Origin of the sequence: Bradyrhizobium sp. (assembly GCF_017881085.1) — a bacterium.
Classification (GTDB): domain Bacteria; phylum Pseudomonadota; class Alphaproteobacteria; order Rhizobiales; family Xanthobacteraceae; genus Bradyrhizobium.
Genome location: NZ_JADGRI010000004.1, coordinates 1 through 48,732, shown reverse-complemented (window position 1 = coordinate 48,732; position 48,732 = coordinate 1). Strand labels below are relative to the sequence as shown.

51 protein-coding genes are annotated in these 48,732 nt (G+C 63.3%); 20 read left to right on the top strand and 31 right to left on the bottom strand.

The window, feature by feature from the left end; all coding sequences use genetic code 11:
• Nucleotides 1-163 precede the first annotated feature (163 nt).
• Nucleotides 164-796, top strand: a complete 633-nt coding sequence (locus tag QZ213_RS01150; protein WP_291684201.1) for a DUF1353 domain-containing protein — start codon at nucleotides 164-166, stop codon at nucleotides 794-796.
• Nucleotides 797-883: 87 nt separating this feature from the next.
• Here QZ213_RS01150 and QZ213_RS01145 read toward each other — a convergent pair whose 3' ends face one another.
• From QZ213_RS01145 to QZ213_RS01120, 6 genes are all read right to left on the bottom strand, one after another.
• Nucleotides 884-1,114, bottom strand: a complete 231-nt coding sequence (locus QZ213_RS01145) for a hypothetical protein (protein WP_291684200.1) — start codon at nucleotides 1,112-1,114, stop codon at nucleotides 884-886.
• The gene (locus QZ213_RS01140) at nucleotides 1,104-1,286 is read right to left on the bottom strand and encodes a hypothetical protein (protein WP_291684199.1); all 183 of its coding nucleotides are present in this window, start codon (nucleotides 1,284-1,286) and stop codon (nucleotides 1,104-1,106) included. Before QZ213_RS01140 ends, QZ213_RS01145 begins: the two co-directional genes overlap by 11 nt.
• Entirely contained in the window at nucleotides 1,276-1,560 is a 285-nt protein-coding gene (locus tag QZ213_RS01135) for a hypothetical protein (protein ID WP_291684198.1), read from the bottom strand. Before QZ213_RS01135 ends, QZ213_RS01140 begins: the two co-directional genes overlap by 11 nt.
• 1,619 nt (nucleotides 1,561-3,179) lie before the next feature.
• Complete coding sequence (locus tag QZ213_RS01130) at nucleotides 3,180-3,398, bottom strand: hypothetical protein (protein WP_291684197.1); 219 nt, start codon at nucleotides 3,396-3,398, stop codon at nucleotides 3,180-3,182.
• A 514-nt stretch (nucleotides 3,399-3,912) separates the two neighbouring features.
• Entirely contained in the window at nucleotides 3,913-4,782 is an 870-nt protein-coding gene (locus tag QZ213_RS01125; RefSeq protein WP_291684196.1) for an alpha/beta hydrolase, read from the bottom strand.
• Nucleotides 4,779-5,159 (bottom strand): hypothetical protein, encoded by a 381-nt coding sequence (locus QZ213_RS01120; RefSeq protein WP_291684195.1) that lies wholly within the window; start codon nucleotides 5,157-5,159, stop codon nucleotides 4,779-4,781. Before QZ213_RS01120 ends, QZ213_RS01125 begins: the two co-directional genes overlap by 4 nt.
• Before the next feature lie 407 nt (nucleotides 5,160-5,566).
• Here QZ213_RS01120 and QZ213_RS01115 point away from each other — a divergent pair, with 407 nt between their 5' ends.
• Nucleotides 5,567-5,821, top strand: coding sequence for a hypothetical protein (locus tag QZ213_RS01115; RefSeq protein WP_291684194.1), 255 nt, complete (start codon nucleotides 5,567-5,569; stop codon nucleotides 5,819-5,821).
• A 91-nt stretch (nucleotides 5,822-5,912) separates the two neighbouring features.
• On the opposite strand, the gene QZ213_RS01110 is transcribed toward QZ213_RS01115, so the two are convergent.
• From QZ213_RS01110 to QZ213_RS01100, 3 genes are all read right to left on the bottom strand, one after another.
• Nucleotides 5,913-6,152 (bottom strand): DUF6719 family protein, encoded by a 240-nt coding sequence (locus tag QZ213_RS01110; protein WP_291684193.1) that lies wholly within the window; start codon nucleotides 6,150-6,152, stop codon nucleotides 5,913-5,915.
• A gap of 157 nt (nucleotides 6,153-6,309) precedes the next feature.
• Nucleotides 6,310-7,020 carry an outer membrane beta-barrel protein gene (locus QZ213_RS01105; RefSeq protein ID WP_291684204.1) on the bottom strand — a complete coding sequence of 237 codons (711 nt, stop codon included), beginning with the start codon at nucleotides 7,018-7,020 and terminating at the stop codon, nucleotides 6,310-6,312.
• Nucleotides 7,021-7,480: 460 nt separating this feature from the next.
• A complete protein-coding gene (locus tag QZ213_RS01100) occupies nucleotides 7,481-7,717 on the bottom strand; it encodes a hypothetical protein (protein ID WP_291684192.1) in 237 nt (78 codons plus the stop codon).
• Nucleotides 7,718-7,884: 167 nt separating this feature from the next.
• On the opposite strand from QZ213_RS01100, the gene QZ213_RS01095 reads away from it, so the two are divergent.
• Nucleotides 7,885-8,139: a hypothetical protein gene (locus QZ213_RS01095; RefSeq protein WP_291684191.1), complete on the top strand. Its 255-nt coding sequence runs from the start codon at nucleotides 7,885-7,887 to the stop codon at nucleotides 8,137-8,139.
• Between the two features lie 93 nt (nucleotides 8,140-8,232).
• On the opposite strand, the gene QZ213_RS01090 is transcribed toward QZ213_RS01095, so the two are convergent.
• The 3 genes from QZ213_RS01090 to QZ213_RS01080 all read right to left on the bottom strand — a co-directional run bounded on the left by QZ213_RS01090 (nucleotide 8,233) and on the right by QZ213_RS01080 (nucleotide 9,798).
• Nucleotides 8,233-8,589, bottom strand: coding sequence for a hypothetical protein (locus tag QZ213_RS01090; protein WP_291684190.1), 357 nt, complete (start codon nucleotides 8,587-8,589; stop codon nucleotides 8,233-8,235).
• Between the two features lie 265 nt (nucleotides 8,590-8,854).
• Complete coding sequence (locus tag QZ213_RS01085) at nucleotides 8,855-9,277, bottom strand: hypothetical protein (RefSeq protein ID WP_291684189.1); 423 nt, start codon at nucleotides 9,275-9,277, stop codon at nucleotides 8,855-8,857.
• A 227-nt stretch (nucleotides 9,278-9,504) separates the two neighbouring features.
• Nucleotides 9,505-9,798, bottom strand: coding sequence for a hypothetical protein (locus tag QZ213_RS01080; protein ID WP_291684188.1), 294 nt, complete (start codon nucleotides 9,796-9,798; stop codon nucleotides 9,505-9,507).
• 322 nt (nucleotides 9,799-10,120) lie between these two features.
• Between QZ213_RS01080 and QZ213_RS01075 the strand changes: the two genes are divergently transcribed.
• Complete coding sequence (locus tag QZ213_RS01075; protein WP_291684187.1) at nucleotides 10,121-10,663, top strand: tetratricopeptide repeat protein; 543 nt, start codon at nucleotides 10,121-10,123, stop codon at nucleotides 10,661-10,663.
• Nucleotides 10,664-10,728: 65 nt separating this feature from the next.
• Here the strand turns inward: QZ213_RS01075 and QZ213_RS01070 are convergent, their stop codons facing one another.
• The 3 genes from QZ213_RS01070 to QZ213_RS01060 all read right to left on the bottom strand — a co-directional run bounded on the left by QZ213_RS01070 (nucleotide 10,729) and on the right by QZ213_RS01060 (nucleotide 15,372).
• A complete protein-coding gene (locus QZ213_RS01070; RefSeq protein ID WP_291684186.1) occupies nucleotides 10,729-12,291 on the bottom strand; it encodes a peptidase S10 in 1,563 nt (520 codons plus the stop codon).
• Nucleotides 12,292-12,527: 236 nt separating this feature from the next.
• Complete coding sequence (locus QZ213_RS01065) at nucleotides 12,528-14,678, bottom strand: adenylate/guanylate cyclase domain-containing protein (RefSeq protein ID WP_291684185.1); 2,151 nt, start codon at nucleotides 14,676-14,678, stop codon at nucleotides 12,528-12,530.
• Between the two features lie 28 nt (nucleotides 14,679-14,706).
• Entirely contained in the window at nucleotides 14,707-15,372 is a 666-nt protein-coding gene (locus tag QZ213_RS01060; RefSeq protein WP_291684184.1) for a hypothetical protein, read from the bottom strand.
• Nucleotides 15,373-15,604: 232 nt separating this feature from the next.
• On the opposite strand from QZ213_RS01060, the gene QZ213_RS01055 reads away from it, so the two are divergent.
• The 3 genes from QZ213_RS01055 (at nucleotide 15,605) to QZ213_RS01045 (ending at nucleotide 17,643) form a co-directional block, all read left to right on the top strand.
• Entirely contained in the window at nucleotides 15,605-16,384 is a 780-nt protein-coding gene (locus QZ213_RS01055) for an NAD kinase (RefSeq protein WP_291684183.1), read from the top strand.
• A gap of 111 nt (nucleotides 16,385-16,495) precedes the next feature.
• Nucleotides 16,496-17,041, top strand: coding sequence for a response regulator (locus QZ213_RS01050; protein WP_291684182.1), 546 nt, complete (start codon nucleotides 16,496-16,498; stop codon nucleotides 17,039-17,041).
• Between the two features lie 26 nt (nucleotides 17,042-17,067).
• Complete coding sequence (locus tag QZ213_RS01045) at nucleotides 17,068-17,643, top strand: Hpt domain-containing protein (RefSeq protein WP_291684181.1); 576 nt, start codon at nucleotides 17,068-17,070, stop codon at nucleotides 17,641-17,643.
• 142 nt (nucleotides 17,644-17,785) lie between these two features.
• Here the strand turns inward: QZ213_RS01045 and QZ213_RS01040 are convergent, their stop codons facing one another.
• The 4 genes from QZ213_RS01040 to folE form a co-directional block, all read right to left on the bottom strand.
• Nucleotides 17,786-18,961 (bottom strand): DUF2336 domain-containing protein, encoded by a 1,176-nt coding sequence (locus tag QZ213_RS01040; protein WP_291684180.1) that lies wholly within the window; start codon nucleotides 18,959-18,961, stop codon nucleotides 17,786-17,788.
• 157 nt (nucleotides 18,962-19,118) lie between these two features.
• Complete coding sequence (locus QZ213_RS01035; protein WP_291684179.1) at nucleotides 19,119-20,171, bottom strand: transglycosylase SLT domain-containing protein; 1,053 nt, start codon at nucleotides 20,169-20,171, stop codon at nucleotides 19,119-19,121.
• 176 nt (nucleotides 20,172-20,347) lie between these two features.
• Entirely contained in the window at nucleotides 20,348-20,797 is a 450-nt protein-coding gene (gene hisI, locus QZ213_RS01030) for a phosphoribosyl-AMP cyclohydrolase (protein ID WP_291684178.1), read from the bottom strand.
• Between the two features lie 69 nt (nucleotides 20,798-20,866).
• Nucleotides 20,867-21,577 (bottom strand): GTP cyclohydrolase I FolE, encoded by a 711-nt coding sequence (gene folE, locus QZ213_RS01025; protein ID WP_291684177.1) that lies wholly within the window; start codon nucleotides 21,575-21,577, stop codon nucleotides 20,867-20,869.
• A 202-nt stretch (nucleotides 21,578-21,779) separates the two neighbouring features.
• On the opposite strand from folE, the gene QZ213_RS01020 reads away from it, so the two are divergent.
• Nucleotides 21,780-22,229: an iron-sulfur cluster assembly scaffold protein gene (locus QZ213_RS01020; RefSeq protein ID WP_291684176.1), complete on the top strand. Its 450-nt coding sequence runs from the start codon at nucleotides 21,780-21,782 to the stop codon at nucleotides 22,227-22,229.
• A 75-nt stretch (nucleotides 22,230-22,304) separates the two neighbouring features.
• Here the strand turns inward: QZ213_RS01020 and QZ213_RS01015 are convergent, their stop codons facing one another.
• Nucleotides 22,305-23,210: a hypothetical protein gene (locus QZ213_RS01015; RefSeq protein WP_291684175.1), complete on the bottom strand. Its 906-nt coding sequence runs from the start codon at nucleotides 23,208-23,210 to the stop codon at nucleotides 22,305-22,307.
• A 245-nt stretch (nucleotides 23,211-23,455) separates the two neighbouring features.
• Between QZ213_RS01015 and yidD the strand changes: the two genes are divergently transcribed.
• Nucleotides 23,456-23,794: a membrane protein insertion efficiency factor YidD gene (yidD, locus tag QZ213_RS01010; RefSeq protein ID WP_291684174.1), complete on the top strand. Its 339-nt coding sequence runs from the start codon at nucleotides 23,456-23,458 to the stop codon at nucleotides 23,792-23,794.
• A gap of 101 nt (nucleotides 23,795-23,895) precedes the next feature.
• On the top strand, nucleotides 23,896-24,078 hold the full coding sequence (locus QZ213_RS01005; protein WP_291684173.1) for a hypothetical protein: 183 nt from the start codon (nucleotides 23,896-23,898) through the stop codon (nucleotides 24,076-24,078).
• A gap of 20 nt (nucleotides 24,079-24,098) precedes the next feature.
• Here the strand turns inward: QZ213_RS01005 and QZ213_RS01000 are convergent, their stop codons facing one another.
• The gene (locus QZ213_RS01000) at nucleotides 24,099-25,325 is read right to left on the bottom strand and encodes a hypothetical protein (RefSeq protein WP_291684172.1); all 1,227 of its coding nucleotides are present in this window, start codon (nucleotides 25,323-25,325) and stop codon (nucleotides 24,099-24,101) included.
• 2 nt (nucleotides 25,326-25,327) lie between these two features.
• The gene (locus QZ213_RS00995) at nucleotides 25,328-26,695 is read right to left on the bottom strand and encodes an amino acid permease (protein ID WP_291684171.1); all 1,368 of its coding nucleotides are present in this window, start codon (nucleotides 26,693-26,695) and stop codon (nucleotides 25,328-25,330) included.
• Nucleotides 26,696-27,044: 349 nt separating this feature from the next.
• Here QZ213_RS00995 and QZ213_RS00990 point away from each other — a divergent pair, with 349 nt between their 5' ends.
• Nucleotides 27,045-28,277, top strand: a complete 1,233-nt coding sequence (locus QZ213_RS00990) for an alpha/beta hydrolase (RefSeq protein WP_291684203.1) — start codon at nucleotides 27,045-27,047, stop codon at nucleotides 28,275-28,277.
• An 89-nt stretch (nucleotides 28,278-28,366) separates the two neighbouring features.
• Here the strand turns inward: QZ213_RS00990 and QZ213_RS00985 are convergent, their stop codons facing one another.
• From QZ213_RS00985 to QZ213_RS00975, 3 genes are all read right to left on the bottom strand, one after another.
• Entirely contained in the window at nucleotides 28,367-28,732 is a 366-nt protein-coding gene (locus QZ213_RS00985) for a hypothetical protein (protein ID WP_291684170.1), read from the bottom strand.
• A 167-nt stretch (nucleotides 28,733-28,899) separates the two neighbouring features.
• Nucleotides 28,900-30,093 (bottom strand): MFS transporter, encoded by a 1,194-nt coding sequence (locus QZ213_RS00980; RefSeq protein ID WP_291684169.1) that lies wholly within the window; start codon nucleotides 30,091-30,093, stop codon nucleotides 28,900-28,902.
• A gap of 50 nt (nucleotides 30,094-30,143) precedes the next feature.
• Nucleotides 30,144-30,728 carry a hypothetical protein gene (locus QZ213_RS00975; RefSeq protein WP_291684168.1) on the bottom strand — a complete coding sequence of 195 codons (585 nt, stop codon included), beginning with the start codon at nucleotides 30,726-30,728 and terminating at the stop codon, nucleotides 30,144-30,146.
• 253 nt (nucleotides 30,729-30,981) lie between these two features.
• Between QZ213_RS00975 and thrS the strand changes: the two genes are divergently transcribed.
• The 3 genes from thrS (at nucleotide 30,982) to QZ213_RS00960 (ending at nucleotide 33,933) form a co-directional block, all read left to right on the top strand.
• Nucleotides 30,982-33,006 carry a threonine--tRNA ligase gene (gene thrS / locus QZ213_RS00970; RefSeq protein WP_291684167.1) on the top strand — a complete coding sequence of 675 codons (2,025 nt, stop codon included), beginning with the start codon at nucleotides 30,982-30,984 and terminating at the stop codon, nucleotides 33,004-33,006.
• Nucleotides 33,006-33,227, top strand: coding sequence for a hypothetical protein (locus QZ213_RS00965; protein WP_291684166.1), 222 nt, complete (start codon nucleotides 33,006-33,008; stop codon nucleotides 33,225-33,227). Before thrS ends, QZ213_RS00965 begins: the two co-directional genes overlap by 1 nt.
• A 142-nt stretch (nucleotides 33,228-33,369) precedes the next feature.
• The gene (locus tag QZ213_RS00960; protein WP_291684202.1) at nucleotides 33,370-33,933 is read left to right on the top strand and encodes a nitroreductase; all 564 of its coding nucleotides are present in this window, start codon (nucleotides 33,370-33,372) and stop codon (nucleotides 33,931-33,933) included.
• A gap of 105 nt (nucleotides 33,934-34,038) precedes the next feature.
• Here the strand turns inward: QZ213_RS00960 and QZ213_RS00955 are convergent, their stop codons facing one another.
• Together QZ213_RS00955 and QZ213_RS00950 are read right to left on the bottom strand one after the other, a co-directional pair.
• Nucleotides 34,039-36,510, bottom strand: a complete 2,472-nt coding sequence (locus QZ213_RS00955) for an EAL domain-containing protein (protein WP_291684165.1) — start codon at nucleotides 36,508-36,510, stop codon at nucleotides 34,039-34,041.
• Nucleotides 36,511-36,679: 169 nt separating this feature from the next.
• Nucleotides 36,680-37,744 carry a hypothetical protein gene (locus QZ213_RS00950; RefSeq protein WP_291684164.1) on the bottom strand — a complete coding sequence of 355 codons (1,065 nt, stop codon included), beginning with the start codon at nucleotides 37,742-37,744 and terminating at the stop codon, nucleotides 36,680-36,682.
• Between the two features lie 220 nt (nucleotides 37,745-37,964).
• Between QZ213_RS00950 and QZ213_RS00945 the strand changes: the two genes are divergently transcribed.
• The gene (locus tag QZ213_RS00945) at nucleotides 37,965-38,999 is read left to right on the top strand and encodes a patatin-like phospholipase family protein (RefSeq protein ID WP_291684163.1); all 1,035 of its coding nucleotides are present in this window, start codon (nucleotides 37,965-37,967) and stop codon (nucleotides 38,997-38,999) included.
• 19 nt (nucleotides 39,000-39,018) lie between these two features.
• On the opposite strand, the gene QZ213_RS00940 is transcribed toward QZ213_RS00945, so the two are convergent.
• The 3 genes from QZ213_RS00940 to QZ213_RS00930 form a co-directional block, all read right to left on the bottom strand.
• Nucleotides 39,019-39,447, bottom strand: coding sequence for a CBS domain-containing protein (locus QZ213_RS00940; RefSeq protein ID WP_291684162.1), 429 nt, complete (start codon nucleotides 39,445-39,447; stop codon nucleotides 39,019-39,021).
• A 207-nt stretch (nucleotides 39,448-39,654) separates the two neighbouring features.
• On the bottom strand, nucleotides 39,655-40,440 hold the full coding sequence (locus tag QZ213_RS00935; protein ID WP_291684161.1) for a rhomboid family intramembrane serine protease: 786 nt from the start codon (nucleotides 40,438-40,440) through the stop codon (nucleotides 39,655-39,657).
• 178 nt (nucleotides 40,441-40,618) lie between these two features.
• Nucleotides 40,619-42,166: a Do family serine endopeptidase gene (locus tag QZ213_RS00930; protein WP_291684160.1), complete on the bottom strand. Its 1,548-nt coding sequence runs from the start codon at nucleotides 42,164-42,166 to the stop codon at nucleotides 40,619-40,621.
• A gap of 617 nt (nucleotides 42,167-42,783) precedes the next feature.
• Here QZ213_RS00930 and QZ213_RS00925 point away from each other — a divergent pair.
• The 3 genes from QZ213_RS00925 to QZ213_RS00915 all read left to right on the top strand — a co-directional run bounded on the left by QZ213_RS00925 (nucleotide 42,784) and on the right by QZ213_RS00915 (nucleotide 45,914).
• Complete coding sequence (locus tag QZ213_RS00925; protein ID WP_291684159.1) at nucleotides 42,784-43,341, top strand: PAS domain-containing protein; 558 nt, start codon at nucleotides 42,784-42,786, stop codon at nucleotides 43,339-43,341.
• A gap of 230 nt (nucleotides 43,342-43,571) precedes the next feature.
• Complete coding sequence (locus QZ213_RS00920; RefSeq protein ID WP_291684158.1) at nucleotides 43,572-45,116, top strand: tyrosinase family protein; 1,545 nt, start codon at nucleotides 43,572-43,574, stop codon at nucleotides 45,114-45,116.
• 12 nt (nucleotides 45,117-45,128) lie between these two features.
• The gene (locus QZ213_RS00915; RefSeq protein ID WP_291684157.1) at nucleotides 45,129-45,914 is read left to right on the top strand and encodes a DUF2182 domain-containing protein; all 786 of its coding nucleotides are present in this window, start codon (nucleotides 45,129-45,131) and stop codon (nucleotides 45,912-45,914) included.
• 53 nt (nucleotides 45,915-45,967) lie between these two features.
• On the opposite strand, the gene QZ213_RS00910 is transcribed toward QZ213_RS00915, so the two are convergent.
• Nucleotides 45,968-47,119, bottom strand: a complete 1,152-nt coding sequence (locus QZ213_RS00910) for a zinc-binding dehydrogenase (RefSeq protein ID WP_291684156.1) — start codon at nucleotides 47,117-47,119, stop codon at nucleotides 45,968-45,970.
• A gap of 188 nt (nucleotides 47,120-47,307) precedes the next feature.
• On the opposite strand from QZ213_RS00910, the gene QZ213_RS00905 reads away from it, so the two are divergent.
• Nucleotides 47,308-48,456, top strand: coding sequence for an MFS transporter (locus QZ213_RS00905; RefSeq protein WP_291684155.1), 1,149 nt, complete (start codon nucleotides 47,308-47,310; stop codon nucleotides 48,454-48,456).
• Nucleotides 48,457-48,543: 87 nt separating this feature from the next.
• A partial coding sequence (locus tag QZ213_RS00900) for a PilZ domain-containing protein (RefSeq protein WP_291684154.1) occupies nucleotides 48,544-48,732 on the top strand: 189 nt, incomplete at its 3' end.

Genomic DNA, 48,732 nt, shown 5'->3' with positions numbered 1-48,732 from the left:
GTTGATCATGCCCGCTTGAACACGCGCGCCACCTGCGCTGGACGCCACTTGCCCTTGCCGCGCGAGGTCGAAAACGAAGCAGACGCGCTTTAGATGTCCGTTAAGGAGGCTGCATTATCCTGACAACGGGGATGGCGGGCGACATGTCTCTTTGGGGGTCGCCATGATTTTTGGATTGCGCCGCCGGCGCCTTTTGGTGCTCGGCTTATTGTTCACGATGACCTTGGCCGGATGCGCCTCCTGGATCACCTACGGCGACGGCGATCTGAAGGGTCACGTGGTCGTTGTATGGAATCGGCAGGACAAATTCATCTACGTTCCGGACAATAACGACCTATTCAGCTTCCAGCCGTCGTTCATGAAGGCCACGAACACCAGGATTGTTCCTGGCCTTATGTACACCGACGGCGGCAGCATACCTCGCGTATTCTGGAGTGTCCCAGGACTCTCGCCCTGGGCTTTCGGGCCCGCCTACATAGTCCACGACTGGCTGTTCGTGGTGCATCGTTGTCATTGGCCGGCTCCGCCCGAAGTCCAGGCCATCACGTTCGAGCAGTCGGCTCAGATCCTGGCCGAGGTAGGAAAGTCATTGGTCAAATCGAATCTAATCGATGACAACAAGCTCGAAGCAATTGTTTGGGCGATCCAGACAAAATACGCTCGCGACATTTGGGAAAGCCCTCCCGGCGATCATGATTGCGACCATCCGCCTCCGACCAACATAAAATCGCTACGCGCGGGCGGCCAGGGGATGACAGTTGTGGATTTCAAAATTCCTCCGCCGCGAAGACCATAAAGCGCGCTGCTACAACCCGCCTCGCAAAGACCGCCTGCCTGTCGGTACAGGCGGTCTTTTCAGGCGCGAATTGCGAAGAGGTAGACCTCAGGGAGTATTATCCTTCCTGTTGCCGCCAATGCCATAGGGCTTGTTCAGGAAGAACTCCCGATTGCCGAGCGCCTTCTCCGCATATTGGTCGATCGCGACAATGATCGCCTGGACATGGTGGAAGCAGTAACCCTCCCGCGGCGCCAGGAGCCTGACCTCGGCCAGCGCTCGTATCCACGGCGGGTTGTCGGTGTTGTGGTCGTACCATTTTGCAGGCTCATGAGGCATTGGAGCGGCCTTTCTTCATCAGGTCGTCCAGCTCCGCCCGTTTGCGCGCGAGAAGGAGTTGCGCCGTGGCGCTATCCAATCCGGATTGATTGAGCTGTCGGATAGTCGAGCCGAGTTCGAGCAGTTGCCCTCTCAGTGCTGCAATCTTCCAAGCGAGCGGTTCATCGTTCACGGCGGCCCAGCGCACCCTTCAGCGGCTTCCTGCGCGCCGCGCGATAGTCCGCCTTCAGCCGCTCCTCGACATCGAGCAGGCGCTCGCTTCCGCCAAGGCTGTCCCGCTCGTGGATAAGACCCAGCATGATGTTTCGCATCGCCATCAGCCGGAGGGAGGCCTCGGTGCAATCCTCATCCTGGCTGATCTGGTTGCGAATGCTCTTCCCCGCGGTCAGCATTTCTGACCTTAAGAGTTGGATTTTTCTACGGATTTTGTTCAGTTTGTTGTCCATGGCACACCCTCGTTCAGGGAGGGTAGTATAAGAACAAAAGATGAACAAATTGCAAGCGGCTGCAGGTTGCAGGTGCGCATGATCGCCACCGGGGAAATTCCGCGACGACACAGGGCACCGTCATTCCCAGGAAATTGGATTTCAAGCCGGTGTCAAAACACAGTCGTGCACGCTTGTTCCACTGACCCCAAAAGTGATGATGAGACTTCGGTTGTGTGATCGACTTCACAGTTCTGTCGCGGCGCAGGCGGTAAGCTTGACCGGTTAGGTTAAGCCGCAAGATCAGGCAGAAGACCGGCCTCAATTAACACCAAGCGCCCCGAACGCGCTTATACGGCAAGGTAACGATCGATGACTCTGCGAGCATGAGCAAAACCGAAGACCAACGGCTCCGGAATCAGAACGGTCCTCGATCCCTGCTTCGGGATCGCGCCGTCTTGTCGCTTTATGCCTTGATGGTGGCGTTCGCCATGGGCGGATGGCTCTGGTTTCTCGGCCGGCTATCCTGGCATCTCGTGACCCGGGCGGTCAGTGCACTCAGCTAGATCGGCGTTGCGGGAAGACCGCGGCAACGCGTTGGCGAGCTTTCAAGGCTCGGGCCTTCTCCAAGGCGATGTCGTCTGCGGCGTATCGAGCGATCTCGCGCTCTACGGCGCGTTCCGGCCTGAGCGCCCCACCGTCTGCGATCGAAGGTTCTGTTGCATGTCGGCGGCGACACGCAGCCTGCCCGCTTTCTTCAGCGCGTCGCTTCGATCCGCACCTTTGGGCATCGCCAAAGCCTCCGCCAGCGCGTCGCTCGCGCGTGCGTCCCAATCGTGACTATTCCGGCCTGACATGGCGGTTACGCCCGAACGTGCAGCGCCCAGGGCGCGGCCGTTCCGTACTCGATGATGTATTGATCCGCGTTGTTGCACTTCGAGCATTCGAAGGTTCGCAGATCGAACCCGGGTTTGGCAGGCTCGATGCGTGCCAGGATCATCGGAGCCCCGCACTTGGTACAGGGCTTTGGCCTGGATTCGATGATTTCGCCCAGCGAATTTGCTTGAGTTCTGGGGCTTGCAGACATCGGCCCCCCTTTCCCGTTGACGCGATAGCGTTACTTGCACCCATCGCGCCGCCGGTTATCGGTCAATATTGCTCACCCGGGCCTAAAAAGCTCGCCGGAATCGGGCGACGACGAACAACCCGGAGCGCCTTGATGGACGATCCAACGTCAGCGCGCTTACGTCGGCGGCCTAAGCTCGCTCAAGAGCCATCCCAGTGCATCGGCTGATCTGATCGGATCGGTCCCCACCAGCGTTTTTTCAACGTGGTTGCACTTGACGCACTCGAATGTGCGCAGGTCAAAATTCAGGCGTCCCGGCTTGATACGGACCAGCATCATCGAGCCCTGGCATTTCGGACATGGATCGCTCTCAACGACGATCGGCGGTGTTGCGGCTGTAGATTTAGGACCGTCCATCGCATGCACCCTAAATCAGGCGAGAGCGCAGAACTCTCAGTCACCGGGTAGATGCCGAGCGCGGGGACGGTGATCGAGCCAGAATGCCTTTCGGGTTCCCGGAGTCGCTAGTCAATATTGCTCACATTCCGAAACTTGCTAAGTCGAGTTGTCCCGACTATCGGGCGGGCCTGCCTTTTCGAGCGGTCTCCCTTTTCATGATCGCGACATATCGGTCGGTCTGGTTGGCGATCATCTTCCAGCTTCGGGTGAGGCTCGTCAGAATGGTGGCTTCGGCTCCGCTCTCCGCCAGAAGCATGAGGCGACGGTATTCCTCCGCCTGGGTCCGGCAGCGACTTGCCTCGTTCGTTTCCCGTCGGGGATCAAAGAAGGCCAACAAGGACCTCCCAGATACACCAAACCAGGAACGACCAAAGCATGAAGCTGGAGGCGATGATGCCAAGCCAGGACCAGGATGGCGATGAAGATCTCGGGATCGACGAGGTACGCTGTGCTGATGGGGACATTCTGCACCCTCCAGGAAGAGGCGGGAGCACAACACTCTCTGTCACCGTAGTCGTGCCTTTTGGTTAGGCGGTGATAGCGCCGATCCAATCAGCTAAGACACAGGTTGTCTGTTCGATATTATACACGCGAAAAGATTTGGGCGCGGCTGTGGCCAGAACACCGTAGATTTACGGGACGACATCAACGCAAAAAAACCCGGCAGCTTCGAGGCCACCGGGCAGTTAAGGGAGGATATCTCGATACGCGGCGAGCAATAAAGTCCACCCGAAACGAATCGCGACATACCGAGATTTGGTGCGATTGGCGCGATCTGGTCTGCCTTGCAGGATGCTTAGCTGACGCTATCCCCGTTGATTTTGGTGACCCGCTCGAAGTCTCGCGCGTTACTTCGCCGCAACCGCCGCTTCGAGGGCTATGATCTTCTCCAGCACCGGCAGGAGGTGCTTCATAAACTCCGTCGGGTTCTCGCTCATCGGGAAATGGCCGAGGCCCTTCATGATGACCGCCTCCGAGCCGGGCACGCTCCTGGCGACCGCGAGCGTCTCCTCCGGCGTGCAGGAGTAATCGTATTCCCCCGACAAGAGAAACAGCGGGCAGCGGCGTGTGTCGATCTGCGCGACGCGGCCGCGGATGTCGCCGTCGAGCTTGTAGAAATACAGGTCACCCTTGAAGACGCCGGGACCGCCCTGCATGTAGTGCCACAGCGTTTCCCAGCGCTCGCTGTCCGGCGCATCGGGCCCGACCAGTCCGGAGACGATGGCCGCGGAGACCTCGCCGCCATGAACGTCGGGCCGGTGCAGGAAATTCAGATCGTAATAGGGATCGACATGCGCGCCGGCCTGCAGGCCGATGATGGCGCGAAAGCGTTCGGGGTGTTCGAGCGCCAGATGCAACGCGATGCGGCCGCCGATCGAACAGCCGATCAGGATCGGCCGGTCGAGTTCGAGCGCGGTCATGATCTCCAGGACCATCGTCGTGTATTGCGCCGAGGTGAGCTGGTATTCCTCGTTGTGCCAGCCTGAAGGCGGCGAGGATTTGCCGTGCCAGGGCATGTCGAAGGCGATGACGCGATGGCGCTGGGTGACGCGCGCCTCGTTCATCAGCGCCCGGTATTGGCGCCCGTCGGCGCCGGCGGTGTGGAGACACAGGAGTGGTGTGCCCTCGCCGGCTTGCTCGACATAGATGCGGTGTTTGCGCCCGAACAGGTCGAGATGCATGTAGCGGCCGATGATCGGCTCGAATGGCGCGGTCATGGCTTGGCCCCTTCCCTCGCCGCCGGCTGGCGCAGCTTGGCCAGCGCCTCCTTGAAGTAGCGAAGATTGGCCGTGAAGACCTGAAGGTTGCCCTCCGCCTTCAGCACGCGCCGCTTGATCAGGGCCATCAAATCATTCGAGCCGGGTGGCGGCCGGCTTGCCCAGAATTTCTGCCATTCTTCTTCCGGCGCGCGCAGCGCAAAGCATGATGAGGGCATCACGAACGGTCCGCGCGCCACCGACACTACCTGGCCCTCGAAAATCGAGATCAGCCAGGCGGTCTGACCTACTTCCAGAAGGAACGTCGTCGTCAGAAAGCGCCCGCGCCTGACCAGCGCCTCGTCACCGTTGACCCGCTGCCCCAGCGTCTCGATCATCTATTGGCCCCCCACCCCCGCAATATCCGCCAAAGCCGTCGCGCCTCGCGGCCGGCCTTGCGCCTTTTGTCCCGCATGATGGGGGCAACGGGCGCGGCGTCAATCGGCCCTGGCTAGAGCCAGGAGCACACCAGCATCAGGTTCGCCGCGCATGCCGCCAGCAGGGCGGCAGTCAGCACGACATGCACGCGATCGCCGGATGTTTTGAAGGTCGTTCCCATGACGGCAAAACATCCGGCGATTCTAGTCCGGGAGTCTCGCGGATTATTTTTCGCTGGATTCAGGACTCGTTTACGACTCAGGGACACCAGCCCAAAACGGCCCTCACGTGCGCGTGAACCGGCCGCGCCGGGCCGAACCCCTTCCGCGCCCGGCGCGTTGAAACGGCGTTTTCGCGGAGAGATCCGATGCCCTACGCGCTGTTCAGCAATGAGGCCAAATTGAGCAAGGCCTATCCGACCGAAGCGGACGTCTGGAAGCTCGCCCGGAAGAGCGGGCTCGTGGTCGACGTCGCGTCCGAAGATGACAAGCCGGCGCCGCGGCCGGTGCTGGACAATGATTACGAGATCAGGCGCTGCCGGCCGGATCCCCAGGAAGACCCGGCCAAGAACCAGGCCGAAGCCGAGCGCGAAGAGGATATGGATTTTCAGCTAAGTTCGTGAGGGGGTATTCCGTCGCTCTTCCCGCCGTCCCGGCGAACGCCGTCGCTAGTTTGGGCCCCGACGTCCGCCAGGGCGAGAGGAGCATTGGCACCTACGGCGTCGCCACTGCCAGCGAGGCCTGATCGGATACGAGCGTCACGCAGGCCTTCTTGCGATGCAGGCCCCTGATCACTCCGGTGACCTTGAGCACCTTGCCGGCCGGGCAGGAAGCATCCTGCACGTAAGCCGTTTCATAGGGCGCCAGCACAAGCGGCTCGGATCTCAGGATGTTTTGGGCAAGGCACGGCAGGGTAAATGCGGAAAAAATCAAAACTGAAAACAGGGCACGCATGTTTATCATCCACAACCGGCAAACCGACAATAGCCGATTACGGGTACAAGTTCCGTAGCCGGCAAGAATTATTTTTCGATTACGCCGAGCCCGCGCCGTGCAAACAAAAGGCCGGCGCGAGGCCGGCCTTTCGGTATCTTGCAACCCCCGGAACGCTTCAGTAGCGCGGAGCGGTCGGACCACCCCAGCCGAAACGGTAGTTGATGCCGACCTTGACGGTATGCTCGTCGTCGCGGAAACGCGCGCCGACGATCGGGGCGGGTCCGCTCGCGAAGGTGGTGTTGCCGAAATTGTAATACTGGTACTCGGCTTTGGCCGACCAGTTCGGCGCGAACATGTATTCGAGACCGCCGCCGACGGTGTAGCCGTCCTTGTGGTTTCCGGTGGTCGTAAAGGCGGCCGGGACGCCGCCGACGCTGACGCCAATATTGGGGTTGTCGCGCCAGGCGTAGCCACCCTTGGCATAGAGCAGCGCCGGACCCCAAGTGTAGCCGAGCCGGCCGGTCACCGAGCCGAGCTGGTTGTTGTTCGTGGTCACCAGAGTGTTGCCCGGGAAGAGTACGCCGGTGTTGTTGTTGGCAAGCCAGCTGTACTGGGCTTCGGCGCCGATCACCCAGTTGGTGGCGAACTGGTAGTCGGCACCGCCCTGTACGCCGCCCAGGAAACGGCCGCCGTTGCCCTCCAGGCTATTGTTGCCCGCAAACGCCCCGCCGATGTGGCCGCCGATATAGAAACCGGTCCAGTTATAGACCGCCTGCGGCGCCGTATAGACCGGAGCCTTGGTATAGGTGCGCGCAGGTATGTCAGCCGCGAACGCGGGAGCCGCGAATGCAACAAGAGCAGCTCCACCGAGCAAAAATTTCTTCATATCCGGATCCCCATTACTGTTGTTCGAGATCAATTCAAACAACGTGGCGTCAATTTGGTTGCTTCGCGGCAATGCCGGAGCTGTGATGGCTCGCAACTGTGACGGCTCGGCAACAACGGCGTTTTGTTCCATCGGGTGGACGGCTTTTTGTCCGGCGGACAAGCGGCTTTAACGATATGGGTCTCGGTTCACGTCGCGGTTCAAGTCTCGCTGAAAAGTGATCGAGGTTACGGGGTAGGCAGCGCCGGTTGCCGGGGGTATCAGCCCTCATTCGGCGGCCTCATCGTCCTCGTCCGCCCAGGCGGTTCGGGGATTTGGCACGGGATGCGGCAGTGACCCGCGATGCTCCGCGACGGCGAGCGGGTCGCTGCGATCGAACCAGCCCTGACAGCGCGGGCACCGCGTAAAACTCCCGGCATCGAACGCTCCGGCCCGAACGAGGCAATGGCGGCGGTCCATGTCAGCCCCGGGAACCGACGGCGCGGCCCGGAAGATCGCGCTCGTAAGCGGACGCCCGCGGCCTGGGCGTTTGCCCTTCCAGCCACGCTTCGGTTCTTGCGAGATCGCCCAGCGCCCGCGCGAGCTGGCGCGTGGCGCGGCGTTCCGGTCCCGGCGGCATCGCGCGCGCCCGGCGCATCGTCTCGACCGCGGCATGGCGGGTGGCAAGCGAACGGTGGAAGAACAATAGATTGCTCACGGCTCAACTCCGGCAGGAAAGGTTCGCCAGCTTCGCCTGGCGTAGCTGAACGCCACCTGAAAGCCGTCTTCGGCTGCGGTTCACCCTCGCCGCGGGTGGGGCCCAGCGGCAAGGGAACCGGGCGATTGCTGCGGCGTCTCTGTGGCGGAAGGCCGCCGGAGGCGCTGATGCAGTCGAAAAAACGGCCGGGACCGGCGAGCCCATCGGGCCCGGTGAGATTGGTCAGTCATACGGCCATAGGCGTGGCGATGGGTCTTGCCTTGGCGCTGCTGCTGATCCTCGTCGACCCCGCTAATATCGCGACCTTGGTCGCGCATGGCGGCAGGCAGGCGATCGCCGTATTTGTCGGCACCATCGTGCTGACCTTCGGGATCGGCGCGACCTTGACGGCCGCGGTCTTCATTCTGACGGAAGACCGCTGACTGACGGAAGCCTCTTTATCGGCAAACAGCAAGATCTAAACGGTCCGCCGCTGCAGGACGGACCCGTTCTTGTCGTCGGGTGCTTACACTCTGCTAGGTCATGCTGCCCGGCATGAAGCACCGGATCGAGATCTGATTGTCGAACCGTATCGGCCAAACCATCGTGCGTCCCGCGCGGTTCGGTTCGGTGATCACGGCGTCATCGGGAACATCGACCCAGTTATTCTCCAGGCGGACCCGATAGTGACCGTCCTTGGATTCCCAATCGGGATCCGCGACGCTTTCACCATCCGCCATCGAGCAACACAATCCCTTACCGCTCGCGAGATGATCGAACCAAGGTTTGAGCGGTGAATTCGCGTAGCGACCATCAAGGTCGCGCGCCCTTACGCTGCCGACAAGGCAAGCAACCACCAGACTTAGGATCAGACCAAACACGATGCGTTTCATGTGCCACGCTCCTGAATGTCAAAGCCTACCCCGCTGTCATCTCAAGCAATGTTCGTGCCGCAACCTCTCTACGCGCTGTGCGAATCGTCACGCTATGATAGTATCATCGAAGATACCGGCGCGATTGCGGCGGCTATCGTTATGCGCGATCACGCGCGTGCGATTGCGCAATCGCCGGTGCCGCATCCGGCCGATGCTTCAAGCGTGATCGAACGCATTGGTTTCGGTCGCCCTCGCCGGATTTGTTTGACAGCCGCGGCCGACGCTAGCGCGTCAGCTTCTCCAATTCCGGAAACGGCGCGTAGACCGCGCCGGCACAGATGTCGCTTGCGTTCTCGGCCACGCGGTCGAGCCGGCCGTTGACGTAGAGAATGGCGCGTTCGCGCGGTTCGCGATAAGTGCCGTCGGATTCGCGTGGAGAAAAGCGCAGGCAGCTGACATAACGCACCCGCCCGCCGACCGTACGCTGCACCGGCTCGGCCATGACGGCATCGTGCACGCCGGTGGGATTGTTGAGATAGGTCTTCATGAACGCCAGCAATTCGGCACGGTAATTATTCGGAAAGGGCTGGTTGGCGCCGCTGCCGTTATCGATGTTGAAGGCGGCGTCTCTGTCCTCGCCCCCGGCGCAGGCCGCCATCGCGATCGGCAGCAGCAGGATCGCCACACACTTTGCTGATATTCCCAAGTTCAACCCTGTTCGAAGATCCGACGCCCAGATGGTCCTGGTCCCAAGGCGGTTCTAGACCTTCCGTGGATCAAAGGGAATCTGCATTTCGGTTGGTGCACGTCACGGTGCCCGCAAAACAATTCCGGCCCGACGCCATTGGGGACGCAATGGCGCGCGGGCCGGACCTGATATCCGCCGGGAGCGGCGGGGGCAATGTGGACGAGCCACCCCCCGCGGATCAGTCTTTAGCCGCGCTTGGTGGCGGGCGTAACGTGCTTGGTCGAAACCTTCGAGAGCTTGTGCGTCTTCAGCGCGCCGAAATGCTTGTGGTGGCGATGATGATAGCCGGCATGCCGGACCTGATGGCGGCCCATCCTGGCATTGGCGTTCAGCGCGCTCGGCTTCGTCTGCTTCACCTGCTCGGCCTTGACGACCGGCGCCTGCGCCGTCTTGGTGGCCTGATTGGTGGCTTGGCCAGCGAACGCCGGTGCGGCGAGAACGGAAACTGCGAGCAACGCTGCGGAAATGGTCTTCAACATGGTCGTCTCCTCCTTAAAGGGGATCACAAGGTGGCCGGTCGGATGGCCGGGCTCGTCGATCTGGCTGCGACCCTAGAGGCCCCGCGCTGAACCGCGTCTGAAGCGCGACGATGGACTTCGTTCATCTGGATGACATAATCGTCATGTTCGCTCCGCCATGCCGCGCGCGGCGTTTGGCGGAAACGGGCCCAAATGGAATCGCCCAAATCCAAATGGAATGGCCCAAATAAAGACCGGTTGCCCGGGAATGTTCTGATCCACCGGGTGTTCAAATCAGCAGGCTCGGGTGCAGCACAACCTTACTGAAAATCGGGAGCGACGAATGAACAAATTCGCAATCAGACTTTTGACGTTGGCAATGTTCACGATGGCGTTGATCGCGGTGCCCCTGTTCGCACCGGCCCATGCCTCGGGCGACGAAAGTCCCTCGCCTCCGCCGTCGTCGGGCACCAAGAAGGGAAAGAAGGACAAGAGCTCCAGCATCGAGGACGGCCGGTTCGTCGCGGCCTATCACGCGGCCTACAGCACGGTGTACGACCGCAACGATTACGCTGCCGCGATCGAGCAGTTGAAGGCGCTCGGCCACGACGACAACGCCTCCGTCGCCACCCTGATCGGCTATTCCTATCGCAAGCTCGGCGACTACAAGGTCTCGCAGGTCTGGTACGAGCGCGCGCTCAAGAGCGATCCCAACCACGTCAAGACCTGGCAGTATTACGGGCTGTGGCAGGTCGAACAGGGCAACCGCGACCAGGCGCAGTATCATCTGAGCAAGATCGCAGCGCTCGCCGGCACCGGCAGCGAGGAATATCGCTCGCTCGCCGCCGCACTTGAAAAGGCGCCGGGCACTGGCCTGGTTTACTGAGTTCGGTCACTGAAGGGTTCAGCCGGCGCAACCCGAAAGGTTGCGCCGGTTTTGTCTTGTGGCCTTCACTTCATCAGCGCCTCGACCTCGGCCCGGAAAGCCTGCCGCGAGGCGTCGCGCGAATAGAACATGTGGCCGCCCGGATAAACCGCGAGCTTCACCCGGTCGGACGCGGCAAAGGCCGGAAGCTGGTCGAGCTCGATCCTGGTGCCGAAATACGGCGTGGCCAGATCGAACAGCCCGTGGCCCACCAGGAGCTTCAGCTTCGGATCGAGCGCGAGGATCTGCCGCAGTTCGGAAATCGACTGGGGCGGATTGATGCCGTGGCCGAAATCCCAGCCCTTCTCGACCTCCCCGTTGAGCAAGTGGTAGGAGCCGTCCGGCCGCCAGTTGAGCTTGCGCGTCGTGAGGTCGACCGCAGCACTGGTGAGAGGCGCCACCAACGCCTCGCCCGAGGGATCGTTGAAATGAAAGAAGCTCGAATCCGGAAAGGGATCGATGCCCATGACCGAGGCATCGTAGCGTCCCGTCACCTTGCCGTTCTTGCGATCGAATTCCCTGCGGAATTCGATCGCATCGAAGCGTCCGGCCAGCCTGCGGCTTAAGGCCTGATCGATCCCGGTCAGCGCAGCCACCTTGTCGGCGAGCCGGTTCGTGGCCGCGGTGTCGGCCTCGCCTTTGACCAGGTCGAGCAGAAAATCGCCGCGCGCGTAATTTTCGACGTCGGCCATGTCGGCCCGGGTGACCGCGCCCTTGGTCTCGCGCGCCACCGCCGCCATGCTGGGAAGGCTCGCCACATATTGCAGCAGGCTTGAACCTGTGAACTCGCGGAAGTCGAGCACCGGCGAGACGAGGATCAGGCCTTTCACCCCGACGCCCTGTTCCACCTGCAGATTGCGAACAATCTTCGGCCCGCGGATGCCGCCATAGCTTTCGCCGGCGACGAATTTGGGCGACAGCAAGCGGCCGGATTTCTCCAGCCAGCGGCGGATCGTCAGCGCGATCGAATTGACGTCGCCATCGACCGAGAAGAATCTCTTGCGCACGTCATCGCCGGTCGCGACGAAGCGGCTGTAGCCGGTGCCGACGGGATCGATGAAGACGAGGTCGGTGAAATCGAGCCAGGTCTCCGCATTGGGCTGAAGCTCGGGCGACGCCGAGGGAATCGCCGCATCCCCGTTGATCGCGAGCCGCCACGGCCCGGCGGCGCCGAGCTGCAGATAGGCGGAGGCAGCGCCCGGCCCACCGTTGAACAGGAAGGTCACCGGCCGGGTGGCCGGATCGGCGCCGTCCAGCTGATAGGCGGTGAAGGCAATATCGGCCTGCGGTTCGCCCTTGCCGTCGAACAGGCGGATCGAGCCCACGGTCGCCGTGAAGGCAAGCGTGCGCCCGGGAAGCACCACCGTCTGCTTGGTCGCCGAATCCGGCGGCAATTTGTGTTGCTCCGCGGCAGCCGGCGAAGCCGGAGCGCCGGCGCGGCCGCTCCCGGATTTCTGACCCGATAGCGCCGCTGCGGGGTGCTCCTGAGGCGGAGGTGCGTCCTCGGCGCGCGCTGTCGCCAGCATGGCGAAAGCAAGCAGCGCCACGGCGACGCCCGCATGGCGCGGCGCGGCAAGACGAATGGCCATGTCTGTTCCTCTTCCTGCTTCCCGCGATCAGTCCGAACCGTCCCTTTGTCGCACGAGACCTTCCCGGATGCCCGCAGGTTCTAGCTCAAGACTGCGACAGCTTGGCGTTATCGGCAACAGAAGGTGATCGAGAACGATCACAATTTCGCTGACGCCGATGATGGCATCGCCGACGATGAGGACGGAACACCACCGCTCAAATTGACGCTGAGGCCTGTCCATGACCCCTGCGGTCTCTACTTCCCTTCCAATGTGCTGACCGGGTCCCAATCCGGACCGGGGGGATTGCTTCTAAATGCGTTTGCCCGGCCGAGAAACAGTGCGGACGGCTTATCGATCCCGGCGGCACGCCCGAAACACATTGCGGCAGAGTCAAAGTCGCGATTCCGCCAGTGCACCAGACCCTCGGCATAGGCCGCTGCAGATTCAACCTGCTGCGGTGTCTCCTGCCCCGCCTCCGCGAGAAGTTCGTAGATCTTGACCGGCGCAGAGCGCCCCCGGACTCGGACCGCGTCAAGTTCGCGCCATGCGAATTTTGATCCGGTCAGGGCGACCGTCATTTCCGAGGCGACGATCGTGGTGCCGTAGTATTTGTTCGCACCCTCGAGCCGCGAAGCGACGTTCACCGCGTCGCTCATCACCGAATAATTGAAGCGGCGCCGCGAGCCGATGTTTCCGACCAGCGCTGCACCGGAATTGAGCCCCATCCGGTGGGCTACTTTATGACCCTTAAAGACCGCGGAGCCCCGATTGAGTTCCTCCAGGCGCGCCCGGCAACCGAGTGCGGCGTGCGCCGCATTGCTGGCATGGTCGCGATCGTCGGCCGGCGCACCGAACACCGCCACGATCGAGTCGCCGATATATTTGTCGATATAGCCGCCCCGGCTTTCGATGATGTCGGTCATGGCTGACAGATATTCGTTCATGAAAGCCACCAGGTCTGCCGGCGTCATTTTTTCCGAAATGGAGGAAAAGCCCTCCAGATCCGAAAAGAACACGGTAACCTCCCGCGTTTCGCCGCCCAGCACCGGCAATTTTCTGGACGTCATCATCTTTTCGATGACCTGCGGCGCGAGATAGAGGGCGAAGCTCTTCCGGAGCAACCGTTCTCCCCTGTCCGTAACGCCTAGGCGATAACCGACGATCGCAACCATCGAGGAAAACCCGGCGAGAAACGGCTCGCTGAGCGGCAACGCCAACGACCGCGCAAATGCAAATGTCGCCAGGCATGTCCAGGTCGCGAACATGCCGAAAAAGACCGCCGCGGCGGCGCCCGGCGCGAGCATTCGCGCCGCAAGCCCGGCCAGCGCGGCGAAAGCGATGGCAATGAACGTTGCCGGCAGACGGCCAGGCTCTACGACCGCGTCCCGCGTCATCAGATTGTGGACTGCCGTTGCATGAACATAAACGCCGGCAATCGAACCCCGTTTGAATTGCCCGGGAGACGGCTGCGCCGGCGGCAGCGCGCAACGCGCCGCTCGCGATCCATCGAGCCCCGTCGCAAAGCGCTTGGAGGTGAATTTCTGGTCTTCCGAACCGAGCAGCGTGCCGAAGATCACGATTTTATCGGCGAATTCACGCCGGAAAAAATCCGTATTGTTGCGCTCGACACAGGCCCGCAGATCGGCGAGCGAAAACGTCCTGATATCGTTGGCGCCCCCCTCGAAATTCAGGGTCAGCGTATTCGGCACCACGCTCGGAATGAGGTAGCCGGCAAGCGTCACGCTGCCATTTTCAGCGAACACCGGTTCGGTGCTGAGTGCCCGCGCGGCCAACTCCAGCGCCATCGAAGGTACTTGCTCGCCGTCGGCCCGGAACGTCAGCGGTACTCGCCGCACCACTTCATCGGGGTCGGAAAAGACATTCAGCGTCCGGATATTCTTCTGCTGGCCCACGGCAATCCGTTGTCCGGGCGAAGGCCGATCGCCGCTCAGGGTTTCACCCAGCACCACCTTGCCGGCGGTGGCGCCCTTCGCAAGAGATCGAAGGAATGGCCGGTCGAAGCCGCGCATCCGCGCGCCCAATAGATCGTCGCCAAAGGGAAGCTCGGACTGCTCGATCGACGTGGGGAATACGATATCGAAGCCCACTACCCTGGCGCCGCCGTCAATCACCGCGCTCAAAACCCGGCCTATTTCCGTGGTCCAGGTCAGCGTCGGTGATCCCTTGAACGGCGGCGTCTCGTAGGTCTCGTCGTCGATTGCGATCACCACGACCGGCGTAGAAGCAGGATCGCGGCGCGTGCCGAACGCCTCCCAGCGCAAGGCGGTGAGAGCGTCGATCGACCAGCCATGGATCAGGTTGAACGGAGGAAGGGTGAAGACAACGCCGCACGCCACGGCAATCAGAGCGACAGCGACGGAATCTCGCCTGGTGAAGCCGCGCATGGCGCTGTCCGGACTCGAACTCGCCCGGCTATTCCATCCGCACCAGCCGCCCGATGATCGGGGTCAGGCCCGGTTCGGCCTTTTGATCGACCGCGAAAACGATCCTTCGCGGGCCGAGACTTGCCGCATAAATCCCACCCGGTTTCAGCGTCGTGCCGGTCTTGGCAAAGTCGTAGAACTTATCCCGCACAAGAGAAGCGGTGCCGAGGTCCACATCGTACCGCTCGCCCTTCAGGTCGAGCCTTTCAAGGACCAGCTTGCCGTGGACCGTGGTCTCGACAATTGGCGAAAGGCCGTACAACGTGAACTGCGGCGACGTCGCCCCCTTTCCGGTCAGGCCCCGAACCACGCTCGCGGCACTTTCGCCGACTTCCCGATCGATCAGTTGCGAATGGCCGGAGTCGCACTTTACCTTGCCGGCCTTGACCTCGCTCAGATGGACCATGCTTTCCTCTGCGCCCACGATCACCGTGCCCACTCCGGTAATCACCTCGCGCCAGCAGGATTTCATGTAACTGAGCACGATCGAGCCGGCCTGCCCGAGCTTTATGACTTTTCCGGGAGCGACGTAGTCCATAAACTCGGCGCCAGTGACTTTTCCTTGTACGTCCTCGACGACGGCGACCGGGGCCTGTGCTGCGGCCAGTCCTGTAAAACCGACGAACGCCACAACCGCGGCAAGTATGGTCTTCATTCTGGAAACCTCGCAGTACCGAAAGTGGCGATTAAGCAAGACTGCTATAACACGTGTCGTTTGTCGCCAAATATGATCGCCACCGAGGCGAACAAGATCTAACGTCTGTCCGAACGGCGTGTCGGGCCGCCTGAAAGTAAGGTTCTATCATCTCGACAAGGACAGCCAAGGTCTATAGACGACCTTCCGCACAACCCCGCTCCCTCTCGCGCCAATATGAGCCCGCGTCCCCATGAACAGCCCCAAGCGATATGACCGGATCGCCTTCGTCGCGAGCGCCGGCGCGGAAGCCCAGCTGGCGCTTCAGCAGCTGGTCGAACTCTACGGCAATCACGATCCCGCCGATGCCGACGTCGTGGTGGCGCTTGGCGGCGACGGCCTGATGCTGCAGACGCTGCATGAGCAGATGCGCACGGGCAAACCGATCTACGGCATGCATCGCGGCACCGTCGGCTTTCTGATGAACGAATTCTCGACCCACGACCTGCACGCCCGGCTCGCGGCCGCGAAAGAATCGGTGATCCATCCGCTCCTGATGCGCGCCACCGACGTGCACGGCGTGATTCATATTTATCACGCCATCAACGAAGTCGCGCTGTTTCGCCAGACCCATCAGGCGGCGCGCTTGCGTATCCTGATCGACGAGCGCGAACGCATGGCCGAACTGGCCGCCGACGGCGTCCTGGTGGCGACGCCCGCAGGGTCGACCGCCTACAATCTTTCGGTGCAGGGACCGATCATCCCGATCAATGCGCCGCTGCTGGCGCTGACGCCGATCAGCCCGTTCCGCCCGCGCCGCTGGCGCGGCGCCCTGCTCCCCAACACCGCCTATGTGGTCATCGAGGTGCTCGAGAGCGACAAGCGCCCGGTGGCGGCGGTGGCCGACCACGACGAGGCGCGCGATGTCCGCCGAGTCGAGGTGCTGTCCGACAAGACCATTGCGATGCGGATGCTGTTCGACCCCGGCCACAGTCTGGAAGAGCGCATCCTGAGCGAACAATTCGGGTACTAGCCTCGATTTCCGCCCTGCCCTGGCGCCCGCCGCAACCATTCCTTAACCGGCGCCGCGATATGGTTAACGCCGGGTATACCGTTGTCACCGGTATGCCTCCAGGGCCCGGTCATGTTTCGCATCGATTTCAACAAACTGCGATTTCTAGTGTGCGACGACAATCCGCATATGCGCCGCATTCTGCGGACGCTCTTGCATTCGTTCGGCGCACGCGAGGTCTATGAAGCCGAAGACGGCGCGACCGCGCTGGAAATGTACAGCCATTACGTCCCGGATATCGTCATCACCGACTGGTCGATGCCGATTTTCGACGGCCTCGAGCTCGCGCAGATGATCCGGCAGCCGGAATCGAAGGGCAATCCGTTCGCCCCCATCATCATGCTGACCGGCCATTCCGAGAAGCGGCGCGTCACGGTGGCGCGCGATGCCGGCGTGACCGAATTCCTCGCCAAGCCGATCTCCGCCAAGGGGCTTTATCAGCGCATCCTGAACGTCGTCGCCAATCCGCGACCCTTCATCAAGACCAAGACCTATTTCGGCCCTGACCGCCGGCGCAATACCAGCAATGCCTATATCGGCCCCGAGCGGCGCGTCGGCGGCGAGGCGGAAGTGCTGCAGCAGCCGTCGCTGCTCGACAAGGCCCGCTCGACCGTCTAGCGCCGGCGAGTTCCAAGGAAACCATCATGGCGAACCACAAGCGCGACATTGAGATCAAGGCCTTCGCCGACCACCAGGTGATCACGCAGCCAAATCCGCTGCGCAAGGTGTTGCGGCGTCTCAAGGAGAAGGATCTCGACGATCCCATTGCCCGCGCGGAAAAGGCGCTTGCCGGCCTGTCGGGCGAGTTCAAGAACTGGATGACAGTCGAGGCCGATCGACTCTCGGCCGCGCATGCCACCATTCTCCAGAACGGGTTTACGCACGAGAATTGCGAAGAGCTGTTTCGCGCCGCCCACGACATCAAGGGCGACGCCGCCACGTTCGGATACCCTTCCGCCGGCGCCGCCGCCAACAGCCTCTGCAGGATCATCGAGCACGCGCCTGAACTCGCCGAGGTGCCGTCCGACCTCATCGCCCACCATATCAACGCCATCCAGGCGATCGTGCGGGAGCGCACCAAGCTCGACACCGTCAGCATGGCCAGCGAGTTGAGCCGGCAACTACGCGGCGTCGCCGACGAATTTCTCATGAAGGCCAATCGCGACCGCCCCGAGCATCTCGAAGCGATCCTTGCGCCGAGCCTCGTGCCGGGGGACTGAACCCGCCACATTCTTAGTCGTCCTGCGAAAGCAGGGACCCATACGCCGCGGCTTATCAGTCGGGCGATGCGGAAGTTGCCTGCTGAAACATCGAGGCCCGTGTTAACGGGTCCTTGCTTTCGCAGGGACAGCGAAGGTGATGCTAAGCCGCGATCAGCTCGTCCGGCATCGGCGCGATTTCGTCCTCGGCCAACAGCCCATCGCAAAACAGGCGGGCCTCTTCCCGCGCCGATTCGGTCGCAAAGCGCCGCAACAGGATCAGGAGCGGCTCGGCGGCCAATGGATCGGTCTCGCAATGCGTCAGCACGCGTTCGACCATGCGGCGCCGCAATCTCGCAGCCCCGCCAAGCGTGTCGACAAATCCGGTCTCATGGCAGACTTCGAGCGCCACGCGGAATGCGGCGAAGGTCGATTCAGGCAGTCCGGCGCGCCTGAGCAGCGCCTCCAGGCTGGCGCGGCCGCGGTCGTGCAGCAGCGCGGAGACGCGGGCCAGCGGCAGGCCGGACAATTCCGACAGCGCGTGGTCGAACAGTTCGAGATTGCCCGACAATAAGGCGCGCAGGATCAAACCGGCGGTCAACTGGCCGGTGGCGCGCAGATGCAGCACCAGCCCGCGCATGTCGTCGCCGCGCGAACGCGCGGCGATATTGACGGTCGAGCGCTCGCGCGCCTCGCTCGCGATGCGACCTGCGCGATCTTCGCTCAGCCAGTTGCGGGCGACCACGAATTGGGCCAGCGTGTCCGAGAGTTTCGCAACCAGCGCGAGCCGCGTGGCCGCGGGAAGATCCTCCAGCACCAGCATCGATTCCCGGATCGCGGCGAGATGGCCGTGCCGCTCGACGATGCGATCCCATGAAAACGGCGCGAGTTCGGCATAGGCATTTTCGATCAGCTCGAGCGCCGCCGCCGCGGTGCCGACTTCGGCGATCGCGGCACAGACCGAGGCCGGCAGATTGATGCGGCGGGCGATGGCGCATTGTATCTCGTCACTGCCGGTTGCGACGATGTCGACGAGATCGGCGTCGATCAGCAGCGGGGAATGTTCGAGCACCGGCAGCGCCACCGACGGCTGGTCGAGCGACAACGCCTGCACGATGGCCGCGGGGGCTTCCGTGCTGCGGGCAAACACTTCGGCCATGGCCTGGCGCACCAGCGGCGATGCGTCGTCGAGCTGCATCAGCAGCGCGCCCTCGGCGGCAGCGCGGTCCTCGTCGGTGAGATCGGAGATCAGCCAGGCCCGCGCCAGCGACCGCGTTGCCTCTGCCCGCTCGCCTGCCGGAGCGGTTCGTATCCAACTGATGAACTGCCGAACGATCATGGTCCTGCCGGCTTACGCAACCTGAAACGACACCGTGACCCGGTGCCACTACACACAAAATAAACCACGACGCTTAACAAAGCGTTCACCATAAACGGCTGGTTCTATTGACGTTTTGTTAAGGGTGTGAGGTCGGGCAAAGCTGCCGCGAGCGTGCCTAGCTGAACGTGCCGTTGCGGTCGCTGAAGAGATCGAGCGGTTGCGGCGCGCGGACGTCGGGCGTTTGCGCCGATGCCGGGCTCGCAGCATGAGCCGGCGCCGCATTCGCAACCGACGTCAGCGACGACGAGTTGCCCCACAATTCGCGAACCGTCGGCGAGATCGGCTGCGCGCGTTCGCCGGGGGCCTGAAACAGCGAGCGGAAGATCGGATCGGTCGACGGCGCGGTGCTGCTCGCTGTCGATGCGGAAGCCATCGTGACCGGTGTCACCGCGCGAACATCCGGAAACGTCGACAGATAGGCGGCATTGTCGACCGCGGGCGCGGCCGGCGTGGCGCTTGCGAGCGCTACGTTGGGCTGGATGTCGCCGCCGACCGACGCCATCGCGGTGCGGGTAGCCTGAGAGCTGGCGGCGCCGGCGTACCGCGCGGTCAACACCGAATAGACTTCGGACACGGTGCGCGCCTGCCCGGAACGATCGAAGAAGATCGAACGGTTGGCCGCGGCGGCGTTGGGAAACAGTCCCGCCGCCAACGTCTGCGGATTGTCCTGGGCGTTGTTGATCAGCTTGGCCGCGCCGCCGACCCCCATGAAATGGGCCATATAGAGTTCGCCGTCGGTCGGACGGCGGCCGATCTTGCCGGTGAGCTTGAAACTGTTGGACTGGGTCAACACGGCCGCCATCGAGGAGGCCGCGGCGGGATCGTCGCGCAGCTTCATGATCGAATTTCGCGCGGCGGGATCGCTGACCGAGTAACCACCGGAGGAAGATTTGGTGATGGCGTCGGCGTATTGGCCGTAGCCGAGCTGGGCTCCGGCTTCCTTCACCGTGCCAAGCCAGGTCTGGTCGATGAACTGGTAGAGCCCGCGCGCCGACGAGGTCGAAGCGCTCGCGGTCGGATTGAAATTGGATTCCATCTTGGCTGTGGCGAGCAGATATTCGAAACTGGTGCCCGTGGTGCCGGCAGCCTGCTTGATCGCGCCGGCGATCCGCACGCGCGACGGGTTGACACCTGCCGTTGCCGTGGCGTTTGAAGTGTCAACCGACATGTCTGGTCCTCGCTCCCCGCGAAACGACCCCTCCGGCCTGTTCGAGAGCTCCCACTGACGCCCAAGCCGGCATCACACTGCGGCGATTGTGGTTAATGTCGGGTTAATGATTTCCGGCGGGGCAACCGATCGCGCTGCGTGCGTCCCGCGGCGGGCTTGCGTTCGAAATTACAAGATCACTTTCGATAGACCACCTTCGGGTCGAACAGCCTGTCCGCATCCACGAACGACAATCGCGCGCCGCCTTCGCCCGCCTCGACCTTGCGGTAGAAGCACGAGCGCCGGCCGGTGTGGCAGGCGGCGCCCGTCTGCTGAACCCGGATCCAGACCGCATCCTGATCGCAATCGAGCCGCATCTCGACCACACGCTGCGTCTGACCCGAAGTCTCACCTTTCCGCCATAACGCGTTGCGGGAGCGGCTGAAGTACCAGGCCTCCCCGCTTGCGATGGTCCTGCGAAGGGCTTCCTCGTTCATGTGGGCGACCATCAATACGTCGCCGGTCGAAGCGTCGGTGGCCACGCAGGTGACGAGACCGGACGCGTCGAATTTAGGCTGGAAGGTGAGCCCTTCCTCGATGTCGTTGATGTCTGCTGATGTCGACAAGTCGGTTCTCGCGAATTCCATAGCGTTTTCGAGCGAAGTGGACGCCGGTTCGCGTGAAGAAAACGCGTCAAAACAAAATATTACGCGCGGTTACCGCTGCGATCCTCGCACCATGGACAAGAAACGCGCCTGCTCCGCCGGATTGTCGCGGAACATGCCGGTGAAGCGGCTGGTGAACGTCGTCGCGCCGTGCTTGGCGACGCCGCGCACCGACATGCAGGTATGCTCCGCTTCGATCATCACGGCAACGCCGCGGGGTTTCAGCACCTCGTCGATCGCGGCCGCGATCTGGGCGGTCAGGTGCTCCTGGGTCTGCAGGCGGCGCGCGAAGATGTCGGTCAGCCGCGCCAGCTTCGACAATCCCACCACCCGCTCCACCGGCGTGTAGGCGATATGCGCCTTGCCGTAGAACGGCATCATGTGATGCTCGCATTGCGAGGTGAACTCGATGTCGCGGATCAGAACGAAATCGTCATAGCCGGCGGTTTCCCCGAAGGTGCGGTTGAGCACTTCCGCCGGGCACTGATGATAGCCCTGATAGAGTTCGTCGAAGGCTTCCACCACGCGGCGCGGCGTATCCAGGAGACCCTCGCGCTGGGGGTTCTCGCCGATGTAGCTGAGGATCGTCTCCACCGCCGCTTCCGCTTCGGCGCGCGACGGGCGTGGCTGGTCCGCGCGAACGGCGGCCGCGAGAAATTCGGAAGGATCGAGTTCGGCCGGGCGTGTCTCCGGGATCTTGGCGTCAGAAGGCATTACTTCGGATGATTTGCCTGGGCGGAGGGATTTGATCAATGCGTCCATGTCAACTCCGTTCGACCGATCCGAAATGGACCGGAGTGTCACCGGCAGACGGGGCGGTTTGCCGCCGGACGCCTGAGCCTACTATCTTAACACCAACGGCCGGACTGTATTTCCGCCATCGGCCTCCATATACTCCATATATAGGGGTGTCGCCCGCGCCCGCCAAGGGCATCGGGCGCCGCCAGCCCGAGACCTCAAGCTTATGCTGAACGACATTTACAACAAGCGAATCATCGAATTGGCCGGGAATATCCCCCGACTCGGACGGCTCGCCGCGCCGGACGCCAGCGCCACGGCCCATTCCAAGCTATGCGGTTCGACCGTCAAGGTCGACCTGAAGATGGACGGTCCCGTGGTCACCGACTTCGCCCATGACGTAAAGGCCTGCGCGCTCGGCCAGGCCTCCTCCTCGATCATGGCAAGCCACGTGGTCGGCTCGACCGCCAGCGAACTGCGCGAGTTGCGCGAGACCGTCCGCAGGATGCTGAAGGAAAACGGCAAGCCCCCGGAAGGCAAATGGGCCGATATCGCGTTGCTGGAGCCGGTGCGCGACTACAAGGCCCGCCACGCTTCGACCATGCTGACCTTTGACGCCGTGGTCGACGCCATCGGCCAGATCGAGGCCAGAGCAAAGCAGCCGGCATCGGCGTAATTAACCCACCGTCATTCCGGGGCGCGCGCCAGCGCGAACCCGGAATGACGGGTTCAAAGGCTGGATTTAGCGCCGCTACTTCGCCGGCGTCGCCACGATACCGCCGGTCGGAACGACCGCTTCCGCCGTCTTGGTCGATTTTGCGGCCTGCGGACTGGTCCCGGCGTCCGCTGCGCTGACAAAGCGATCCTGCACTGGCTTGGACGCGGCCTCGGCCAGCGGCGCCTTGGCGACGTCCATCTTCGGCAGCACCTCGGCAACCGCATCGGTGGTCACGACATTGGTTAGCTGCAATTCCTCGCGCGACAGTTCATGCAGGTCTTCCCAAGGCGGCACGTTCAGCGACAGCGACAGCAGATCGCCCGCCCCGCCCATGTCGAAGGTGTATTTGGCGAGACGCCCGATGTCGCGCTCCACGATCATCATGTCCTGCGCGGTGTAGCTTGCGGCCTTGGCATCGTCGGCGCGGTCGCCCATCCAGATCTGATGCACCCGGACATGCGCAGCCTCGGGCACGTAGCGCGTCTTGCCCGACAGCAGCAGGTAGACGCACATCGACTCGCAATAGGCACCGGGATCGATCCTGGTCCGGTCGCCCGTCACGGAATGGGTCTGCACGCTGATGCCGACCGTTGCAAGCAGGCCGAGATCGCGCCAGCGCCGTCCGAGCGCGATGGAATCGTTGACCGATCCGCCGCTGGAATCCAGCACGATGGTGGCGCCGCCAAGATCGCGTCCGCGCGCGAATTCATCAAAATCCCTGGGACTATCTGATGTCACGATGCCGACCGCGCTAATCCATCCGCCGCAATTCGGCTCGCAGGCGACCCAATTGAAGCGCATCGGCAATTTGCGTTCTTCGAGGGTGGCGCCCGCAATCGCTGAACCACCGGACGTAACCGCGCCCGACAATGCGGTGCAGAAGGCGGCGGCGCCGACCAGCGCCCAGCCGCGAACTTTGAGCGAGTTCACGAGCCTCAATTCGGTTCCTTCCCCGCAAGCGCCAAACGAGCGGTAGCAGTTGGCCCCAGTTCAACGCCAAATGATTCTGTCATGCAGGCGTTATCAAAAGGGTAACTGCGGGAATTTCCATCGTCCATAGAACCTTTGCTGCACCGCCACCCAAACCATTGATATTTCTCACACTGTGGCACAATTACTTGCGATGACGGGTTCCGTGCCCGGGAACCGCGCAAATCGGCGCTCAGGATTTCAGCAAGTCGCCCATGAAGCATTCATCGTCACAGCATTGCGTGGATTGCGCCAACGCAGCCGCTCGGCTGCCGCGCAACGCCGGGCGCGCCCTCATCTGGATTTACCGACACACGCTGTCGCCTTTGGTCGGTTACAACTGCCGCCATCTGCCGACCTGTTCGGTCTATGGCGACGAAGCGATCGAACGTTTCGGCCTGTGGGGTGGCGGATGGATGACGCTGGCGCGGCTATTGCGGTGCCAACCCTGGGGTACCTCGGGGATCGACAATGTGCCGCCGACAACGCCGGCGGGCGCGCGATGGTATCTGCCATGGCGCTACGGGCGCTGGCGCGGCGTCAACGCGCCCTGAAGCTTTGCTGCACCGCGTTCACGCGCAGCGCGCATTGCTGCCGTGACGGGAACCGCGGCCTGACCGTCGCATTGGTTCGATGCCTTGAGGGAGGCCAATCAATGCGCTGGAAAATCAGCCCATGGAAGGTCGGTCACGGGAGTCACGATCCCCGCCACCTCGATCTGATCGCAGCACTTGCGCTTGTCATCGTGATCGTCGCAGCCTGCAGATATCTGGGCGGCGGCTATCAGCCGCCGAGTACGGCAACCTTCATTGTGCCCAGTCAAAGTGTTCGCTGGTGAAGTTCTGGCGAGGGTAGGCTTCAGCGCGAGAACCAGAAGTAACGGTGCGACTGCCCGATCGGTGCCGGCGGACGCGGCCCGCGAGGACGCGGCGGTTTGGGCGGCGCGGATTCGGCCGATGGGGTCGCCGAAATCGTGTCGGCGCCGCCCGCATCATCGGCAGCCGTCCTGACCGCCAGCAGCAAATTCGATTCATAGGAGCGCCAACGATAGCCAACCCCGAAATCCATCGGCTGGGCCCGCCGGAACAGCTCGGCGTAATTCGCTTGATACATTCCGGGGAATTTGTCGATCGGACCGGCATAGCGGCCAAACGGGAAGAAGCGCCACGTCCTCGGGCTGTAGCTGGCAAGCGGAATGCCGGAATCGTCCTGGATGATGGTGGCGCTGTGGGAGAGCAGAAATTCCCGCACCGTAGAGAAGTTGCCCGAATGCAGCAGATAGGACGCGCTCTTGATCAGGCTGTTGCCGGGCGCCAGCGTCTCGCAAAATTTCAGGAAGCCCGTGACCCTGACGCTGGGATTGGAAAGATCGGTCGAGAAATAATACAGCGTCTTCTGCTGGCCGTCGCTGCCTGAGAACACGATCCGCAAGCCATGCGTCGCGTTTCTGCCCGGATTTTCGCCGGCGAAATAAGCCGCCCCTTTGTCGTCGAGCGCGACCGGACTGACCTCGCGAATGGTCTTGCCCGAGCGAGCAAGGAACACATAGAGGATAGGCAAGGTGCCGCTGAGCTGTCCTTCGCGCAGATCGACCTTCATTTGCTTGGTAATGAAGAAGCTGAAGCTGAGGATCGATCCCATCGAGCGCTCGACATTGTAGAGGGCGGCTCCCACCCCTCCCGGCGGCAATCTCGCGAGATCGGGCACCGAACCCGGCGGCTCGAGCGCGCTCAGCACGTAGGTCGTGGCCTTGGAGTAGAAGGCGTCGGCGTAAAGGAAGTCCGGACCCGAGAACATGTAGAACATGGTCGGCTTCGGCGCGGCCAGATTGGCGCTCGCCCAGGCCCGGATCTTCGAGAGCTGACGCTCCTCAAGCTGCGCGAACGCCGCATCGAAAGATCTCGCATGCCGCTGCCACAAGGGATCCCTGGTCAACGGCATCAGCGGTGAATCGGCCGACGGCATCATCCCCGCGAGGAACAGCGCCGTATCGTTAGCGGTGACGGCATCGGCGGCGCGCGCCGGCGGCGCGGCCAACAGGAACACGGCTGCCGCGACGACTGCAATTTTCGTGAACTGACGCATGTTCATTCGCGGCCCGGGGATGACGTTGCGCGATCGTCGCGCCTGCGGAAGACCGCATAGATCAAGAGGCCGGAAATCATGATCAGTGCACCGAGAACGGACTGCAATGGCCGTTCCGTCAAGAGATAGTACATCATGAAGGCGGTCACGAGCAGGAAAACCACCGGGGTTATCGGGTATCCCCAGGCGCGATAGGGGCGCGGCGTGTCGGGCTGGGTGATGCGCAGCTTGATGACGCCGAGCACGGTGAAGAACGAGCAGAACAACAGCGCGAACTGAATGAAATCAAGCACCGCCTCGAAACTGCGGGTGAACAGCATCAGGCTCGCCGCCGCGAGCTGGAACAGGATGGCGTAGGCCGGCGCGCCCTGGGTCGATTTGCGAGCGAATACCCGCAAGGCCGGGATGTCCTCCCCCATCGTCATCATCACCCGCGGCCCGATCCACATCATCGCGCTGATCGAGGAGATCAGCCCGATACAGATCATGGCGCCGACGATGCGGCCGCCGATATCGCCGAAGATGGCGCTGCCGGCGATGCGGGCGACGTCGAGCTGCCCGGAGAGCTTGTCGATCGGCGTGGTGTGCAGGAACACCGCGTTCAGCGCGACATAGAGCACCAGCACGATCAGCGTCCCCGCCAGCAGCGCGCGCGGCAGGCTCTGCTGCGGCGTGCGCATCTCGCCGATGATGTAGGTCGCGGCATTCCACCCCGAGAACGAATACATCACGAACACAAGCCCGATCGCGAAGGGTGCACTGGCGATCTGGGCGATGTCGTCAGCCTGCGGCGCGAACGAGACCGGTTGCGGCGTGCCCACGACAAACCCGGCGATCAGGAACGCCGTGATCAGCACCACCTTCAAAATGGTCGAGATCAACTGAAACGTGCTGGACTGCCGGACCCCGGCAAGCTGGACCATCGACACCAGCCAGACCACGCCGACGGCGAGGGCCAACGGCGGGACGCCGGGCACTACCGACTTGCCGTATTCCCCGAACGCCATCGCGGCGAGCGCCACGGGGGCCGCGAAACCGACCGTCGCCGACACCCAGCCCGCCAGAAATCCGAACGCCGGATGAAAGGCGCGGCTGAGAAAATTGTACTCGCCGCTCGAGCGCGGAAACATCGCGCCGAGCTCGCTGTAGGAGAACACGCCGCACAGCGCGACGACGCCGCCGACCGTCCACAGCAGCAGGATCGCAAAACCGGACGGGATGTCCTTGACCTGGAAGCCGAGGCTGGTGAAGACGCCGACGCCTATCATGTCGGCTACGACGATGGCGGTCGCCACGATCACCGAAACGGTGGACCCGCCTCCGGGAAGCCGGCCGGGCCATGCCGCGGTTCCCGTCTCTGATGCCGCCATGCCAGTCCACGCCTCGGGGCGTCACGCCCGCGATTTCATCGTGCAGGCTGCCCCCCATCAATTCAAGCAAGCTCAACAAGATGCCCGGATTTGGTATTTTGATACCGAAGATGCCTGCGCGCGCCGCTGAAGGAGAGCAGCCGTCCCACAATCAGGACACGATTTCGTGTTCTTTGGTAGGCCCGGATGGGGAGTTTTCCGGGTAGTTTAACGTCACCTCAACGTTAACGAGCTGACATACGCCGATGGGCGTATTTGGGGCAGTGGGTGGATGGACGGGGCGGAATTACAGAAGCCTGATCGCGCGGGCCGGGTGCTGACACCGGGCGCAGCGCGCTATGCGCGGCGGATGGCCCCTGCCCGCCGCGCCGGTTCGGATCGCTGGCGGCGGATCGCGATTTGGGCAGCTTTTCTCCCGCTGTCGTTCGTGCTCGCTCAATGCGGCAAGGCGCCGGGCGCAGGTCAGCTCGCGGCCAATTCGCAGGCTTCGATGGGCGACAGTTTCGACGAGCGCTTTCCGAGACCCCAATTTAAGGATCGCTTCCCGACGGCGAGCGAGACTCTTCGAGAGCTTCATCCCGCCGATGCGCCTGCCAAACGAACGGCGCAAGCCCAGCCCGCGCCCTATCGGGTTGCGTCTTTGGAGCCGACACTGCCGTACCAGCGGCCGCCGCGGGAGGACCAGACCACCTTGGTCAGTCTGAAATCCTCGGCGTTTCCCTATCTCGGTAACAATCCGCGCACCGATGCGCCCTTCCTGGACGTCTCCAAGGACGGGCGTCGCGGCCACCGCAGCTATGGCGGCCGCGTCTACTGGCAAGACACGACCTACAACGACAGCCGCGTCCTGATGCATGTCCCGGAGAGTTTCGATATCCGCAAACCCGGCGTCATCGTCGTGTTCTTCCATGGCAACGGCGCGACGCTGGAACGCGACGTGCGCGACCGGCAGCTGGTGCCGCAGCAGATCACGGAATCCGGCGCCAACGCCGTGCTGCTCGCGCCTCAGCTTGCGGTCGATGCCGCCGATTCCAGCGCCGGCAAGTTCTGGCAGCCCGGCGGGCTCAAGCGCTTCATCGACGAATCGGCCGGTCATCTCGCGAGCCTTTACGGCGACCCGCGCGCGGCCAAGGATTTCGCCAACCTGCCGGTCATCCTGGTCGGCTACAGCGGCGGCTTCGTGCCGACCGCCTGGAGCCTGGAAGTCGGCGGGCTCGGCAATCGCGTCCGCGGCGTGTTCCTGCTCGATGCCGTCTACGGCGAGTTGGACAAGTTCGCATCCTGGATCGAGAACAACCGGTCAGGCTTTTTCGTCAGCGCCTATACGCGCTACACCCAGCGGCACGACCAGGAACTGATGCAGATGCTGAGGCAAAAGGGCATCGCGATTTCGGATGAGTTGGATGGTTCGCTCAAGCCCGGCAGCGTGATCTTCATGAAGACACCGGATGGCGTGACGCATCGCGATTACGTCACGCACGCCTGGACCGAAAACCCCGTCAAGGAAGTGCTGCTCAAGATGGCGGCAACGCCCGATCTGACGCGGGTCGCTGCCAGCGCACCATCGCCCGCGAGCCGATGACCGCGCTTGCGCGCCTCCACATCATCCTGACGCTCTCGTCATAGGCAGTGCGCTGACCTGCATCGGCGACTGATGAGGCGCCTCGCCTGTCAAAATTTCGGAATCTTGTCGGCGAACCCGTTGAAGCACGTCAGCCGCTCATCCTCTTCCTTGATGAAGCGGCAATCCGCGGCGCCTTTCGCTGCCGGCGCCTTCGGATTCGGCTTCGGCGGGAAGATCGCGTCGTAGCAATCGAGGCGGCCTTTGGTGCCATCGTCGATATCAAGACAGTTCAACAACTTCTTGGCCACCGACAGGTGCTCCGCTTTCGGCGCCGGCGCCGAACCGTGCGGCTTTACCCGGACCAGCGGCTTTCCCCCGACGGTCGGCGGCGGGCTGCCGGCGGCGGGCGCCGTACCCTGAGCCAGGGCCGCGCCGGAATAAAGGACCACGGCGAGCGCGAGTATTGTTCTCATATTACTTCTCACTTCATCCACTCACATCAATCCACATTTTCGCTCGCCGATGTAAGGCAAAGCAAACTTCGAGTCGAGCCGGCAGGCTGCGCTGCCGGGGCCGGAAATGCCGGGGCAAAGAACCACGTGCCGAAGATTTTGTCGACCACAACCCGCATCCCGGAAGTCTATGCCTCTGCCGGGGATGCCACAGCTCGCCGTGGTCTGGTCAGGACCACCATCGTCAGCGCCAGCGCGACAAAGCCTATCGATACGTAGCCTGCGCCATGGAGCAGATCGCGCGCGAACAGCGTGCCGCCGATCGCCGAACCGACGGCCTGGCCGATATACAGCACCGAGGTATTGAGCGACACCGATGCCGGTGCCAGCGCCGGCGCCGCGATGACAAGCCGTACCTGCTGCATCGAATTGGTCGAGGCGAAGCCAAGGCCCCAGATCGCGACGGAGGCGGCCATCCACGGATAGCTGCCGGCGCCGAGCGCCCATCCGGTGACGCCGGTCAGCAACAGGCTCGTGAACAACAGCGAGGTCTTATAGGGGCCCCAGGAATCGACGATGCGGGTCGCGATCACGATGCCGATGAAGCCACAGATCCCGTAGAGCGCGAACACCAGGCCAACCGCGTCCGGACCGGAATGCGTCAGTTTCGTCAGCAGCGGCCCCATGAAGGTGAACACCACGAACTGGCCGGACATCTGCAACGTCGTGATCGACAGCAGGAGGATGACCATTCGGTTTCGCCCGAGTGCAGCCCAGGTCTTGAGGTCGACGGGCGAACCGACCAACCCGCGCGGCAAACGCCACGCCAGCAGCAGGAAACTGCAGCAGCCGATCAATCCGATGCTGCCATAGACCGCGCGCCAGCCATAGCGGCTGGCGATGAAGGTGATCAGGGGCAGGCCGACCGCTGCGGCGAGCGACCATCCGAGAAAAATATAGGCAATGGTGCTGCCGCGCTTTTCCGGAGGCACGATGAGCGCTGCGGTGCCCGCGGCTTGCGGCGTAAAGAGCGCGCCGACCGCCAGCATGATCAGGCGAATGACCAGCAGGCTGGCGTAATCCGGCGCAAAGGCCGAAGCCGCGTTGCTAAGCGCCATCACCGCCAGCGTCGCGGCTAGCAAGGTGCGGCGCTCGATCCGGCTGGTCAGCCACGCCGTCACGGGCGAGCCGATGCACAGCACGATCGCGCCAAAGGTGATCAACAGGCCGGCGTCACGGATCGTCACGCCGAGTCCGCTCGACAATTCAGTCAGCATGCCCGCCGGCGCCAGCACCGAACAGCCGGTGACGATATTTCCGAGCATCAGGGCGGTGGGAGCGAAGCGGCGATGAACGTGGCCGTCGGCAGGCGGATTTTTCATGCAGCTGCATGTATCCCGGATCCATCGGAAAGAAAAGACCGGGACTTCGATTATTTCTTGCGACTGTTCCGGGCGCTATGGCACGGCCATTTGAAGCGGCCCGCCAGCGGCTCCGATCGATAACCGTCATGTCCCCTGACGACGACATCGGCACCCAGCACCGTAATGGCATGGTGGAGCAGTGTTAGGGGGTCGCCGGACGCGGCCAATCCAAGCCGCGCGCGCAACAGCGGACGAAACTCCGAGATCTCGGGGTCGTCGCTGAGCGCGTCCTCCTCGAAGTCCTCGATCCGGTCGCGCAACACCGCCCGCATCGCGGACAGATCGCCGCCGCCGAAACGCAGGATGTCCTGCCAATAGGGATGTGCGACCACCAGTTCGAGACATTCCTTCAAGTTCGCCGCCACGATGCCCGCCTGCCCTTCCGACGTCGCGAGCAGGACATGCCGCTGCGGCCCCGTCAGCGCGTAGACGCTGCCCGGGCCGCGTTGCGCCACGATCTCGAACGGCTGAAGCGGCGCGGTATCGAACCAGACCGGGCCATGCTCCTTGTTGCTGGTCACCGCGAAACCGAACGGCACCAACATGTCGCGAATGTCCTGGTTTGCCCGCAGCGTTTCCGGCGTCACCGTCATGTCGATTGGCCTCTCGCGTGACGTGTTGCGGCCGTGGCGGCGTGCGCCCGGCGGTTCGTCCAGCTTGGTGGCGTGAGGCGGATGGGACGTTCAAGGCCGCGGGGGGAATTATTGGCCGCGGCCCGGTCCGCCGGGGCGCATTCAAGCCTTCGAATCCACCCGTTTTGCCGGTTGCAGGAGCCGAATCGCCTGCTATACCGCTGCATCCCGCTTACCTGCGCTCGTTCGCAGGAGTGAGCCACAGGAGACCGCCATGACCGACTTCAAGTACAGCCTGACGAATCTCAAACCGGTCGAATCCACCAAAATCGCCCTCACCTTCCCCGACGGCGCGACCCGCGAATTCCCGAAGAACACCACCGGCCTCGACATCGCCAAGGGCATTTCGCCGTCGCTGGCCAAGCGCACGGTGGCGATGGCCCTCGACGGCGCGGTGGTCGATCTTGCCGACCCGATCGAGCATGACGCCAGAATCGAATTCATCGCGCGCGACGACGCCCGCGCGCTGGAACTGATCCGGCACGACGCCGCCCATGTGCTGGCCGAAGCGGTGCAGTCGCTGTGGCCGGGCACGCAGGTGACCATCGGTCCCGTGATCGAAAACGGCTTCTATTACGACTTCTTCCGCAACGAGCCGTTCACCCCGGAAGATTTTTCGGCGATCGAAAAGAAGATGCGCGAGATCATCGCGCGCGACAGACCCTTCACCAAGGAAATCTGGGACCGCGAACAGACCAAACAGGTGTTCCGCGACAACGGCGAGATGTTCAAGGTCGAGCTGGTCGACGCAATTCCCGCCGACCAGACCATCAAGATCTACAAGCAGGGTGACTGGTTCGACCTCTGCCGCGGCCCGCATATGACGTCGACCGGCAAGATCGGCAACGCGTTCAAGCTGATGAAAGTGGCCGGCGCCTATTGGCGGGGCGACAGCAACAACCCGATGCTGACGCGCATCTACGGCACGGCGTTTGCGAAGCAGGAACACCTCGACGCCTACTTGAAGCAGATCGAGGAAGCCGAGAAGCGCGACCACCGCAAGCTGGGCCGCGAGCTCGACCTGTTTCACTTCCAGGAAGAAGGTCCCGGCGTGGTGTTTTGGCACGCCAAGGGCTGGACGATTTTTCAGGCCCTGGTCGCCTATATGCGCCGCCGCCTCACCGGTGATTACAGCGAGGTCAACGCGCCGCAGATCCTCGACAAGGTGCTGTGGGAAACCTCCGGCCATTGGGACTGGTATCGCGAGAACATGTTCGCCGCGCAATCCGCCGGCGACGAGGCCGAGGACAAGCGCTGGTTTGCGTTGAAGCCGATGAACTGTCCCGGCCATGTGCAGATCTTCAAGCACGGGCTGAAGAGCTACCGCGATCTGCCCTTGCGTCTGGCGGAATTCGGCGTGGTGCACCGCTACGAGCCGTCGGGCGCGATGCACGGCCTGATGCGGGTGCGCGGCTTCACCCAGGACGACGCCCACGTGTTCTGCACGGAACAACAGCTCGCCGATGAGTGTCTGAAGATCAACGATCTGATTTTGTCGACCTACACCGATTTCGGCTTCGAGGGCGAACTCACGGTAAAACTCTCGACCCGGCCGGAGAAGCGCGTCGGCACCGACGAGATGTGGGACCATGCCGAACGCGTGATGGCGACGGTGCTCGGGGAGATCGAGGCGAAGAGCCACAATCAGCGCATCAAGACCGCGATCAATCCCGGCGAAGGCGCGTTTTACGGTCCGAAATTCGAATATGTGCTGCGGGATGCCATCGGCCGCGATTGGCAATGCGGCACCACGCAGGTCGACTTCAACCTGCCGGAACGGTTCGGCGCGTTCTACATCGATGCCGACGGCTCGAAGAAGACGCCGGTCATGGTGCACCGCGCGATCTGCGGCTCGATCGAGCGTTTCATCGGCATCCTGATCGAACATTATGCGGGTAACTTCCCGCTCTGGCTGGCGCCGATCCAGGCCGTGGTCACCACCATCACCTCGGAAGGCGACGAATACGCCAAGGTCGTCGCGGCCGCGGCGCGGCGCGCCGGCCTGCGCGTCGAGATCGACCTGCGCAACGAGAAGATCAACTACAAGGTCCGCGAGCACTCGCTGGCGAAGATCCCGGCGCTGCTGGTGGTCGGCAAGAAGGAAGCCGAGACCCATTCGGTTTCGATCCGCAGGCTCGGCAGCGAGGGCCAAACGGTGATGCCGACCGACGAGGCGATCGCCGCGCTGGTCGAAGAGGCCACGCCGCCGGACGTGAAGCGGGCGAAGCTGGAAACCTGATGGCCCGAGAACCGACGACCGACGAACAGGAACTGCCGGCCTACCCGATCCGGGCTTACCAGTTGATCCCGGATCCCAACCAGCCGGCCGTGGTGGCGCTGGCCATCGAAACCGATCAGGGCCACAGCCTTTTCCTGGCGACGCGGGAGATTCTGGAAGATCTCGGGAAGGACCTGCTGGAGCGGGCGGCAAAGATGCCCGTCAAGGCGCGACCAGAATAGTCCGGGTCCGCCATCAGCGGTCGCCAACGGCGTCTCGGGTAAGCTTCCGTTCTTTCAATCGCTCTAAATGCCGCTTGACGGCCTCGTGGGCGGCAACATCGAATGCTATTCGATTGCCAAGTCATTCATGAAAGAGACTGCCGTGCCCGATGCCATCAACCTGCTGAAAACCCGCCGCTCCATCAAACCGCGCGAGATGACCGGCCCCGGCCCCTCGCCCGCCGAACTCGAGACCATCCTGACGATCGGCGCGCGGGTACCCGATCACGGCAAGCTCGCGCCCTGGCGCTTCATCATTTTCGAGGGCGACGCGCGCGTTCGCGCCGGCGAAGTGATCGCAAACGTGTTCGGACGGAAGAAGCCCAACGCGACGCCTGCCGAAATCGATGTCGAGAAGCACCGGCTCACCGACGCGCCGCTGGTGATCGGCGTGGTCAGTTTCACAAAACCGCATCCCAAGGTGCCACCGTGGGAGCAGGAGTTGTCGGCGGGAGCGAGCTCGATGAACATCGTCACGGCGGCGACCGCCCTCGGCTACGGCGCCTGCTGGCTGACCGGCTGGTTCGCGTTCGATCGCGACGTGCTCGACGGACTCGGATTGAAGGCGGACGAAAAGCTCGCTGGCCTGATCCATATCGGCACGCCGTCGAAGCCGAGCGAGGACCGTCCCCGCCCGGCGCTGTCGGATATCGTGACGCGGTTTTGAAGAATCGTCATGCCCGGATGACTAGATCCGGGCATCCATCACTCTTCACAAGATGGTTTCAAGTGAGATCGATTGCCGGGTCAAGCCCGGCAATGACAAAGTTCCTCACGCCGCCCTCGATGCCCGCGCGCCAAACCGCGACAGCAGCGTTTCGATTTCGGCCGCGGGTTTCGCCGCGCTAAACAGAAAGCCCTGCACCTCGTCGCAGCCTTCGGCGCGCAGCCAGGCGAGCTGGTCCTCGGTTTCGACGCCTTCAGCCGTGGTGGTGATGTTGAGGCTGCGGCCAAGGCCGGAGATCGCCCGCACGATCGCGACGCAATCGGGGCGCTCCGCCAGATCCTTCACGAACGAGCGATCGATCTTGATCTTGTCGAACGGAAAGCTCCGGAGATAGCTGAGGCTGGAATATCCAGTGCCGAAATCGTCCATCGAAATGCTGATGCCGAGTTCGCGCAACTGATGCAGGATCGCGAGATTGGCCTCGGTTTCCGCCAGGAACAGCGATTCGGTGATCTCGAGCTCGAGCCGCTTCGGCGACAATCCGGAATTCGCCAGCGCCGAGACCACGACCTGAACCAGGTTGCGGCTGCGAAACTGCACCGGCGACAGGTTGACGGCGATCTTGATCTCCGCGGGCCACTTCACCGCCTCGGCGCAGGCTTCGCGCAGCACCCATTCGCCGAGCGAGACGATCAACCCGATGTCCTCGGCGACAGGGATGAAGTCCGCCGGCGAGATCATGCCCTTCTCGGGATGGCGCCAGCGCAGCAGCGATTCAAAGCCCGATATCCGGTCGGCGACGATGTCCACCAGCGGCTGATAATGCAGCTCGAATTCGCGATTGGCGAAAGCGCGGCGCAGATCGAGCTCCATGTCGCGGCGCTTCTGCGCCTGGCGGTCCATCTCGCGCTCGAAGAAGCGGTGAACGCCTCCGCCGTCCGACTTCGCCCGGTACAGCGCCATATCGGCGTTGCGCATCAGTTCCTCGGTGGTTTCGCCATCGCCGGGCGAAAGCGCAATCCCGATGCTGGCGCCGATCACGACCTCGATGCCGTCGATCGCGTAGCAGGCGCTCAGGAGCTTGATCAGGCGGGATGCAAAATCGCTGGCCTCGTTCGGGGAGACATCGGAAGCAAGGATCACCGCGAACTCGTCGCCGCCCAGGCGGGCGACCAGATTGTTGCCGCGAACCTGCGACCGCAGCCGATCGGCCACCAGCCTCAGGAGACGATCGCCGATCGGATGGCCGAAGGAATCGTTTACGTTCTTGAACAGATCGAGGTCGACACAGAGCACCGCCACGCGCTTGTTTCCGCTCTGGCCTCGCTCCAGCGCCTCGCGAAGCCGATCCTGATAGAGTTCGCGGTTCGGCAGGTTGGTCAGACCGTCATGATGCGCCATAAAGGCGATCCGCGCCTCGGCCTTGCGGCGTTCGGTGATGTCGACCACCGCGACCAGATAGCCGTCGCGGCCCTCGAAGCTGACGCGCCGCCCAAACGTCAGCACCTGAATTTCGCTGCCGTCAGCCTTGAGATGCCCCCAGTTGCGCCCGGAATGAAAGGTCTCGCCGGCCTGCTGCAGGGCCTCGCTATGGCTGACCCATTCGTCCTCCGGCCAGATCTCCCGAAGCTTCATGCGCAGAAAGGTGTCCCGGCTGTAGCCGTAGTGCTGCACCGCCGCGTCGTTGACGCTGAGGAAGCCGGTGGTTTCGGCATCGAACACCCACATCGGCATCGGGTTGTTGTCGAACAACAGGCGAAACGAGGCTTCGCGGCGCTTCAGCGCCGTCACATCCGAAATCGTCAGCGAGAGAATGTCGCCGAAGGCGGTCGCGCCGAGCTTCAGGTTGCGCTGATCGCTGTCGATTTCGAATTGATCGCGGTCGCCGCTCCTGACGACGCCGAGCAATCGCTCGATCACTTCGGGCGAGCAAAGCAGATTGCCGCCGGCGCTGAGCCGGCGCCACTGCAAGTCCGTTGACGGCAGTTTCAACAGCCTTGAGGCGCCCTGATTGAGGTGGACGATCTGGAAATCGAACGGCTGGCCGGCGGAATCTCGAATCGTCGCAAGCGACAGCACGCCCTCATCGGTGGTGGAGAAGATCGCATCCAGCAGATTGTACTGCGGGGCCCGCTCGTTGACATAGATTCCGATCAGCGTGCTGCCCCACCGCGACGACGTCGGCAGCGCCAGGATATCGTAGGTCTGGACCAGGCCGTCGCGGACGCAATGCGCGACCGCGAGACAGGGACGGCCATTGCGTATCGCGTTGACGGCGGCTTCGCTGAGCGCGGTGGCGCAATCCGGCGACAGCGCGCTCAGGGGAATGTCCCACCGCTCGTCGTTCAGCCATTTCTGGATATAGCGGCCGCTGCGCGATACTTCGAGGGTGTCGTTGTTGTGCCAGAGCAGGACGATATGATCCGCCAGCCGCCCGAGGCTGCCCAGCATCACATCTTCATAGCGCGGCAACCGTTCGCCGGGCCGGAGTGCCGCTTGCCATTTGCGCCGCAGGACGGGAACGTCGTCGAACATTTCAGTGTTGAATTTGCCGGATGGTTTCTTGGCAGCAATCATGCTTTCCCCGCAGCGCAAACGTTCAGTCCGTAGCATCCAATGCGATGCAGCGGCTTAAAGCGTTGTAAAGATTGCGGGGCGGTATCGGCAAACCGCGGATTGTGACAGTTTTAAGTCGCCCGATGGTTAGTGCGCGTTAGCGACTATGACAGTCGTCTAATATTCCAAGCTAATGCGCGACGACCTCAACCTCGCCGTCGACGCCGTTGACGACGTTGAACGGACGTTCGTACACCTTGCCCTCGTTCTTGGCGATGGCGCGATACTCGCCCTCGGCCAGGATCACGCGGGGAAATGCGCCGATCGATTCCTTGATGACGTCGCCGCCCGGCGTGATCACCGACCAGGCGGTGTTCGCCAGCGCCTCGCCGCCGGTATCGCTCACCAGCTTCAGCGTGATGACCGCGGCGCGATGGGTGATGGTGACGTCGGTCAGCTTGCCGGCCTGAACGCGGATATCCGAGCGCACCACGGAATTGGCGTCGCCGTAGTTCGAAACGATGTAGTAGGTCCCCTCCGGCACCAGCACGACGTCGCCGGCAGACACGTTCGGCACCAGCGAAGCGCGCTCGCCGACTTCGAACTGGCTGCCCTTGTAGATCGCGAACGATATCTGGTTCTGCGGGATCTTGCTGGTGCCGACGCGGCCTTCGATGCGAAGGCCGCCCGCCGGCAGCAGGAAGGATTCGCGGTCGGTCTCGGCCTTCAGCGTCACCGAGCGAACCGCACTGACCAGTCCGAACGCGACATGAACCACATATCCGCCCGGCGGCAGCACGATATTGGGCGTGGCGCCGCGATCCTCGCGGATCATCTTGAAGGTGCCGGTCTCGTCGGGCTTGTCCGCAAACACCCGCCACACCAGTCCGTTGCCGATGACCGGCAGGTCCTTGCCGTAACGCGCCGTCAGCGACAGCAATGCCTGGCCGGGCGCCGCCGCACCCTGCGGCGCGACCACGGGCGGCACAGCGACTATGGAAGGCTGCGTCATGGATGGTTGCGTCAGTGGCGCGGGCAGGCTTGGAATCGACGCGGGACCGGAGGGCGGAGCCAGATTCATCGCAGGCCCCGAGGGCTCCGGAACCGCGGCCGGAGGCACCGGCGGCGGGCGATCGCTGAACATCTGGGCGTTGGCCGGCGCGGCGAATGAAATCAGGAGGCCGGCGAGCGCAAGCGCCGGCAGCCGGCGTCCGCCCGGCCGGGATCGATCAATGCCATTACCCCCTGAAGTCATGAAGCATGCTTTTCACTGAAAACGCGGCAAATTCAAGCCTGCAGGCCCCGTTGGATCACGGGCCGGGAACCGCCGGCAAGGCCGGGGTATTATTCAAAAGTCCGCGATCCCATCACAATACCTGCCTGGCCCACCCGAAAGCACGGCATAAACCATGCTTGTGATACAAAGTGGCGGGGCCAAACTATAGCGATTAGCCTCGCGCCCCAGGAGATACCATGTGCTGGAAATTTTGATCGGACGCAGCCAAAACGGCGCCGAAGGCCGCGACAAGGTAGGGCTTGGCAGCATCCGGCGGCCGGTGATCGGGCTGGCGCTGGGCGGCGGCGCCGCGCGCGGATTCGCCCATATCGGTATTGTCCGAACCCTGATCGCCCATGGCATCGTTCCCAACGTCGTGGTCGGCACCTCGATCGGCGCGGTAGTCGGCGGCGCCTATGCGGCAGGTCACCTCGACACGCTGGAGGAATGGGCGCGCAGCCTGCAGCCGCGCAACATTCTCGGCTATCTCGATATCCGCCTCAACGGCTCGGGCCTGATCGGCGGCGACAAGCTTGCCGCACAACTGGAGGCCGCGATCGGCCCGACCCTGATCGAGGACTTGCCGCTGAAATTTGCCACCGTCGCCACCGAAGTTCGCACCGGCCATGAAATCTGGCTGACCCATGGCCGCATGGTCGATGCAATGCGCGCCTCCTATGCGCTGCCCGGGATATTTTCGCCGGTACTGATCGGCGACCGCTGGCTGGTCGACGGCGCGCTGGTGAATCCGGTGCCGGTGTCGGCCGCACGGGCGCTGGGAGCGGAAATCGTAATCGCCGCCAACCTTTCCAGTGATGTCTTCACCCATTCCACGACGATCTATTCCCATGGCGCCACGGCGGAAACCCCCGAGGCTCTGGTCGAGCCGGCGCCGCCGAAACGCGGCTTCGGCAAGTTGTTTTCGGCCGAGCGCACCATGAAGCGCGAATTTTTCGGCGGCGGCGGACGGCCGGGCATCTCCAGCGTCATGGTCGACGCCTTTAACATCATGCAGGACCGCATCACGCGCGCCCGCCTCGCCGGCGATCCGCCTGATCTCCTGATATCGCCCCGGGTTGGTCAAATCGGCTGGTTCGATTTCCACCGTGCCAACGATCTGATCGCGTTCGGCGCGCGCGCCGCCGAGCGCGCCATCGACTCCATCCAGGAGGCGATCCACATTCTCGCGCCCGCTTCGAGCCGGCCTGGGCCGGTGGCCGACAGAGAACCGTGAGCAGCCTTGCGCGCCGCGGTCAGGCGGTCTTGATGTAGTCGCGCAGCGCTTCCTGCTCCATCTCGTATTCGCCGACGCGCCACTTGACGACGTCGCCGATCGAGATCAGGCCGACGACCTTTTCGCCCTCGACCACCGGCAAATGCCTGAATTTGCCCAACGTCATCATTTCCATGATCGAGGCAACGGTATCGGCCGGCTTGCAACTGACGACCTTGCGCGTCATCACCGCGCTGACCGGCTCGTCGAGCACGCCGGCGCCGCGTTCACCGAGCACGCGCACGATGTCGCGCTCCGACAGGATGCCTTCGATCCGGGCCTTGCTCATCACCAGCACGGCGCCGATTTTCCTTTCCGCCAGAATCTTGATCGCAGCCGAGAGCTTGGCGTCCGGCTCGACGCCCTGAATCTGGTGGCCTTTGGAATCGAGGATTGCATGTACCGTCATTGTCGTCTCCCTGAAGCCGGTCGCGCCCTCGAGCGAGCGCGATCGTTATTCTCTTGAGTCTTCAATCAACAGTTTGGCGCCGGTTTTGTTGCAGCGCGGTCGGCAAGCACGCGCATAAGCACGCCGGCGGGCTTATGCCCTTGCCTCATGACATTTCAGATGATGGATGAAATCGAGTTGCGCCGCAAGCGACGATCGGCCGGTGTGTTATGCGTCGCGCGATGACGCAGGCGCAGCATCGGCGGCGGGGCGCGGCACCGGATCGAACAGCGAAAACAACACGAGCCCGGCGAAAAATCCGCCGATATGCGCTTGCCAGGCGACGCTCGCGCCATCGCTGCCGATCGCGATCGATCCGACGCCGAAGATGATGTTGACGCCGAACCAGACCCCGAGAAAACCGAGCACGCGCGGATTGCGCAGCGCACGCGACAGCGAAAGCGCGGGCACCTTGGCCGCGGCATCGGCGTCGCCGCGGCTGAACGACAGGAAGCTGCCCTGCACGAAGGCAAAGCGGATCGCGGCTGCCATTGTGCCGGACACCGACGCCGAAGCGCCGATCATCGGCGCCACCGCGTGCTCATGGGTGACGAGATGCGCCAGCGCGCCGGCGGCCGCGGTCACCGCCATGAACAGGAAAAACCTGACCGCGCCGAAGCGGCGCGCCAGCGCGCTGCCGAACGGCAACAGCCACAGCACGTTGAATCCGATATGGCTGAGATTGGCGTGCAGCAGCGAATAGGTCACGAAGGTCCAGACCTTGGCGCCGGCGCCGCCGGGAAAATCGATCGCCAGCAACGTCGAATCGTAGCGTTTCGGGATGAAGCCGAACACGTCGATGGTCCAGTTTTCCCATTCCGGCGGCAGCAGCACCCGCAAATGGATCACCGCCAGCAGCAGGATGTAGGCGGTCAACGCACCGGGCAGCGTCAGGATCGGTTCGCGCGGGGGTTCCGGCGCGAGGTCTGGCGGCAATTCTGGCTGGGATTCCAAGGGCTCAAGACCTACAGCGACCGGCTCTCGCGAGCGATTGCGCCCCATTAGAGCGTTTTCGCGCGAAGTGGAAGCCGGTTGGCGTGAAGAAAAGCGTCAAACGGCAGGGATGGAAAAGGCCGGGCTTCGGGCCCGGCCCTTTGTTGCCTGTGCCAATCTGCTCAGGGCAAGGTGGAAATCATCCCTTCGCCAGCGGAACCGCGACAAACCTTGTCGCATCGGCGCTCTTCACCTGCAGCAGCACGCTTTGCTTGCCGCTGGAGCGGGCATCGCTCAGCGCCGATCGCACATCGCTGACGTTGGCGACCGACTTGCCGCCGACATTGAGGATCACATCACCGGTCTTGACGCCGTGTTCGGCGGCCGGACCGTCCGGATCGACCGACGTCACCACGACGCCCTTGTCTCCGGCGCCGTCGACTTCGCCCGCGGGCGCAAGGCTGAGGCCGAGACGCGGGGTACCTGGGGTCGCCTTCGATGACTGGTCCCCGCCCGCGTTGGCCTGGCGGTCATTGGGCAATTCGCCAAGGGTCAGAGTCACCGTCCTGGACTGGCTCTTGTGCAGGACATCGAGTTTCACGGAAGTGCCGGGCGCCATCACGCTGATGGTGCGGGCCAGGTCGCGCGAGTCCTTCACGTCGGTGCCGTTGACCGAGGTGATGACGTCACCGGCCTCGATGCCCGCCTTGGCGGCCGGGCTTCCCGCTTGCGGATTGTCCACTATCGCACCCCTCGCCTGCTTCAAGCCAAGGCTGTTGGCGATATCGGCGGTGACCGGCTGCACTTGCACGCCGAGCCAGCCGCGCTTGATGTAACCCTTGTCCTTGAGCTGGGCGACGACGAGTTTTGCGGTGGCGGCGGGAATGTCGAAGCCGATGCCGACCGAGCCGCCCGACGGCGAGAAGATCGCGGTGTTCACGCCGATCACGTTGCCGTTCATGTCGAACGCCGGACCGCCGGAATTACCCTTGTTGATGGGCGCGTCGATCTGGATGTAATCGTCATACGGACCCGCGCCGATGTCGCGGCCGCTGGCGGAAACGATGCCGGCGGTCACCGTGCCGCCGAGGCCGAAGGGATTGCCGACCGCGACCACCCAGTCACCGATGCGCGACGGCTGGTCGGCGAACTTCACATAGGAGAAATCCTTCTTGCCGTCGACCTTGATCAGCGCGAGGTCGGTCTTCTGGTCGGTGCCGACCACCTTGGCCGTATGGATGGTGCCGTCGTCGGTCGTGACCTGAACCGATTTGGCGTGATCGACCACATGATTGTTGGTCACCGCATAGCCATCCGGCGAAATGAAGAAGCCCGAGCCTTCGCCGGTGATGACCTGATGCTGGCGCGGCATGCCGTCAAGGCCACCGAAGCCGTTCTGACCGCGGAAGCCGAACCGCCTAAAGAACTGGTCCGGCGAAGCGGATTGATCGGAATTCCCGTCGCCGTCGCGCTGGGTCACTGCGGCGTTGCCGCCATCTTCATCGATCTTGACCCGGACCGAAATCACCGCCGGTTTGACCTTGCTGACCAGATCGGCAAAGCCCGCGGGAGCCAGGGCCGCCTCGGCCGCATGCGCCGACGCGGTCCACGCCGGAAGATTGTTGGCAACCGGCCCGGCGGCGCAAACGGCCATGCCGAGCCCGGCGGCGGAAGCAAGGAGTGCGAGCCGGCGCGGCCTGAAGATTTTCCGCGGTACGACAGGCGGGGTATTCGATTGATCGCTCATGATGGCGTCTCCAATGTTCGGTTAAGGGAAATCCCTGTCCCAACATTGGCGAGCGCACATTACGACGTCCTGTTCACCGGATTAATGTTTTGAAAGAACGATGCGGCGGAGAGTCGCCGCGAGCGCCGGCGCAGATCAGCGCGGAGTTCATCGGCCCGCGGATTCAACGGCGAACGCCGCAGCGGCAGCCAGTGAGAAACCATCATCGCGGCGCGAAGCGCATGCGGGTAACAAATCCGTGACGGCACAAAGCAAAAAGGGAGGGCTCTGAGAAAGCCCTCCCTCATCTGTGCTGATCTTTTTCGCGCCGGGCCCGGGGCGATATCCCCACCCCTCCCCGCGCGATGACCAAACTGTTTGACGCCGCCTGTGTAGCAACTTCGCGGGAACCCATCAGAAACCGGCGAAGCGAGTGAGCGGATCCTAGCCAGCCGCGCGCCGATCCCCAAGGCGATAGTTAATTTAACCTTAACGGCACAAAGGCGCCGCCAAAGCTCCGAAACCACGCCTGCGGCATGGACGCTGCAAAGCACCTCTTGCAAAACAGAGAAGGGAATGCGCGTGAGCAAAAGCGGGACAGATATGTCCCACCGAGCCGGGCGCGGGGCGAGGTCGATATGAAACATCCGTCAACCCGGGAATTTTTCGCATATTGGGACGAGAAACGCGGCGCCGCGCGTGCGCCGGACCGCAGCGAGATCGAGCCCGGTGCGGTGCGCGAGTTGCTCGGCGACATCTTCGTGTTGTCCTATGACGCGCCATCCGGTTATCCATTTCGCGTCGCCGGCACCCGGGTTTGCGCCCTGCTCGGCGGCGACCTGAAAGACCGCAGCTTTTCGGCGCTGTTTGCCCCGGACGCCCGCCGCGAGATCGAGGACATCATCGCGGTCGTATCTGAGGAGATGCTCGCCGCCGTCGCCGGCATTACCGCCACCGCGCAGGATGGGTCGCCGGCGCATCTGGAATTGCTGCTATTGCCGTTCAACGCCCGCGCCCACGCGCCGCTGAGCCTGACCGGATTGCTGGCGCCGTTCGAAAGCGAACACCGCCTGCTGCGCGACTTCAAACTGACGTCGTATCGCTATCTCGCCCACCAGCCGCAAAAGCTCGTTCCACGCGCGCTGCGCAAGCTGGCGGTCGCGCGCGGCTTCATGGTCTATGAAGGCCTGAGCTAGAGCGCAAATCGCATTCGAAGCAGCAAGCCCGATCGCCGCTTCCGCCGGTACCGTCGGGCAGCGTCTTCACGCCGGCCGCGGCGGCAGAATATGAAATAGCTCACCTTTCGCTCAGGGCGTGCGAAAAATATATCGCGGTGAGGTAGCGTTCAAAGATTATTCCCCGTGTGGTAGTTTCGGCTTCCGGTGCCGTCAGCGTTGCGCTGCGCGACTTTGAAGGGAGCTCCGATATGTCCACCACACGCAAGAATGTCTGGGAACTCGGCGGCGACTGGGCCGATCCGATCCTCTGGTATGCGCGCGGCGTCAAGGCGATGAAGTCGCGCGCGTTGAAGGAACCCACCGCCTGGCGGTTCTACGGCGCGATCCATGGCTTTGATCAGCAGATGTGGCAGCAGGTCGGCTATCTCGGTTCCACGGACGAAATGCCGAGCCGCGCCGACATCAAGACCTATTGGCAACAATGCCAGCACGGAAGCTGGTACTTCCTGCCCTGGCATCGCGGTTATCTGATCGGCTTCGAAGCGATCATTCGCGATGCGGTCGTGCAACTCGGCGGCCCCGCCGGCTGGGCGCTTCCCTATTGGAACTATTTCAAGCCGAACCAGAACCAGCTGCCGCCCGCCTTCGCGTCGCCGGACTGGCCGGACGGCAGCGGCGACAATCCACTTTATGTTCCGCAGCGCTACGGTCCCGATAACAACGGCCACGTCTATGTGCCGATGGATCAGGTCGACCTGAACGCGCTCGGCGATCCCGACTTCATTGGCGCCGGCAGCGGCGGCAGCCAGGGTTTTGGCGGCGTCAACACCGGCTTCAGTCACGGCGGCAGGGTCCATGGCGGTGTCGAGACCCAGCCGCACGACAACGTGCACGGACTGGTCGGCGGTGGCGACGACCAGACGCTGGGGCTAATGTCCTGGCCGGATCTGGCGGGGCTGGATCCGATCTTCTGGCTGCATCACGCCAACATCGACCGGCTGTGGGAGGTATGGCTGCGCATCCCGGCCTCGACGGGCGATCCGACCACCGCGAACTGGGTCAAAGGTCCCGCCAGCGTCGGCCAGCGGGCCTTCGTCATGCCGATGCCGGGCGGCAAAAGCTGGACCTACACGCCCGGCGATATGGGGGATCTTTCGAAGCTTGGTTATGATTATGATGATGTCACGCCGCCATCTGCAACACCGCAAATGGTCGCGCGGTTGCAGCGGCTCGGTGTGCCGCAGGCCGAAGCAATCGCCAGGAGCAACGCCATGGCTGGGCCCAAGACTGCTGACACGACAGCTGACAAGACCGCTGAACTGCTAGGCGCCAACCAACAGAGCCTGAGCCTGACCGGCGCGGAGGCCCGCACCTCGGTCACGCTCGACACCGCGGTCCGCGCCAAAGTCGTCACCAGCTTCGCGGCCGCGGCCGGCGGCGGCGCCCCCGATCGGGTCTTCCTGAACCTGGAGAATGTGCGCGGCCTCAACGACGCCACCGTGTTCAGCGTCTACATCAACGTCCCCGATGGCGACGATCCGGCCAGCCATCCCGAACTCAAAGCGGGCAGCATCGCGCTGTTCGGCGTGCGCAAGGCAACGATGACGGTCGACCAGCAGGCCGGCGACGGCCTCACTTTCGTGCTCGACATCACCCACATCATCGACGCCCTGCACGTCGCCGGCAATCTGAACGTCTCGCAGCTCCATGTCCGTCTGGTGCCGCGAAATCCAGTGCCGGAGTCGGCGCAAGTCAGCATCGGCCGCATCAGCGTATTCCGGCAAAACCACTGACGGAGCCGCAGGATGGCGAACACCGCGCGCCGGCCCGAAGCCTGGCTCGTCGTTCTGGCATCGATCGGCCTCGGCGCCTGGTCGATGCTGGCGCTCGGCGAGAGCGAACTGACCCTGCCCGCCCTTTGCTCCGCCGGCACGCCGTGGGGAACGCCACCGTCGCTTCCGCTCGACCTCGCGCTGATGCTGCATTCGCCGGCGAAACTCGCGGCCGACTGGGCGCTGATGGTTGCCGCCATGATGACGCCTTTGCTCGTTGCGCCGCTGCGGCATGTCCGGGACCGCAGCTTTGTTCGCCGCCGCCCGCGCGCGACGCTGCTCTTCATATCCGGCTATGCCGCCGTGTGGATGATCGCGGGCGTGGCGCTGCAGGCCGTTGCACTCGCGGCACTGTGGGCTGTACCCGCACCGCTGCCTTGCCTCGGCGTCGCGGCCGCCGCCGCGAGCACGTGGCAGGTCTCGCCCGCCAAGCAATGGTGCCTGAATCGCTGCCATCGCCAGCCGCAGCTCGCCGCGTTCGGCGCGGCGGCGGATCGCGATGCCATCGTTTTCGGATTGACCAACGGCACCTCATGCGCCGGCGCGTGCTGGGCGCTGATGTTGCCGATGCTCCTCGTGGGGCACGCTCACCTCTGGGCGATGATCGCTGTGACGCTGTTCGTCTGTGCCGAACGGCTCGAAAGCCCCGCCCCGCTCGCATGGCGCGTGCGAGGCGCGGGCAAGGCCCTGCGCATCGCCGCCGCGCAGACGCGCATGCGACTGGCTCCGCAGGGCCGATTGAGGGAGGTCTTGCCGTGAAGCCGGGAATTCCCGTGAAGAAAACGCGTCGAATATAGGACCTGGAATCCCCATCACTCCGCCAATTCGGGCCACGGCACGATCGTCGATTTCACCGTCTTCATCGCCATCGCGTCGGCTACCGCCTGGCCGATGCCGGCTTCCGAAAACGGATACAGCGTCTGCATCTCGAGCCATGGATATTTGTTGCGGGTGCGGTACAGCATGTCGACGCCGAGCGGCAGGTCGTTGCCGGTGAAACCCCAGGAGCCGAGCACGTTGAGGTCCTTGGTGCAGATGCGGTGCCACGACGTATTGATCGAGCCGGCGTCGGTGAACTGGCCCATCTCGACATAGGTGCCGCCGTCGCGCAGCATCTCGATGCCTTCGGGACCGGCGCTCGGATGGCCCGAGCAATCCATCACGAGATCGGCGCCGAAGCCGCCGACGATGTCGCGCACCCGATTGATGCGGGCTTCCGGCGTTGTGACTTCCTCAATGTCCACGGTCGTTTCCGCACCGAACCTGCGCGCCAGCTTCAGCCGCGGCGTCTCTGGCGCCCCGACGCAGATCACCCTGCCCGCGCCCATTTCCTGCGCGGCGGCCACCGCCAGGATTCCGATCGGACCGGAGCCCTGAATGACGACGGTGTCGCCCCAGCTGAATCCGCCTGCGCGCGTGGCGCGGTTGAAGGCGCGGATGCAGGAGGTCAACGGCTCCGACAGCGCGCCCAGCCGCAGCGACATGTCGTCGGGCAATTTGTAGATCTTGGTGCCCGGCAGCATCTCGAGATCGACGTAGACATATTCGGCCCAGCCGCCCCACAGATGCGGCGCCTTGTCGAAGCCGAGATAGCGGCCGTAATAGACCGGCGTCAGGCATTTGTTGGCGCTCTCAGGATAATGGATGCAGTAATAGCAATGGCCGCACGGCATCAGCGGCGGGATCATCACTTTCGATCCCACTTTCAGCGGCTTGCTCATGAAGTCTTCCGTGAACTCCGAGCCGACCTCGACCAGCACGCCACCGATCTCATGGCCGAGCGTGAACGGCCAGGGCAGTGGCTTCGGCCAATGCCCTTTGAGGATATGCAGATCGGTGCCGCAAACCCCGCAGGCGCCGACTTTTATCAGCGCCGCCTTCTTCGGAATCGTCGGCCATGGCACGGTGCGGATGACCGGCTGCGCGCCGGGGCCTTCATAGGTGCATACGCGGATTTCTTGCATGTGGTTTCCTCCCCGGCCCTTCGGCGATTGTTGATTTGAGTTGCGCGGGCGGAAACGAGGTTATGTGAAGTAGGCGGGGATGCCAATGTGGTGCAAACGAACGGATTGCCCCGCGATTGACAGGCGCACCGCACCGTCTCAGGTTACGCCGACTTCGAATGAGGGCCGAGGCGTTGCGCAGTCGCTGGATGATCCTTGCCGTCCTGTTCGTGGTTCGCCTCACCATGGCGTTTCAGTTCCAGAGCGTCGCGGCGGTCGCGCCGCTGCTGGCCACCCGATTTGGCGTGGGCCTCGCCGACATCGGCCTCCTGATCGGTCTGTATTTCACGCCGGGCGTTGCGCTGGCCTTGCCGGGCGGCGCCATCGGGCAAAGGTTCGGCGACAAGCCGACGGTGCTCGGCGCGCTGTTGCTGATGCTCGTCGGCGGCCTCGCGATGGCGCTGTCGGATTCCTGGACCGTGCAAATCGCGGGACGGCTGGTCGCCGGTGCCGGTGGCGTCCTGCTCAACGTGCAGATGACGAAAATGGTGGCCGACTGGTTTGCCGGCAAGGAGATCGCAACCGCGATGGCGATCTTCGTCAATTCATGGCCGGCCGGCGTCGCGCTCTCGCTGTTGTCCCTGCCCCTGATCGGCACCGCGTATGGCGTAAGCGCGGTCTATCTCGCGGTGGCGGCGCTGATCGGATTGGCCTTCGTTCTGCTGGCCGCGGCATATCAGGCGCCGGCGAGCACCGTCATCACCGCCGCTTCATCCGCGCGGCTCGACCGTAACGCTGCGATCGCGGTGATCGCGGCAGGCCTGATCTGGGGCCTCTACAATGTCGGCTTTGCGATGATCTTCAGCTTCGGGCCCTCGATGCTGGTCGAACGCGGCTGGTCGATATCGGCGGCAGGTTCGATCATCAGCATCGTGCTGTGGCTGGCGGTGATCGCGGTACCGCTCGGAGGCTTTCTCGCCGATCGCAGCGGACGACCGCAATTTATCCTGGTCGCCGGCTGCATCGTGTTCGCGATGCTGATGCTGGCGCTGCCGCGCAGCGGCGCCGTGGTCCTGACGGTCGCAGCACTTGGACTGGTCAGCGGCCAGCCGGCCGGGCCAATCCTGAGCTTGCCCGCGCGCGTGCTGAGACCCGAGACGCGGGCGCTCGGCATGGGCATATTCTACACCCTTTATTATGCCACGATGATGCTGGGACCGGTCGTCGCCGGCGCCTGTGCCAAATCGACCGGCAGCGCCACGGCCGCCTTCGATTTCGGCGCCGCCGTGCTGCTGGCGTGCCCGGTGCTGCTGTTGGGATTCAATCGGATTCCGGCGAACAGTCCCCGCACAGCGTGAGCGCCCATACTTGTTGCAACCGCCGCTAACCGCTCATTAACCTTGCCGGCCGTAGGGTCTGGCGATAGCCGGTTGTCGGGTAACGAAATGGCGTTGGCGAACAAGAAATCGATCCTCCCGGCCACCGAAGAGCGCCGGCGCTTCCAGCGGGTGAAGGTACACTTGCTCGGCCGCTACATGCTGCCCGACCGCCGCGAATTTCCCTGCCAGATCATCAATATGTCGCCCGGTGGGCTGGCTTTGCTGGCACCAGGTATCGGCAATGTCGGCGACCGC

Excerpts from the sequence above, each read along its gene's own strand:
- QZ213_RS01150 (WP_291684201.1), top strand. The coding sequence starts at position 164 with ATGATTTTTGGATTGCGCCGCCGGCGCCTTTTGGTGCTCGGCTTATTG.
- QZ213_RS01145 (WP_291684200.1), bottom strand. The coding sequence starts at position 1,114 with ATGCCTCATGAGCCTGCAAAATGGTACGACCACAACACCGACAACCCG.
- QZ213_RS01135 (WP_291684198.1), bottom strand. The coding sequence starts at position 1,560 with ATGGACAACAAACTGAACAAAATCCGTAGAAAAATCCAACTCTTAAGG.
- QZ213_RS01125 (WP_291684196.1), bottom strand. The coding sequence starts at position 4,782 with ATGACCGCGCCATTCGAGCCGATCATCGGCCGCTACATGCATCTCGAC.
- QZ213_RS01120 (WP_291684195.1), bottom strand. The coding sequence starts at position 5,159 with ATGATCGAGACGCTGGGGCAGCGGGTCAACGGTGACGAGGCGCTGGTC.
- QZ213_RS01115 (WP_291684194.1), top strand. The coding sequence starts at position 5,567 with ATGCCCTACGCGCTGTTCAGCAATGAGGCCAAATTGAGCAAGGCCTAT.
- QZ213_RS01110 (WP_291684193.1), bottom strand. The coding sequence starts at position 6,152 with ATGCGTGCCCTGTTTTCAGTTTTGATTTTTTCCGCATTTACCCTGCCG.
- QZ213_RS01105 (WP_291684204.1), bottom strand. The coding sequence starts at position 7,020 with ATGAAGAAATTTTTGCTCGGTGGAGCTGCTCTTGTTGCATTCGCGGCT.
- QZ213_RS01095 (WP_291684191.1), top strand. The coding sequence starts at position 7,885 with ATGCAGTCGAAAAAACGGCCGGGACCGGCGAGCCCATCGGGCCCGGTG.
- QZ213_RS01090 (WP_291684190.1), bottom strand. The coding sequence starts at position 8,589 with ATGAAACGCATCGTGTTTGGTCTGATCCTAAGTCTGGTGGTTGCTTGC.
- QZ213_RS01080 (WP_291684188.1), bottom strand. The coding sequence starts at position 9,798 with ATGTTGAAGACCATTTCCGCAGCGTTGCTCGCAGTTTCCGTTCTCGCC.
- QZ213_RS01075 (WP_291684187.1), top strand. The coding sequence starts at position 10,121 with ATGAACAAATTCGCAATCAGACTTTTGACGTTGGCAATGTTCACGATG.
- QZ213_RS01070 (WP_291684186.1), bottom strand. The coding sequence starts at position 12,291 with ATGGCCATTCGTCTTGCCGCGCCGCGCCATGCGGGCGTCGCCGTGGCG.
- QZ213_RS01065 (WP_291684185.1), bottom strand. The coding sequence starts at position 14,678 with ATGCGCGGCTTCACCAGGCGAGATTCCGTCGCTGTCGCTCTGATTGCC.
- QZ213_RS01060 (WP_291684184.1), bottom strand. The coding sequence starts at position 15,372 with ATGAAGACCATACTTGCCGCGGTTGTGGCGTTCGTCGGTTTTACAGGA.
- QZ213_RS01055 (WP_291684183.1), top strand. The coding sequence starts at position 15,605 with ATGAACAGCCCCAAGCGATATGACCGGATCGCCTTCGTCGCGAGCGCC.
- QZ213_RS01050 (WP_291684182.1), top strand. The coding sequence starts at position 16,496 with ATGTTTCGCATCGATTTCAACAAACTGCGATTTCTAGTGTGCGACGAC.
- QZ213_RS01045 (WP_291684181.1), top strand. The coding sequence starts at position 17,068 with ATGGCGAACCACAAGCGCGACATTGAGATCAAGGCCTTCGCCGACCAC.
- QZ213_RS01040 (WP_291684180.1), bottom strand. The coding sequence starts at position 18,961 with ATGATCGTTCGGCAGTTCATCAGTTGGATACGAACCGCTCCGGCAGGC.
- QZ213_RS01035 (WP_291684179.1), bottom strand. The coding sequence starts at position 20,171 with ATGTCGGTTGACACTTCAAACGCCACGGCAACGGCAGGTGTCAACCCG.
- hisI (WP_291684178.1), bottom strand. The coding sequence starts at position 20,797 with ATGGAATTCGCGAGAACCGACTTGTCGACATCAGCAGACATCAACGAC.
- folE (WP_291684177.1), bottom strand. The coding sequence starts at position 21,577 with ATGGACGCATTGATCAAATCCCTCCGCCCAGGCAAATCATCCGAAGTA.
- QZ213_RS01020 (WP_291684176.1), top strand. The coding sequence starts at position 21,780 with ATGCTGAACGACATTTACAACAAGCGAATCATCGAATTGGCCGGGAAT.
- yidD (WP_291684174.1), top strand. The coding sequence starts at position 23,456 with ATGAAGCATTCATCGTCACAGCATTGCGTGGATTGCGCCAACGCAGCC.
- QZ213_RS01005 (WP_291684173.1), top strand. The coding sequence starts at position 23,896 with ATGCGCTGGAAAATCAGCCCATGGAAGGTCGGTCACGGGAGTCACGAT.
- QZ213_RS01000 (WP_291684172.1), bottom strand. The coding sequence starts at position 25,325 with ATGCGTCAGTTCACGAAAATTGCAGTCGTCGCGGCAGCCGTGTTCCTG.
- QZ213_RS00995 (WP_291684171.1), bottom strand. The coding sequence starts at position 26,695 with ATGGCGGCATCAGAGACGGGAACCGCGGCATGGCCCGGCCGGCTTCCC.
- QZ213_RS00990 (WP_291684203.1), top strand. The coding sequence starts at position 27,045 with ATGGCCCCTGCCCGCCGCGCCGGTTCGGATCGCTGGCGGCGGATCGCG.
- QZ213_RS00985 (WP_291684170.1), bottom strand. The coding sequence starts at position 28,732 with ATGAGAACAATACTCGCGCTCGCCGTGGTCCTTTATTCCGGCGCGGCC.
- QZ213_RS00980 (WP_291684169.1), bottom strand. The coding sequence starts at position 30,093 with ATGAAAAATCCGCCTGCCGACGGCCACGTTCATCGCCGCTTCGCTCCC.
- QZ213_RS00975 (WP_291684168.1), bottom strand. The coding sequence starts at position 30,728 with ATGACGGTGACGCCGGAAACGCTGCGGGCAAACCAGGACATTCGCGAC.
- thrS (WP_291684167.1), top strand. The coding sequence starts at position 30,982 with ATGACCGACTTCAAGTACAGCCTGACGAATCTCAAACCGGTCGAATCC.
- QZ213_RS00965 (WP_291684166.1), top strand. The coding sequence starts at position 33,006 with ATGGCCCGAGAACCGACGACCGACGAACAGGAACTGCCGGCCTACCCG.
- QZ213_RS00955 (WP_291684165.1), bottom strand. The coding sequence starts at position 36,510 with ATGATTGCTGCCAAGAAACCATCCGGCAAATTCAACACTGAAATGTTC.
- QZ213_RS00950 (WP_291684164.1), bottom strand. The coding sequence starts at position 37,744 with ATGACTTCAGGGGGTAATGGCATTGATCGATCCCGGCCGGGCGGACGC.
- QZ213_RS00940 (WP_291684162.1), bottom strand. The coding sequence starts at position 39,447 with ATGACGGTACATGCAATCCTCGATTCCAAAGGCCACCAGATTCAGGGC.
- QZ213_RS00930 (WP_291684160.1), bottom strand. The coding sequence starts at position 42,166 with ATGAGCGATCAATCGAATACCCCGCCTGTCGTACCGCGGAAAATCTTC.
- QZ213_RS00925 (WP_291684159.1), top strand. The coding sequence starts at position 42,784 with ATGAAACATCCGTCAACCCGGGAATTTTTCGCATATTGGGACGAGAAA.
- QZ213_RS00920 (WP_291684158.1), top strand. The coding sequence starts at position 43,572 with ATGTCCACCACACGCAAGAATGTCTGGGAACTCGGCGGCGACTGGGCC.
- QZ213_RS00915 (WP_291684157.1), top strand. The coding sequence starts at position 45,129 with ATGGCGAACACCGCGCGCCGGCCCGAAGCCTGGCTCGTCGTTCTGGCA.
- QZ213_RS00910 (WP_291684156.1), bottom strand. The coding sequence starts at position 47,119 with ATGCAAGAAATCCGCGTATGCACCTATGAAGGCCCCGGCGCGCAGCCG.
- QZ213_RS00905 (WP_291684155.1), top strand. The coding sequence starts at position 47,308 with ATGATCCTTGCCGTCCTGTTCGTGGTTCGCCTCACCATGGCGTTTCAG.